Genomic DNA, 57,671 nt, shown 5'->3' with positions numbered 1-57,671 from the left:
AAGTGAGTCGCACTACACGGACTTCAAGCGAGGGCTGACCACTGGTAAAAGCGCCAACAGAGAACTGGCACGCGACTTGGCGTCCTTCGGCATCGACGGCGGGACCCTCGTCGTGGGCGTCGAGGAGAATCGGGACGGCTCGTTCGGCTTGTATCCCGGACCGCTCCACGGCTTGGCTGAGCGGGTAGAGCAGGTCGCCCTAACGATTCCGGATCCTCCGCTGCCCGTCTACACCGAGATGATCCCCTCGGATGCCGACCCCGACGTCGGCTACCTCTTCGTGCACGTGCCGCCGAGTCCGGCGGCACCGCATATGGTCGACCATCGCTACCTCGGTCGAGGCGACAAAACGAAACACCACCTTGCCGACGCAGAGGTGCGCCGTCTTCACAACCTGCGCCGGCTCAGTGAAACCGACACGCTCGCTCTCTTGGACGCCGAGTTCGACCGCGACCCGGTTCCGGTGGAACGCCGGTCGCAGTCGCACCTGTTCTTGTTGGCCGAGCCGATCAATGGCCGCCCAGAGATGCTGCTGAGCCTCGTCTCCGGCCGTGAATGGCCACAACGCATGCTGCTGTTCACCCGCGGCGCCATCCTTAACCAGCCGACGAGCAACCTCAGGTTCGCGCCCGAACTACTCTCCGCGACCGCCACTGCGCGCCGTGCCGCCGGTGCCGCGCTGACGAGCTATGACCTCACCGCGGACCGCAGGCTGCGCGACGACTCGCACGACGAGGACGCCGTCGAGCTCGAAATCCACGAGGACGGCGGTATCCGCATCTTCATGAGCCGGCTCAGCGACCGGATGACCAACCCAGATGAGCAGGTCGTCTTCGACGCCGGAGCGGTCATGTACGCGCGACATCTAATCGCACTGGTGCTCGCGGCCGCCGACCAGGCGGGCTACGTCGGCAACTGGGCACTCGCGGTCGGCGCAACCAATCTCCGCGGTCGCCGCTCGTACGAGTATCGCAATGGCTGGGATGCGACGGACGGTCCGCGATTCGGCGAGGACACCTACCGAAAGGCCGCCGTCGTCTCACACGCACAACTGCTGGCTACGCCCGGACAGGTGGCCGGTCAACTCCTAGCCCGGCTGCTTCGAGCCCTAGGGACCGACGACAAATTCGCACCATTTCTTACTGACGCGACTGAGTCGGCGACATCAACTTGACCACGTTCACTCCGGGCGCCAGGTGGGTCGACGTTCTCTAAACAGCACGCGAAGGGCTCACGTCGCCGACTGCGCAGTTCACCGTCTTTCGGTGTCGATCCTGCTGGCGCCCTCATCTGCCCGCGAAGTGATCGCCAAGGAAAGCGACCGGGGTCCAGCCCAGGACACACGCCCGTCAGGGGTGGAGAATTTTGTCGTAGTCTTCGTCGTACCAGCCGTCGGTGTTGTGCTTTTGGACGGTTCCCGCCACGCGCCTCAGCATCAGCACGTCGCCGTTGAGGGTCAGGGCCGCGTCCTCGGCCCTGCTGGCGAGGATCCTGGCCACGGTCGCCAGCATGCGGGGCTTGCCCTTGTCGACCAGGGTGCCCTTGCGCATGTAGAAGCTGACATCAACGTATGTCGTCGGCTCCCACTGCCACAGGGAACCCCCGTCATCCTCGGCGCTGTAGTAGCCGTGCCTTCCGCCGGAGATGTCCACGACGTACCCGTGCTCGTCGTTCAGGTCAGCGCTGAGCCTCCGGCCGCCGGACGCCGTGTACGTCTCGACCGCTGCGGGAGCGGCTAGTTCCGCCACCTGCTCGAGCGGGATGCTGCCCGCCAGCGTCAGCCGGTACTCGACAGCCATCTACATCCCTTCATCAGTCTCGCCGGATGATCTGGATGATCGCACCGTGAGGTGTTACCGCCGCCAGTTCCTTGAGCTCTGCAATGGGCCAGTCGTGGAACTGCTTGTGCAGGGCGGCGAGGTCTCCCCGCCAGTCGTGGAGGTTCAACATGACGCGTTGGGTCTGATCCTTTCAACCCACCTGGACACCGCGCTCCAGACGGCGCGGGCTGGCACAGGAGGAGTGGGCGTATAACAGTCGAAGACATGCCCCTCGATGAGGAAGTCGGGTGCCTTCTCCGGCCTCCCCGGATCCCCGGTCTCGCGTCGCGCGTCCGCGAACTCCTGCCTCGTGGGGTCCTGGTAAACCCGGTACCCCTTGCCGGCGACCCTGTCGTGCCAGCGCCGCGTCGGACTGGAAGTCTGTACGCCCCGAGCGCCGCACTACCGGATCCACCGGTACGCCGGCCACCATTAGAGTGCCGGCGCCACGTTCGGTCAGAGTTCTTCGAGATCCATTCGGTACGTCGCTCTCGCTCGTGCACCCTGCGCGGACCCGGTTGAGGATGTGGGCGGACCGACGACGACCGGCGGCTGGATCCGCCGGTCGTAGAGAACTCAGCGCAGGCGGCCGCGGGTCCGCTAGCGCCTCAACGTGCTGACCAGGACGTGGGTCCGGTGCCCTCGTCGCTGCCTACCGCCGTGTCCGGCAGGAGCAGCCGACGGCTGGTGTCCGCCGTGGACCGGCCTACCGCACAATCGTCTCCCGAACGCCGTACGCGTCCCACCACGATTGTCGGTGTTCGCGTAGTTCTCCCGCGACTCGCGTCAGCAGGAGCCAGTTGCCGTTGAGAACAAGTGCCGCATCCTCCTGCCGTCCGGCGAGAACACGCCCGACGGCCGACACCATCGTGGGGACCACGTCGTCGGGTGGGTCGTTTTTGCGCAGGTCGAAGACGATGTTGGTGTACGTGTCGGGTTCCCATTCCCATCGGGCGCCGTCGTCGGCTTCGGCGTCGAAGTAGCCGTTGCTGCCTGCGTAGATGGTGACCGTGTAGCCGAGTTCCTCCCTGAGGTCGGCGCTGAGCAGCCGGGGGTAGTCGGGCTGTGTCGATTCCTCGACGCCGTGTGGGGCGACGAGGGGAGCGAGGTCTTCCAGCGGGATGTCGCCGGCCAGGGTTAGTCGGTACTCGATGCCCACGTGCTGCCTGCTTTCTCAGTCTCGTCGAACGATCTGAATGATCGCACCGCTTCGGGTCACCGCTGCCAGTTCCTTGAGCTGCGGGACCGGCCAGTCGTCGAACTGCTTCTGCAGGGCGGTGATGTCACCGCGCCAGTCCTGCAGGTTTAGCACCACCCGCTGGGTCTGCTGCCTCGCCACCTTCTGCGACACTTCCGTCCATACCCCGCGTACCGCTTTGCCGGGGGTGGGCGCGTAGCAGTCGAAGACGTAGCCCTCGATGAGATAGTCGGGTTCCTTGTCTGGTTTGCCCACGTCGCCGGTGCTCTGGCGTGCATCGGCGATCTCCCGCCGTGTCGGGTTTTGGTGTACGCGATAGCCGTCGTAGGCGAGGGTGTCGGCGCATTCGTTCTCCAACTCCAGTGAGCGCCGTACCGCTTCGTCCTCGCGCGGTGGGATCCTGGTTCGTGGTCCGGTTGGCGAGCCGCCGGGAACGCCTGTGGGTGGCCTGCTCCAACGGGTGCAGGCCGACCCGGGGAGGCCGGGGTTTTCCTTGGCGGGTGTGGTTGCGGCCGTACTGCCATCGGTGTCGAGGGAAGGGCTGGCCGGCGAGGAACCGCCAGCCCTCGTCAGTTTCCCGCTGATCCCAGCTGTCGTGCTTCGGCGGCTGCCGCGTCGATGAACTGCCGGGCGGTGCCGGTGCGTTGAACGATGAGCACCATGACCTGCTTGACGCCGTCCAAGGCCTGCAACAGGGGTCCCGGCTGCCCGCCGAGGAGGACGGCCGTGACGAGTTGTTGCGCTGCGCCGGCCTGACTGATCACTGCGATCGCCGCGTCGCGGGCGCCGTCCACCGCGCTCTGCACCGGCGCGAGCCCGGACATTGTCTCCTGCGGCGTGCCCTGGCGGGGCACCGCCGCGGTGGCCTGCGCCGCCTCCCCGATCGAGGCGGAGAGGCGGCCCAGACCAGCCTGGATCTCATTGATCGCGCTATGGACCCGGGCCATGCCGGCAGCCACCGCGGCGAAGCCGGCGCCTGCGGCACGAACCCCGACCTCCTGCGCCTGAGTGCCGGCTGCGGCGGTGAGGCCGCGAGCTCTGTCGACGCCGGCTGTCAGGGCACGCAGCTCGGCGTCAACCTTCTCGATGTTCGACACGTGGAGCGGTCTCCAATCGGCGATAATGTTGTTGGATCACTTACCCGTAGTGCAATCGCGCGGTGGTCAGCCCGACGAGGTTGACGCCAGTGCAGCTTTACCCGGTTGGCGATGCTGCCGACATAGTGGCCGAGGTTGCAGTTTTCCGGTGGAGCCGTCATCGGTGAGCATCCGCGGAGCGGTCATGAAGATGGGGCCACTCCGGTCGGTCAGCTGGCGGGCCAGGGTGCGGTAGAGGGTGCAGATGCCGCTGCTGCTCACTACGTAGAGGTCCCGGTGGACCAGGGCTACTTGGGCCATGCTGGCCTCGCGGCGGCGATCCGTTGTAGGCGGGTGCTGGCCGAGGTCCAGGCGGCCTCGATGATCGGCAGACACCGCTTCCGGGTCGGGTCGTTCTCGGGCAGTTCGTGGTGCAGGCGCAGCTCGCGGGTCAGGACCACAGCGAGGTTGAGCGCGAATGCGGCCTCGATGCCCGTCTCACTCACGATCACCTCGATACGCTCGCGGATCAGCGGCGTACCTGGGCCGACCTGGGTGTGGAGCATCGCAAGGTCGAAGCCCGGAAGGAACAGCCCGGTGAACTCCCAATCGACCAACACCGCCGTGGTCTCGGCCTCGTCACCGCTGTCGGAACGGCCAGCAGTGAGAAGGATGTTGCTGGCCAGCGGATCGCCGTGATTGAGCTGCGCCGGCGCGCCGCAGCGGGCCAGCAGACTGTCCAGAGCCTCTCGCTGGCCCTCACCGAGGTATCCCTTGGCCTGGTACCGAGCCACCCGTTGCGAGTAGTCGAAGGTGGGCGAGAACCGGGCGGCGGGGTAGGTCCACTCATTCAACGCGGTGATGCAGTCCAGAACAGCATCGACCTCCCGGGCATCGAGCTCTCGTTCGGGGTAGCGTTCGACCGCGACAGGCGATGCGTCGACCCATTCCAGGACCAGCAGCCGGTCACGGTCGCTATGGAGCAGCCGAGGAACACGGATAGGCGCGGTGGTGTCACCAAAGACCTCGTACAGGTCCAGCTCGTGCCTCCACCTGGCCGCCCAGAACGGATCCGGGTCGATCAGATATTTCACCGCTGCCGGTTCGCCGCGGAATGAGCCTCGTGCCAGCAGGGTCTTGGCCGTGCGCCGTAGCACCGTGTCGATGCTCAGCCCGATCGTGGCTGCTGAGCCAGGCAGATCAGGCGGCGTGCGCGACATCGGCGGTCTCCTTGATCGAGGTCGATGACCCGCTGGCGAAGGCCGGTCTCGAAGCGCTCCCCGTGCCAGACCACGGCGATCTGCCGGCCGTTGCCCGTTTCGGTCTTGTCGGTGTCTGTCTGATTTGTGGAAAGTTGATCGTCGAAGATGGCCGAGCTCTTGGGGGTGCGAATGCTCAGGTGGAGCCCGCTCCGAGATACAGCCCTCGACGTACATTTGCAGAATCTTGATAAAGCGGGGGTAGCTCACTGAAGCCCGGCCGACAGCAGCAGGCCAGGGCACCCGCGTCGGATCGGGAGGCTTGAGAACCACCGACGGTCTAATTGGTGGCAGTCGGTCAATCGGGCCGTCGTCGATAGTGCAGCCCTGGTGCGCGATCGAGATCAAGAACAAAGCCACTGGGCACTGGTAGATCCTCATCCGCCGAAGAGGTGTTGAGTGTCAGCGTGTAGCCGTCCGCAACGTACGTGGATCCGGTACAGGTGAGCCGGTCAGGGGTTCCCCGACGCCACAAGTACAGCGAGCCTGCACTGCGGGTCAGGCGTACGGTGCCAGGGACCTCGTCGCAGACAAAGGCGCCGAGCGAAGTGTGAGCCGTTTCGGTGTCGGCGCTGCCCGTAGAGGTGGTCTTGGGCTCAGAAAGTCTTCCTAACGCGCGAGAGAGCAGTTTGCCCGGATCAGCGTCGGATTCATGGGCGGGGTCGGCGAGGGCCGCGGCCAGTACGTGGTCGGCGGCGATTCCGGCGTGGTTTGACAGGCAGATAACGCGGAGCCCTGAGCTGGCGAGGTAGACGGCGGCGGAGAACCCCTGTTCGTGGCCGTAGTGGAAGACCACGCTGCGGCCGGGGCGCAGATCGGCATACAGCCCGGCACCGTACGTGAACGGCGGGTGGTCGCTGGGCTGGTAGCCGAGGTGCTGGTCAAACGGGAACGCGTCGTCGGCCGAGGGGTGCCATTCGTGCCAGAGGTGGGCGAGCCAGCGGTCCAGGTCTGCGGCGGTGCACCACAGGGAGCCGGGGCCGGGCAGGGTGACCGGGCACTGCTGGTGCTGCCATCCGCTGGCGACGGCCTGGTAGCTGGCGGCGGCGCCGGGGATCACCTCGCGTGGATCGGTCTTGAAGCGGGCTGAGGTCATGCTGAGCGGGGTGAAGACGTGCCGGTCGGCGATTTCTTGGAGTCCTGCGTCGTACGCGTGTTTAAGGGCTTCGGCGAGGAGGAGGTAGCCGGTGTTGCTGTAGAGGAAGCGGCCCGGCTCGACGGCTCGGTGCCGCTGGCGGTAGGCGAGTTCCAGTAGGTCGTCGGCGGTGTAGTGGTCGAGTTCGCGGAAGCCGGCCAGGGAGAGCAGGGACTCGGCGTCCCGTACGCCGCCCTGGTGCTGAATGAGGTCGCCGATGGTGACGTCCGGAATGCGGAAGCGGGGCAGGATGTCGCCGACGGGCCGGTCAAGGGTGAGGAAACGGTCGCGGGCGGCGCGGATGCACAGGTACGCGGTGATCTGTTTGGCGACGGAGCCGATGTTGAAGGCGCTGTTCTCCCCGATGGGCCCGGCAAGTTCGAGACTGGCTAATCCAGTGTGCGCCTGCGCCGTCGGATGGCCGGCCTGGCCGACGCGCAGGATGACGCCGGGCTCGCCCAGCCGGACCGCGAGGGCGGTCTCGGTAGCGGTGACCGAGGTGTCGGTGGAGTTCACAGGCTGAGGGCTTCGCGGTGGAAGGAGCGCAGGCGTTCGCGCAATGTGGGGTCGCTGATCAGGGCGAGTGCTCGGTCGTGGTCGGCGGCGGTGGTGGCAAGCAGTCCGCGCTGCTGCTCCAGGTAGGCGGTCAGGAATCGGTACAGGTCGCCGCTGGTTTCGGGTAGGACGCGAGCGGTGTAGATCATGGTGAGGGGAAAGGCGAAGCAGGCGTGCAGGAAGCCGAAGGCGGGCCTCTTCGTCTTCTTCCAGGGTGAGTAGAACCCGACTTCATCGCTGATCTCGCAGGCGGTGGCGTTAAGGGCGTCGTTGAGCCAGTTGTGGCCCGCCTCGTGAATCAGGTCGCGAGCCAGGACGAGGGGCTCGTTGACGTGGTCACAGTAGATGGTGCCGGGTAGCCGGGTGATGGTCCAGCTGCCGAGGGTGGCACCGAGCTGCTTGTGGCGCAGCAGGCAGACGACGACCGCGTGGCCGGCGAGAAGGTCGGCGAAGCCGTTCTTGGCACCGGTAGCGTAAGCGGCGGCAGCCAGTTCCCGCAGGTTCGGCGGGGCGGCGGTGGTGTCCGGGCCCAGTACGTAGTAGGGGGTCTCGGAGATCGCTGAGCGGGGCAGGCGGTCCAGGTCAGGGGTAAGAACAACGCGCGGACCGACGGCGGTGGATGTCGACAGCGCCGAGGCGTTCGCGTCGGGATGAGCGCGGTACCAGTTGAAGGTGGCGGTATCGCGCTTGCGAGCGGCAGCCTCAGCGCCTTCGAGGACATGGTGGGCGAGGCAGTAGTCGAGGGCGGCCGTTCCCGGCGAGTCGGAGATGCTGGCCGACGGTTGAGCGGTGGGCTTGAGGACGGTGCGGATCCGGCGGGTTCGGTCGCGGTGGTGAGCCTGAACGGGGGCGGACGAGAAGGAGATGGCGGGCGCGTCCACGGCGGTGGTCCTTCCGGCTGTCTGGGCCTGGGGCCGGCCCCGTGAGGGTCCGGCCCCAGGAGGTACTCACCGGCGGCATGCCCGTCGGTGGGGTGTGGGCGTTCAGGCGTCAGTGCCCTCGGCTGCCGCGGTGCTCGCCTGGGCCTCGGCGGTCGGCCAGCCCTCGGCCGAGACGCTGGAGGTGTGGCGGGTGCTGCGGACGGTCTCGTCGTCGCCGCGCAGGTCATCCACGGCGGCGAGGAAGTCGCTGATCCGGTCGTTGTCCATGGGTGCGCTCGTCCTTTCCGAATCGGGTGTGGGCCGTACACCTTCTGGAGCCGGTTCCTGCGGCGGTGAGCGGGCGGTGGGCACCGCGTCTCCTTCCGTTGTTGGGGGGTCAGATGCTGCGCTGGGCTGGCACGGCGGCGGGGGTGGCCGCTTGGCGCAGGGCGTCGCGCAGCTCTCTCATGGCGGGCCGGTCCTCGGGTGCCGAGGCGAGCGCCGCAGTGATGATCGGACGGAGTCCGGCGGGTGCGGTGTGCAGCCGGGAGGGGCCGTGGCGGGGGATGTCGGCGCACAGGTAGCGGTAGGTCAGGACCGCGAGGCTGAACACGTCAGCCGCTGGGGCGGCGCGGTCGTAAGAGGTGGCGTACTCCGGGGGCCAGTGCACCTCCGGGCCTCGACTGGCGGGGCCGCGCAGGGTGTCGGCGCGTCGCGCGGCACCGAGGTCGGTGATCAGTCCTTGGCCGTCGTGGATGAGGATGTTCTCCTGGTAGACGTCGCGGTGCACGATTCCGCGCTCGTGCAGGTTCCCCAGGCCCTCGGCGACGTCGGCCAGGATGCGCAGCCCGGCCGTCACGTCGTCTCGGTTGAGAGTGATGGCGAGGTGTGCACGGAAGTTGCCTCCGCGGCAGTGGGGCATGGTGTACCAGTCGAACCGATCGGTGCTGCCCTGCTCCAGTAGCGGCACGACGTGTGCGGCGCCTCGGGCGGCGCGGGTGACGGCGATCTCGTGGCGGAAGTCTTCACGGGTCAAGGCCCTTTCGGCCTCGGTCATCTCCGCGTACCAGTAGAAGCCGTAGGCGGCCTTTCGGGTGGCCTCGTCGAGCTCGGCCAGGACGTGGTTGCTGCCGAAGCCGGCCTTGAGGACCACCGGAGGTGCGGCGTTGCGGCTGGCGAGCACCAGAGTGCTGGCGCGGGTGAAGCAGAGGAGATCGTGGACGTGCCAGCCCGCGTCACGAAGCTGGTCAAGGACCCAGGCGGCGGGGTGCATCGGGTGCATGGGCTGCCTCCTCATGATTGCGACGCCTCCGCTGGGGTTGGCGTAGCCGCTCCAGGCAGGCGGCGGCCAGCCGGTCGAGGTCGGGTTTGGTGGCGCACGGGTGGCGCAGCACGGGCAGGCCGGTTACCTCGGTCCACGCGACGGCGGCCTGCCCGTACAGGTCGGCATACCGAGCAGCGGTCGAGTGGTCCTCCCCGAAGCGACGCCTGGTGGGCCGCTTGGACAGCCGGGCATGGCACAGCCCGGGCTCGGTGGTGAGCAGGACGATCAGGTCCGCTCGCGCGCTCGTGACCTCGGCGAGCTGCTGAACGTAGTGGGAGACAGGACGGTCGTGCAGCAGGGCGAGCAGGCAGGCGGTCGACAAGGTGAGCCGGTCGGCGATGACCGGGCCCAGGGACAGAGCGGGGGCGAGGTTGTGCCGAGCATGGAGTTCCAAATCGCGGCGGACAGCCACCACCGCCAGCACGCCGTCTGCGGCCGGACGGCCGGCCCGCAGGCCGATGATGGGACGGGTCGCCTCCAGCGACAGCCAGGAGAACTGGCCGACGTGCCCGAGGCGGATGTCCTCGCGGGCGGCGTTGGCCAGGATCCGGTCGCGTAGCGTGCTCTTCCCGGCTCCGGCGATCCCCTCCAAGGCCAGCAGCATGCCTCGCTCCTAGTCCTTTTCGGCGATCAGCCAGCTGATAAATTTCGCGACCCGGCCGAGGGTGACCGGTTCGGTGCCGTGGGTGAGCTGGGAGCCGTAGAGCAGGGCAGTGCCCGGGGCCGGGCTCACGCTCCAGCGGGTTCGGGGCATGGCCGTATACCAGTCCGCAGAGTGGTCGGCGCCGTCGTGGGCCAGCCACATACCGTCCGTGAAGCCGTGTCCCTGGGCGTCGTGGTCCAGGCGGGTGTTCCACAGGCGGTCGCTGGACGTGCTTTCGACGTAGAACGCACCGCCGGTCTCCGCCTCGTGGATCACGACGCTGATGCCGGCGATCTGTCGCGGCCAAGCGAGTGGGTCGGGGGCGATGCCGTCGAGGTGGCCAGTGATGTGCTGGCCGGGGCCGTACTCAACGTAGGTCCACGGCCGGCAGGCGGTGATCGATGGCATGACGCGGGACAGAGCGGGGCGGGCGCGGTCGAAGGCGTGCTGAAGTAGCGCCTCGGCTCTGTCCGGGATCCTCGCAACCTCGATCCGTCCGGCCGGCTCGTAGACGGCCATGGCTTGCTCGTTGGACTGTCCGGGGATCTCATGGATAGAGGTGGCCCGCTTCGCGCCGAAGCGGAGTCGGGCCTCTTCGGTGAGGAAGTCGTTCATCATGGCGGCGAGCCGGTCCCGCTCCTCGGCGTCGACGAATCCCTCGACGCTGCCGACCGCGACGGTCTCGGCGATGTGGATCACGAGCCGGTCCTCCTCGTCTCGAGCACCCGGCGGACGTCGTCCAGGCCGGTGCAGTGATTGAGCCAACTGGCCACAGGGCGGTGGCCGTCAGTGATCGGGCTGGCCCATAGAGCCAGCAGTTCTCCCGTCAGCGGCAGCTCCTCCGCGCCAGGCAGCGCCTCTGATTCGGTCAGCCTGTCCAGTGCCCGGCACCAGGCCGCGTGCTGTGTGGCGAAGGCCTGCCCCAGCCGTGCCGCCGTTGCCAGTTGGCAGGAGCGCAGGAGCGTTTCGGCAGGCTCAGCCCGCTGGTAGCTGCGGTGCTCGATAGTTGCCCATCCAGCCCCGACCGCTGCGGCGGCGGCCACAACGCGGCAGGTGGCACAGCACGTGTCCTTGGCCTTCGGGCACGGGTGATCGTGCGCGGGGAGGGTGGTGGCGACCTCGACGAGAGCCGCCCAGGCGGAGTCCGTCAACAACTCGCTGATGGTGCCGCGGTCCGATTCCGGGCCATGGTTGCAGCACACCGGACCAGGCCGGCTCGGGGCGCTGGGAGCGAGCGAGGGCTCGATGAACAGGGCGTGGAAGTACACGATCCGCCCCAGCAACTGATGGATCGTCAGCGAGGCTGCGACGCTACCCATGCCGCCTCCTCACTGGTCGAAGCAGTGCTCTGAGGCGCTGGGCAATAGCAGCCGTCCTCGGTGGGCCGCTCGCCGCACAGCGCGTCGGTGACGGCGCGGGTGGCCGCGTCAACGGCGTCGAAGTACGCCGGCCAGCCGTGCCCAGGACGCGGGCCCAGCACCAGGTCGAGTACGGGGCTCGTGCGTCCGGTGGTCTCACACGTCAGCTCCGCCCGTCCGATGGCCACCTGCACCGCAGCGGGCAGGTCGGTGGTCACAGCGGTGACGGCGCGGCATAGGGCGGCAGCGGCTCGCGCGTACTCGGTCCGGTTACGCGGAAAGATGCCGACCCGGCGTTCGGCGGGTGGCAGATCAAGGCCTGGATAGAGATGTCCCTGGCAGCTGTCGTACGTGATCAGGCGCCAGTCCTGGGTGACAGCGTCGACGAGAGGGCGGACGCCGGGCTCGATCGCCTCTCGCCACTGCGGGTGGGCCGGGTCGACGTCGTCGGCTTCGTGCACGCCGGGCAGGCCGACGGTGTTGATGTTGCCGTGCGAGCTGGTGCGCAGCCGCACATGCGGACGGTCCGCCTCGGCGTGGTCCCAGCGGGCGAGGAAGGAGCCGACGTCACGCATGCTGTTCGGCGTACGTGGGCGTAGGCGCACGCTGCGACACCAGGCACCTTCCGGGTGTGCGGGCTGAGCGAGGAGTGCAGCGATGCCGTCGATCATCCGCATCCGGTAGTCGCAGTAGGCGTCCTGGTCGCCGGCCTGGTCCTGGCGCCAGCGGGTGGCCACGCAGCCGCCGCCGCAGGTGGACCGGTACGCGCAGGTGGTGCACCTCCCCATGAGCGTCTTGCCCTGGTTCAGCAGCGGCAGCCGCCGCTGAGCCGCGACGACCGCGTTCTGCCCGAGAGTCTGGTCCAGAAAGGCGAGTTGGGCCTGCGGCCAGGGCAGCTCGTCACAACTGCCGAGCCGCCCGTCCGGATACAGCGTGAAGACGTGGTCGCACTTCAGGTTGGAGAAGTGGCAGAAGCCGGTGTCCAGTCCGCGCAGCCGTCGGATGGTGGAGACGGCCGGTTCCAGTTTCAGCCGGGTGAAGTGCCCAGCGCCGATCCAGCGGACGGTGGCGGCGAGCACGAATTCTGCGTACTGGCCCGGGGTGGTCGCCCATCCCGGGCCTTGCGGGCCACGCAGAGCAGCGCGCTGAAGGAGTCGGCTCGCGGGAAGACGCTGCCCTCGGGCAGCGGTGGGGCCTTGGACGGAGGCATCGAAGCAGGGCACGAAGCTGACAGCGTTGACCGCTTCGAAGCCAGCGAGGTGGTCCAAGACGGCTTCGGCGCGGCCGAGCACGGTCGGGGTGACCGCAGCGATCAATCCGACCCTCCGTCCGCGCTCGGCCAGCAGGCGCAGCGCGGCGGCCACGCGTGGGTACACCGCTTGGCCGTCGTAACCGACCCGCCAGGCGTTGCCCGCCTCGTCTCCGTCGAGGGAGATGCCGATCTGGAGCCGCGGGTACAGGGCGTCGATCAGATCCAGCCACTGCTCATCGAGCAACACGCCGTTGGTTTGCATCGACACCCGCACCACTTTGGGCTGGGACGCGAGTTCACGCAGTACCTCGGCGACGTGGTCGCGTCCGGCGGTCAGCGGCTCACCACCATGTAGTTCGACAGCTAGCGGGCGCCCCGAGAAGAGTTCGGTGAGCCGAACCACTTGACCGGCGTCGATCCGGGCTCCCCCCGGGACCTCCTTGCGCTTCTCGTAGCAGTACAGGCAGTCGATGTCGCAGGTCTCACCCCGTAGCTTGAGGATCACCGACACGGCACTGTCGGCGTCTTCGACGTCGAGGCCGCGGTACAGGTGGGCCATCGGATCGTGCTGATCGGTGGTGCCGTGCATCGGCTGCCTCCCAGGGGTGGGCGTGACCGGGCGGGGATCAGTCGTAGAGGCGTCCCAGCAGGGCGCCCTGGCCGGACTGGAGGATGTGGGCGGCCTCCAGCGGAATCCAGAAGCATTCGAAGTGCGTCGGCTCCTGCTCCCCGTCGTGGTCCTCCTGGCTCATCCACCGCTCCGATGTCGGCTCGGTCAGTTCCAGGTGGAAGACGTGGCGACGCTGGAGCTCGAACCGGTACGGGCTGATGTCGTACTCGGTTTCGCCGAGCTTCCGCACGATCTTGAAGTCCTTCAGGCCGGTCTCCTCACGGGCCTCGCGTAGCGCCGCCGCCTCCGGCGTCTCGCCGGCGCGGACGCTGCCGGCCGGGACCTGGATACCGACTTCCTCGTAGCTGTAGTCGGTGTGCCGGAATACCAGCAGCTTGCCGTCTCGTACGACGTAGCAGAGGACCTTTTCCTTGGTGACCCGCTCCGGCATGTGAAAACCCCTCATCATTCGTTGACTTCAGAAGCTCGTAGGCCCGCACGTATCAACGGAACTGCATTCGGTATTGATCAGCGCCCGCCGGCCGTTGGGCAAACGAGCTTGAGTCTAGGTCTGGTGACCGAACGCCACGCAAAGCCAAGTAAGCCGTTCGCAGGGGCAGTGCGCTCGTCTCATCGCCTGATGCCAGAGCTGCGGGCTCTATCCCAGTCCCAGCACCCGTCACGACCAAGGAGGAGGGTCTACCCTCGTGCTTCATAACCACCTCCGAGGGTCTCTCAAGATCCGAAGCGGATTGACGGGTGGCCGGCACCCCGTCCTCCACACCCTCGCCCTTCGAGCCGCAGTCGTGAACACCGAGCATGCGGACGGAGTGGTTGTCCGCATGGCGCTCGCCCCGTGAGCGGGTTCGGATCGACACCCTTTCGTCGTTCCTGGTTGCGCCGCGCCGAACGCTGAGTGACCCTATGTGCGCGATGTCCACGCTGCTCAATGCCATCCGGAAGTGGGCAGCCTGAAAGGCGGTGTCATGGGCCAGACCCCGCGGGCGCTTCAACCGTCCATGTCTGAGCGACACTTCTTCGGCGCCGAGTTGCGTCGGCTGCGGGAGCACGCCGGCTTTTCGCAGGCGCGGCTGGGTGCCATGATCCGATTCAGTGCCGACCTGGTGCGTCGAATCGAGACGGCGGACCGGTTCCCCTCGCGGGACTTCGTCGAGGCATGCGACAAGGCGTTGACGACCGGTGGCGCCTTGATGCGCCTGCTACCGCTGCTCGAGAAGAATCGGGTCAACGCGGCCAAGCTAGCGACGGCGCCGACGGGCGCCATCACCCTGCTCTCCACTCAGCCGGCGGATACCTCGGGTTTGACCGACATGGTCGTCCGGGTTCCGTTCCAGCCAGGTGTCCTCGATCGCGCCGCTCTGGACTGGCTAAACGCTGCTGCGGGGCCCCGACTGTCTGCGGCCGGCCGGCCCGGCTCACCTGATCAGGTTCGCGAGGAGGACCTCAGCTCCGCTGAGACCGCTCTGGCGATGTTCCGGCAGCTGGACCACACCCACGGTGCCGGACGAGTCCATGCCCAGGTGCAGCGGTACGTCGAAGGCGAGCTAAACCGATTGCTGGCAAACAGCCCCGCCTCGGAAGCGATCGGTCGGCGCCTGTACAGGCTGGCGGCGGGCTTCTTCGAACTGTGCGGGTATCAGGCAGTCGACACCGGAGCCCACGGTCTCGCGCAGCGCCGCTACTTGCGCGCTCTGCGGCTGACGCAGGCCGCCGACGACTGCCTCTACGGCAGCTACCTGCTCGCCGTGAACATCGGCCACCTGGCACTGCACTGCGGTCATCCCGAGCCGGCGCTGCGGATGGCGCTCACGGCGGTGAGGGGTAGTGAGACTCAGGCGACGCCCGCCGTGGAAGCCGCGCTACACGCCGTGGTGGCGCGGACGTACGCCCGCCTCGGACGCGAGAGCGACTGCATGGCCCACCTCGAAGTCGCAGAGAGGCAACTGAATCGCAGCAGGACCGAGGACGAGCCGCTGTGGATCCAGTACTTCGAGCCGGCCTATCTCGCCGACGAGCTTGCCCACTGTTTCCATGATCTGGGCCGGCCGCAGCAGACCCAACGGCACCTGGGCGATGCCCTTGCCGCGCTAAGTCCCACACATGTCCGCCGACTGGCCATCGACACCGCACTCCTGGCCTCATCGTTGGCTGCCGCTGGCCGCATCGACGAAGCCTGCGCTGCCGGCCGAATGGCGGTGGATCATGCCGCGCGGACCACCTCGCACCGCTGTTTAGAGCGCATCGTTGAGGTGCAAGCCGATCTTGAGCCCTACCGGTGTGAGCCGGAGGTCCGTGAGTTCGGCGAGTACGTGCGTTCTCAACTACCGCTGGCTGCGGTGTAGTTCCCTTAATCGGCAGCCGCAGCCGTCATCACGAAACGGTAGTGCGCGAGTTCCGCTTCCAGCGCCGTGCCCGCCTGGGTGGAGGTCGCGACGTAGTGGCCGACGTCGGGGAGAAGCAGCATGTCGTGGGGCACGCTGTGAGCTGTCAGCTGATCGGCGAGTTCCCGCACATCCTCGACCACAGCCACGTCACCGGCGGTGCCGTGGACGAGCAGCACCGGCCGCTGAACGGTTGCGGCGTTGACCCGCCCGGCACCGCCTCGCAGCCGTCTGGCGTGCGCGCGCTGGAAGCGGGGCACGGTTTCCGCCCAACGGTCGGGATCCACGATCGCTGACACGGCCGTGGCGGCAGCGAACGGACCGCTCTGCGCCACGGCGTGCAGGGCCGTGTATCCGCCGGCGCTGGCTCCGCGAATGAAGACTTGACCCGGTACGGCTCGTCCTGTTGCGAGCAGGTGGTCCGCCACCGCCGCGCAGTCATCAACGTCGTCGAGGCCCCACCGGCCGTACAGCGCTTCCCGGAAGACCCGGCCGTACCCGGTGCTGCCGAGATAGTCGACGTCCACGACGGCGAACCCCCGACTGGTGAAGAACTGCGCCTGCCAGTCCAAGCGCAGGAGGCACGAGGCGGTCGGCCCAGGATGCGCCCTCACGATCACCGGTGCCCGCCAGTCCGCCGCCGAGGCCGTTGGCGGATACACCAAGGCAATTACCTCTCGATCACCCGCGACATGAACCCGCAGTTCCGTCGGCGTCGATACTTGCGCCTCGTCGAGTTTGGCGTGCTCCGACCGGGCAAGCACCTCCACCTGAGGATCGGCGGCCGTGAGGTGCACGAGCGCGACCTGTGGGGCCGCAGTCGGCGACGCCCCGATCAATGCCACCGTCGTTCCTTGAACGGCCAGATAGGGCTTGATGGACGTATATGGAAGGTCGACCGGGCGAACAGTGCCGTCAGGGTCGATGACGACGAGGCGGTGCCGCGGTCCGTCCTGCACCGCCACGACGATCCGGCCGTCGTCAAGGAAGTCATACGACGCGTAGCCCAGCTCCCACGGCTCTGCGGCGCACTCACCCGCGATCGGTGCCACCCGCTTCACCTGGTGGCCGTCCCACCGGTAAAGGTTCCACCAGCCACTGCGGTCTGACACGAAGTACAACGCCCCGTCGGGACCCCACCTAGGCTCGACCGCCGACTCTTCCGAACCGCCGGCGAGCATTACCGGGTTCCCGACCTGGCCACGCGGCGAGTAGGAGGCGACCCATATCTCACACCTATCCCAAGGCATGTCGGGCTCGCTCCAAGTGGTCCAGGCCAACATGCCTGAACCCGGCCGCGGTGCGCCGAGAAATCCCCGGCATGTTGCGAGAGCCCGTATGTCCGGGACGCCTGTGAGCGACACCGCGATGAGGTCGTCACCATGCTCTGACTCCCGCACAGCCAGTAACTCGCCGTCGCCAATCGTCAGGTCGCCGAAGGATCCCAGACTGACCAACTCGAGTTGATCGTCGTGAAGACGGCTCCGGTAAAGGCCGTCTCCGCCGACGCACCACAACGTCCCGTCAATGACAGCGAACGCCCCGCCTCCGTACGCGTGAACGCCGCTGGTGACGTCGAAGCCCTCCGGACTGACGTCTCGCGCACCCTCGCCGGGCCGCCAACATGTCACCGTCGCGACCCCGCCGACTTCGGGGCGGGTCTCCAACCAGTACAGCGCGCCATCCCCGGCACGCAGCTGGTCATAGCTCACAGAGGCGCGAACCGCGTCCTCCGTCGAGACCACAGCGATCCTGTCCGCCAGCCTCACGGGTCCTCCTCGAACAACTTCCGTAGGCGACCGTAAGACAGCGCCCTCGTCGACCGGCCTCCGGGGCGCCGGCAACGGCATAGAAGAAGTTGTCGTGCCGCCGAGCCGGCCCGAGTGCTCCCCAGACACGGTCGACTCTACGCGCAAGCACTTCGTCCCTGCCGCTGGACGGTACGGCTCGAACTGCCACTGGGCCGCTCAAGTTCCGAGCGACAAATTCGATGCGGACAACTTCCCTTGTCCGCATTTTCGGTATCGACCACGCCATTCGAATCGAGCGACCATTCGGAGCGTGAAGCAATTCACGCGCGGCCCAACATTTGACGTTTTGCCGCTGCCGACACGAGCTCTCGGAAGGGGCGCAATGGTACAAGATGACTTGACACGCTACGGCTATCGTCAAGAGCTGGCCCGGAGACTTCGGTTCCGGGACCTGGTCGCGTACGGCCTCGTGTACATGGTGCCGATCGCGCCGATGGCGATCTTCGGCAGCGTGTACGCCGGCTCCGGCGGGATGGTGGCCCTGGCGTACGCCGTCGGCGTGGTGGCGTTGGTGTTCACCGCGTTCTCGTATGCACAGATGGTGAAGGCGTTCCCGATGTCGGGCAGCGTCTACAACTACGCCGGCCGGGGCATCAGCGCGCCGGTCGGTTTCCTGGCCGGCTGGGTGATCCTGCTCGACTATGTGCTCGTACCCGGGCTGCTGTATCTGGTGGCGTCGGTGGCGATGCACGCCACCGTGCCCGTGGTGCCGGTGTGGTTGTGGCTGCTCGGGTTCGTCGGGGTTAACACGGTCGTCAACTCGGTCGGGATCCGGATGACCGCGATGGTGACCCGGGTGATGCTGGTCGGGGAGTTGATCGTCCTGGCGGTTTTCCTCGCTGTCGCCGGTTGGGCTCTCGCTTCGGGCAGGGGCCGGTTCAGTTGGGACGCCTTCTACAACGCCGACACGTTCACCTGGTCCCTGGTGGCGGGTGCGGTGTCGATCGCGGTGCTGTCGTTCCTCGGCTTCGACGGGATCAGCATGTTGGCCGAGGAGACCAAGGGCGGTTCCCGGCAGATCGGCCGGGCGATGGCCGCCGTGCTCGTCCTGGCCGGTGTGCTGTTCATCGCCCAGACGTGGCTGGCCGCGATGCTCGTCCCGAACCCCGGCGCCCTCCTCGCGGAGGGCGACGTGAACGGCACCGCCTTCTACGACGCCGCGGCCGTGGCCGGCGGGGGCTGGCTGGCGACCGTGTGTGCGGTGGCGACGGCGATCGCGTGGGGCCTGCCGAACTCGATGGTCGCCCAGGTCGCCACCTCCCGCCTGCTGTACGCGATGGCAAGAGACCGGCAACTTCCTGCCTTCTTGGCGAAGGTGTCCATCCGCCGGAACGTGCCGATCAACGCGACCCTGCTCACCGGCTTCGTGTCCCTGGTGCTCGGCCTGTACATGGCGACCCGGGCGGACGGGATCACGCTGCTGTCATCGCTGATCAACTTCGGGGCGATGGTCGCCTTCCTGGTCCTGCACGTCTCCGTGGTCGTGCACCACCTCATCCGCCGGCGTAGCGGCAACTGGTGGGCGCACCTAGTCATGCCCGGGATCGGGTTCGTGATCCTCGCCTACGTGGTGGTCAACGCCAACATCGCAGCCCAGCGCCTCGGCCTAGCCTGGCTCGCCCTCGGCATGGTCGTTCTCGCCGGCCTGTACCTGTCCGGCCGCCGGCCCGCGCTGTCGGGTCTGGCGCCCGCGCAGCCGCAGGCCCGCCACGTGGAGCGGGTGTGACCAGCATGGACACGATCACCTACCGGCCGGCCCGCGACGAGTTGGCCTACACCTTCGGCGGTCGGATGCCGGTGGCTCACGTCCGCTCGGGCGACGTGCTGCAGGTGCACACCGAGGATTGCTTCGGCGGTCTCGTGCGCGGTCCGGCGGACCTGCCGTCGCAGGTGTGCCGGATGCCGTACCTGAATCCGGTGTCCGGGCCGTTCTTCGTCGAGGACGCCGAACCCGGTGACACCCTCGCCGTCCATCTCGCCTCGATCGTCCCCACCCGGGGCTGGGGTGTGTCATCGACGTTCCCGCACTTCGGGGCGCTGACCTCCACCGCCCAGACCGCGACGCTACAAGAGCCGCTGCAGGAGCGGGTGTGGGTGTACGACATCGACCGGCACGCTGGCACGGTCGGCTTCCACGCCACGGCCAGCGACCATTCAGTGAAGCTGCCGCTGGACCCGATGATCGGCACGATCGGGGTCGCTCCTGGCGGGTTCGAGGCCCGTTCCACGATCGTCCCTGACTCCCATGGCGGGAACCTGGACACCCCGCAGGTGCGCGCCGGCGCCACCCTCTACCTCGGGGTGAACGTGCACGGGGCGATGCTCGCCCTCGGCGACGGGCACGCCCGCCAGGGCGAGGGTGAGGCCTGCGGGGTCGGGGTGGAGATCGCCACGACCACCACCCTGGTCATCGAGGTCATCAAGGGCACCCGGACGGTGTGGCCCCGCCTGGAGACCGACACGTGGATCATGTCGGTCGGCTGCGCCCGGCCGTTGGAGGACGCCTACCGGATCGCCCACCGCGACCTGGTCGGCTGGACCAGCACGCTCACCGGTTTGGACGAGCTCGACGCCTACCAGCTGATCTCGCAGGCCGGCAGGGCGCCGATCGGCAATGTGTGCGACCCGAACTACACGGTCCTGGCCGCCGTGGACAAGGCGCTGCTTCCGCACCCGGCCGCCGCTTACACGGGGGTGCACGCCCGGCTGCGCCAGCATGCGGCCGGGCTGCGGTAGGAGCTGCCGCGATGAGCGCGTCGATGCCTCAGCTGCCGTTGCGGGACGAGTTGTTCCTGCTCGGCCACAACGACGACACCGGCCAACCCCACATCCACCGCCAGGCCCTCGCACTTGGGATGGCCGGCGCGGTCCTGACCGACCTCTTCCTGGCCGGGCGAATCGCGCTCGACGACCCGCACGACGACACCCGCCCGGCCGGCGACCGGCGGATCCGGCTCCGCCTCGATCGGCCCGTTGGCGACCTGGTCGCCGAGACGGCCATCGCCTCGGTCCGCTACGCCAACCCCGCCCCGACGCTGCGGGGCTGGCTGACATGGTTCGCCGAGGACCTGTACGAACGCACCCGCGCCGGCCTGCACGCCGGCGGGATCCTGCACCGCACCAGCCGCCGCCGGCTCGGCGGGCTCGCCCGCACCGACGTCTACCTCGCCACCGACACCAAATGGGCGGTCGTGGCCCGATCCCGGCTGCGCTATCTCGCCGCAGGCCGGGAGCCGCCGGACAACCACACCGCCGCCCTCGCCGGCCTCGTCGCCGTCCTCGGCCTCGCCACCCACCTCTACCTCGACGACACCAACGCCGTCGCCGCCCAGCTGCGGGCGATCGCCGAGCAGCACTACCGGCCCGTCCGCGACATCACCGCCGCGGTCGACGCCGCAGTCGGTGACCTCGCCACCGCCGCATACCGCTGACCCCCGCCACAGACTCCCGGAGCCATCGACCGTGATCCACCTACCTCACCCACCCTCGACACCCACGGACCTGCCGGGCCACTGGCGTCGGCGGCCCGCCGTCAGAATCGCTGCCGCGCTGTGCGTGCTGGGCCTGCTCGCCGCTGCCGCCCTCGTGCCCGGATGGGCCGCCACGCACACCCCCGCACCGCAGAGCGGCCGCTGGCAGGTCACCTCGCCCGCCCGAACAAGTACCCCACCGTGCGGGATCCCCGCACCGCTGACCGCCGCCGAACTGCGCGCCCTCGCCGCGCGGACCGCTGCGACGCCACCCACCGCCCTACCCGCACCGCGGCCAGCCGACCATGTGCTCCCCCAGGTCGCCGCCGAGGCGCACTGCGACGTCCCGGGACGGTTCTCGTTCGTGCTGATACGGCAATGGGCCGCCGACACTCGCATCGACGCGGGACGCGCGACCAGCACCGTCGTGGTCTTCGAAGAGCGGCACTGGCGCGCCGACAACGGCTCCGGACGGGCCATCAGCCTGCGTCATCCGCCCGGCCCACAACCCACCACCGACGAGACCTACCAGCCGGGCACGCTCGATGGAACCATCGGCCCCATCGCCGTCGACACCACCGGCCTCACCGCACAGATCAGCAGCATCTCGCCGCCGTTCCTCGGCGCACCGGCAGTCCTGGACGCCATCGCCGGCCTGACGTCGTGGCGCACACCCGACCGCGACGCCCGCACCGCGGTCCTCACTCTGTTGAGCCACACCAACGGGCTCACCTACCACCCGGCGGTACGAGACCGCGCCGGGCGCACCGGTGCCGGCGTCAGCGCCACAAGCGACGACGGCACCACCCGCGGCCTGCTCATCCTGCACCCCAGCACCGGCGAGGTCCTCGCCTACGAACGGGCCCACTTCACGCCATCACAGCGCGGCCACCCCCGCACCGGCGACGTCGAGGACTACCTGCTGTTCACCATCCACACCCGCACGAGCGGCACCAACACACCCTGACACCGCCCCGCCGATCACGCCGCAACCCCCATCCGCTTCCGACCTGTGAAGGAATCCTCATGGACGTCACTGCTCGCATCCGCGCCGCCCGCTGGGCCGACAAGGACAAGGTCGCCGCGCTCATCGCCGATGCCCTGCACCCCGACCCGCTGGCCGCCTGGCTAGTGCCCGAGGCGACCCACCGGCGCCGCATCCTCACCGAGGTGGCGGTGATCTGGGTGGAACACGCCATGTTCTACGGCGACACCCACGTCACCGACGACCTGAACGCCGCCGCAGTCGGTTTCCACCGCTACCGCAGCATCCCACCACCGGCGAACTACCGCAGCCGCCTCACCGACGCAGCCGGCGACCATGCGGAGCGGTTCGAGATCCTCGACGGGCTGCTCAGCGCACGCCGTCCCACCGAACCGCACTACCACCTGGCATTCCTCGCCGTCGCCCCCGCCGCCCAGCGGCAAGGTATCGGCGCGGCGATGCTCGCCCACCACCGCGACAGACTCGACCGCATCGACCTGCCGTCGTGGACCGACACCACCGGCGAGCGCCAAGGCCTCTACACCCGCTACGGCTACACCCCGCAGCAAGCCATCCGGCTGCCCGACGGCCCGGCCGTCACCCCGATGCGCCGCACCCCTACGCCGGGATCCCATCCCCTGGACACCATCAGCGCGGCCGGTAGCTCGCAGGCCAGAGGCCTGGGCGTTTGATCCGCACGATGGCCTCACGAACCGAACCGTGGCCGATCCTGCGCCATGTAACCCGTGGTCTCGGACGGGAATGTCCCGGTGGCGGGCGCGACGAGCGTCGCCCGCCCGCCGCGATGCCCGCGCGCCCCACTGACCCCATCGATCAAGCCCAGAACCTACAGCGCCTCGCGTGTTCGCTCGCCTGACCGGGAGTCCGGCCGTTACCGCGTCGGTGACGGTGGGTTCACCCCGCCTTGCGGGGGCCGCGGTGCCTTTTGTTGATCTTTTCCGCGACGGCGTCGGCGGCGTCCTGGTGCAGCTGCTTGGTGACGCTCTGGTAGGTGTCGCGGGTCAGGGTCGTGGTGGAGTGGCCGAGTTGGTCGGAGAGGACCTTGATATCGACGCCGGCGTCCAGGGCGATGGTGGCGGCGCTGTGGCGCAGGTCGTGCAGCCGGATCGGCGGTAGGCCAGCCTTGCGGATGAGCCGGCGGAAGCGTTGGGTGACGGCGTTGGGGTGCCAGGGCTGCCCGTCGGGGCGGACGAAGAACAGGCCGGCGTCGGGCCACGCCGGGCCGGCGGCGAGTTGCCATTGGGCGCGGCGGGCCTTGTAGGCGGTGAGGACCTTCGCGGTGTCGGTGTCGAGGGCGACGTCACGGTTTCCGGCCCTGCTTTTGGGGGGTTTCTGCACGGGGGTGTAGCCGTGGGTGGCGATCTGGTTGTTGATGGTGGTTTCCCGGCGGTGCAGGCGGACCTCGCTGTCGCGCAGTCCGCAGGCCTCGCCGCGGCGGGGTCCGCGGTAGGCCATGTAATGCCACATGGGATGCAGGTCCGGGGCGTGCCGGGCGGCGTGGTCGAGGAAGTCGGAGACCTGTACGTCGGTCCACACCATCACCGGTCCGGGCACCTCGCCGGTGTCCTTCCAACGCTGCACGCGTTCGTCCTCCCACACGATCGGCAGCGGCCGGTCACCCGGGGTCTTGACCAGCGCGGCCGGGTTGGAGCCGACGATCAGTTCGTCGGCGAGGGCATCGTTGATGGCCTTGCGCAGGCAGGCGCGGATGCGCTGGCGGGTCGTGGGGCCGGTAGGCCGCACCCCGGCGACCGACCTGCGCACCGCCGGGTCGGGGCTGGTCTTCGCGGCGTGGATGTCGTCGCTGCGGCGTTCGATCGCGGCGAACATGGCACGGACGTGGCTGGTGCGCAGTTTGTCCAGCGGAACCTCGCCGAGGTGCGGAATCAAGTGCACCCGCACGATGGACTCGTAGCCGCCCAGGGTGTTGTCGTCCACGCTGAGGTCAGTCAGCCAGCCGGTGAGGTAGTCCGCGACGGTGGGCGCGTCAGCGAGGGGGCCGTCGCCGCGCAGCCGCTGGCGGATCCGGTCGACCTCGGGCAGGGGCCGTTTGGTGCGTGCGGCGTTCTGGAGCAGGTCGCCGATCTCGGTCCGGCGGCGCCGGTCGCCCTTGGCGAGGGCGAGCAGTTCGCGGGCGTGGTCGAGTTCGCCGGCGGCGGCCCGGCGGGTGGGTAGGCCGGAGCGGCGTAGTTGCCGGCGCGCGCCGTCGGCGGTGGGTGGAAGTTCGAGTTGGTAGGTCCAGTGGCCGTGCTCGAAACTCCAGGAGCGGTTCGGGCGGCGCAGTTTCGGGCAGTCGTTGCCGAGCGGCTTGCCGGTGTCAGGGTGGCGGCAGCCGCAGCGCTTGAAGATGCTTCCGTCAGGCATGGCAGGTGGTGCTCCTCGATCAGGTTGGGGTGCATCGGTTTCCGCTGATCGACATCCACGCGTCATCCGCGGGCACGATCAAGTCGCCGGATCCCGTCACGACAGGGGTCCGGCTGAAGAGTGGGAGGGCTGGAGCGGAGGACCCGTGTGGCTGTGGCACAAAGGCTGCACGGGTGGTGTCCGTCGGCACGGGAGGGCGCCTACGGCGGTGGGTCCAGGGCGTCGGGGTTCCGCTGCGGCGCGGACGTGTCGCGGTCGTTCAGGTGCAGGGTGGCCAGCAGCGGGGCCGTGGGTATTCGGTAGTGGGCGCCGACGCGGAAGTGCGGCACGGGGAACGCGTCGCGGCGGATCAGCTTGTAAGCGGCGGAGCGGGACATGCCGAGCACCGCCGCGGCGGTGGCCAGGTCGGTGCTGGCGCCCAGGGCGCGGATCCGCTCAGCCGTCCACGTCGGCTCCCGCTCACCGCCGGCCGCCTCATCCCCGGACTGCGGTGGCACGGTTCGAGTGCGTCTGGACGATCTCATGGTCATCTCCACATCGGTGGCTTTGGGCGTACGGCATCAGGCGCGGGGCGCACGGCAGTAAGGCCAGGTGCTCGGGAATGGATTCGGCCCTCACGGTCGGATCGCAGGAGCAGATCCGACAGGTCGTCGATCGGGCCTGGCGACATGCAGCACGGCTGACCGGGACGACTCAAGCGGTGCTCACGTCGGCGCTCGCTCATCTCCATAGCGGCTCTGCGCCGAGCCGGTCAGGGCGCTGACATTGGTAAACCCGCGCCTGTGTGCTCTGGCGAACGCCTGCCTGACTCACGGCCACTCACAGGGACTCACAGGCCGCCCGTCCGAGCGCTCACACGGGGCCGGCGCCGATACCAACGCCGATGCGCCGCCGCCTCGGCGCCAACCACCCGGACAGTGGCAGAAGTCGATGACATGGTGGGCGGCGTGGCGGTTGACGAATGCTCCGACAGCCTGTCCTCCGACGGCTCCGCCGCGGTGCCAACGTGTCACACGGCGAAGTGGCACGACCGGTCAGGAACTCATGCAAGTCGATGACAAGTTGTCCGCGAACATGTCCGTCACCGATGAGCGCGGACACCGCTGGCGAGCGGTTGACACACCCGCCTACGCGGCGCGTTGATGTCATGCCGGTTGGCCTTCGCCGTCACGGCACGGACCTCCGCCAACTTGCGCCGGTGTCACTTCAGGCCGGTGACACGCGAGGAAGAGTTGTCCCGGGCCTGATCAGCGACCTGCCGGACATTTTGTCAACGGTGAGCATCGATGACATGCGCGACGTCACGGACACCGGTCCAGGCACGGAGGACATGCTGTGCCCACCTTGAGGCCATGGCCGCGAGCACGATACCGATCGGCACTTCTCGACGTCATGTGACCGCTCGTGAACGTGTGTCCGGACGAAGTGACACAGCGCTTATGCCGACGTTCCTGTCCTCTCGGACGCGTCGCCGCCGCGCGCACGGACGACCTGTCAATCGACCGCCCTCGTTGACACCGGATCGTCCGCTTCCCCGGCGAGGCAGCCGGGACGGAGGGTTCTCCCCACTGGTGCGCACACCTCGGCGGCCGACATGGGTGAAGCGCCGAGCATGACGCCCAGGGACGGGGACGCGGCATGTGGTCGGGGTTCGCGCCACGCCGGCGTCGCCCGCTGACCTACTGAGCGTGCCGGCAGCGGATGCCACGTCGCTGTGAGTCGCTGTGAATCTTTGTGAGCGGCTGTGAGTGGGATGGTGTATGGGGTCCCGGAGAGTGTCTTGTTAGACGCTTCTCGCACCCGGCCCTACGCTCACAGCCCTGCTCAGCACCCCTCGCGCGAGGTGGCTGGCGGCGGTGCGACCTCGGCGGCGAGAACGGCTGCGGCGCACCTTTGGTGGCACGAAGTTCATCGGAGATGTCAGTCCGATGCCAGCCAAGGTGGTCCAGTGCTAACGAGAGTGATCCGATCGCGGTCGACGGACGAGATTCGCTGACCAGATGGGCGGGGTCAGCGGCTGTGAGTGACTGTGAGCCGCTGTGAGTGACTGTGAGCGGTGGGCGCGGCTCGACGATCGTGACCTCTTCGCTGAGCCGTCCGGGTGCCGCCCACGGTGCGCCTCGGTGGCTCACAGTCCTGCTCAGCCGTACCGCGGCCCCTCCGCGTCACCCGCCAGGTGCCGGACTGACGCCCGGAGTTCGGGTGGGGCGCTACGGCGGTCCGCTGGGGGCAAAAGCGGGCCTGACCTGCGCTGTGAGCGGTTGTGAGTGGGTCGTGGCGTAATCGGGATCCCAGCATCGCCGAAAAGACGGCGACCCCTCGATGGTCTCTGACCGAGGAGTACTGATCATGAGTGTGTCCGACACGATCTGGCCTGCCGCGCCCCTGGACGCTGTCGACGTGGCGTTCGCGGCGCTGACCAGCGACCCGGCGCCCCTGTCCCTCGACCTCGACATGTTCGGTCCGGATGACGGCCTGCCAAGGGGTGTCGTGGCGCTGCTGGCGCTGCGGGACTGGCTGCTGGCGAACCCGCGCGCCTACACCGCCCGCGACACGGTGTGGCGGGAGTTGATCCGTCGTGCCCGCCTGGACGGGCCGCAGTGGGTCGTCGCCGCGGTCGGCATGGCGATGCCGGCGCTGCGCCGCTACGCGAGACGGTTGTCTGACGGCTACCGCGGTGACCCCGACGACATCGGCGCGGAGATCCTCGCGGGTTTCCTGGCGGCGCTGCGTGACCACGTGGACGTGGCCCGCCGGGCGCCGTACGCGTCGTTGTGCCGGGCCGGGTGGCGCGCCGGGCACGCCTTGCGTCAGCAGGCCAGCGAGTTCGTTCTGGTTGAGGACGTGGAGCGCGTCACGGGACCGCGGACGCCGCAGGTGCCCTACGGGCATCCGGACGTGCTGGTGCGCCGCGCGGTGCGCCTGGGGATCCTCGACGCCGACGACGAGCAGCCCTACATCGACGTGCGACTGGGCCGGCGGGCCATGGACCCGATCGCGGCCCGGATGGGCATCAGCACCGACGCCCTGCGCATGCGGTTGGGTCGCATCGACACCCGCCTCGCCGAAGCCCTCGCCAGCGGCATGCTGACCGGCGCAGCGTCCCCGCAGGCCGCCGAGGCGTTGGCGGTGCAAGCCGAACGCCGGGCCAGTCTGCGCGCCGCCAGCCGCCGTCGCCTCTCCAACACTGCCGCCACGTCGACGGCAGTCGCGTAGGTCGGCTCCCTCTTCTCGCGGCGCCGTCACTTTTCCCCGGTGAGGGCTCCTGGGACGGATCACCTCAACTGGGGAAAACCCCTCGTTGTGAGTGGCTGTGAGTGGCTGTGAGTGGGGCAGGCGTTCGCCAGAGCACACAAGCGGCGGTTTGTTAATGACGGCGCCAGAAGCCGCGCTCGGATTCTCGCCGTACCGCATGAGCGGCCGGTGATCCGGCCGCGCGGACCAGCCGGTTCCGTGCCCGGGCTGCCGTCCGGGCACGGAATCGGCGATCTGGCACCGCCCTGTCACCCGCCGCGACGCACGACCGCGGTGGCGTGATCCGCCCGAGGTGTGCCGCACCGACGCGGTCGCACAGGCATTCATCCACCCCTGCCACCCCCTGCCGGGGTGGCGCCATCTTGGAGGTACCGGTCATGTCGACCACCTACCATCCCCAGTTCACTGTCCCGTCCACCCGACCGATCCCGACGGAGCTGCTCCTGGCCGAGAGCGGCCGCATGCGCCTGCCCGACTGGTGGGCCGTCGAGATGCTCGCCGAGCACCGCGTCCTGACCAGCGCGCAGCTCACCGCACTCGGCTTCGCCACCACCACGGCGTCGGCCACCCGACGTCTGGCGATCCTCGCCCGCCGCGGCTGGATCGACCGCCTCTGGAACACCGGCGCCGCGGCCACCGCCGACACCTCGTGGTGCCTCGGCCCGATCGGCGCCCAACTCACCCCACTCGACGAAGACCGCGATGTCACCCCGGCGCAGGTGTACCGAACCCGCGACCGGCTCCGCGAACACGCGGGCCTGCCCGGCCTGCTGCAGGCCAACACCTTCTTCGTCGACCTGGCCACCCACGCGCTCACCGAACCCGGTAGTGACCTACGCACCTGGTGGTCACCGCGCACCTGCCGACACGTCACCGCGGCCCGACATGCCGCCTGGCACGGCGAGTACATCCACGACCGCGACCGCCACGCGTTCTGGTACCAGCCCGACCCCGGCGAGATCCGTCCCGCCGACCTCGCCGACCACGTCCACACCTACCGGCGGCTGGCCGAACAAACCGGCCTGGCGACCCTGCTGTTCCACGCCGCCGACCCGCAGCGCGAGCAGGACCTGCGCCGCTACCTCGAGCGCCGCAACACGCGGCACCTCACCGTCGTCACCAGCAACCCCGAGCACGGCCACCCGGCCGACCCGGTCTGGCAGCCGATCGGCGAGACACACCGCCTCGCCCTGACCGATCTTCCCCACACCCCCGAGCAGTGGCCGCCCGACACCGTGACGTTCAAGGAGGTAGGGCCCCGAGCCCCACACCCCATCTACGACCCCGAGCGCCTTTACGAAGAATCCGTCGCCGACGGCGAGTACCACTACCCGCCAGGCCACTGACCAACCGACCGCTGCTCCTCGACCGGCCCACCCGGGCCGGTCGAGGAGCAGACCGGGGCGACCCACCGAAGCGATCCCCCGGTCGCTGTCAGGTGACTGCCGGCGTTGCCGTCCGCTTCGAACCCGAACGGCAACGCCGGCAGCTCTCACGCGGCAGGTCGCAGCCGCTGTGGCCAACTTCGATCGCGGCGACTGACGCTGCCCGTGTCACCGGAAGTTCGCCCCACGCGCGAGACCAGGCAGGTTGGCATGTCCAACCACGCTTGCGTACGGCGGCTGCGGACCTCCGGTTGCTTCCGCCCGCTGCGGCCGCGCGGGGAGCACCAACCTTCCACCCACTCGCACCTGCGACCTTGGAGCACCAACGATGATCAACCCGCACCGCGAACCTCACCAGCGTCACCGGCCCGGCTCACACCCACCCTCACCGCACCGTCACGCCGAACCCGTTGTGCCCGGCGTTTCAGCGGTCAGTGCCGATCTCCGTTCTACCGTCCGTCTTGATCCTGACCCCCAACCTGACCCCCCACAGCCGCTCACAGCCCAGGTCAGCCCCGCTGTCAGCAGTCTGGGACCGCTCCAGACAGACCCTCCAGTCTCGGGTCTCTCCCCCAGGGCTTGTGCCCATGGGTAAACACCTACCCGCCGCGGACCCGCTGCTGCGCCTGCAGGCCAGCATCACCGCCCGCGACGACCGGCTCCTCGGTTGGCTCTACGACCACGGCGTCCTCACCACCGACCAGATCGCCGCCGCCCTGTTCCCATCCCTGGACTTCACCCAACGCCGCCTACGCCGCCTCACCGCCCTGCGAGCGGTCGACCGGTTCCGACCCAACAAAGCAGACGGAGGCTCCCACCCCTACCACTACGTCCTGGACCAACTCGGCTACGACCACGTCCACGCCCAACGCGGACTCCCACGAGGCCGCCGCGACCAAGCCCGCCGCCGCAAACACTCCCTCACCAACCGACCGGACCTGCCGCACCTGCTCGGCGGCAACCAGGTCTTCATCGGCCTCGCCGCCCACGCCCGCACCCACCCCCACACCGACCTGTCCCGCTGGGAGCCCGCGTCGGCCTACCACGAACCCGGCACCCTCTACCGCGAAGGCGCCAACCCGAACATCATCCTCGCCGGAGCGACCGGCTTCCCCCGCCCGGACGGCGCCGGGGTGTGGACCGAACACGAACGGTCCGTGCCGTTCTTCCTCGAGTACGACACCAGCGGTGAGAACCTGCAGGTCCTCATCGACAAAATCATCAAATACGAGCGGCTCTACCTCCTGAGCACCTGGGCATGGCCGGTGCTGTTCCACCTCCCCTCAGCCCGCCGCGAGGCGAACCTGCACCACCGCCTCGCCAGCACCGACCCGAAGGCGGTCATCGCCACCACCACCGCCGAACTACGCACCGCCCTCGCAGCCAGCCCCGCCCACCAGATCTGGCAACTACCCGGCCATACCGGCCGTCACCGCCTCATCGACCTGCCCTACACCGACACCCACCACGACGACCAATACCCCACCCACGACCAGCCCACCTCCGACGAGCGGGCCGCCCAATGAGGGGGAGCGGAACACGCGGCGGCGTGCGGCGGCCTGCAGGCGGCACACGCCGCCGAACCACCCCCACCCGCCAGCTCGGCCGGCCCGGTAACCGTCACCCTCCCGTACGGGCTGACGAACAGTGGGCCTGGAATAGCCACCGCACCAACCAGCCGTCCTCACCCGCAGGACACCGGAGTGACCGCCCCGCCCAGGGGCGGAGTGCCGCAACCTCGAAGGATCATCCCGATCGTCGGCCGGCCCAGCAGGTCCGACGCACCCTCCGTTGCATCAGGACCCTCCTGTAGCCGGCCGCAGTTCGGGCAACTGTTCGCTGGCGGCGTCGATCACCGAACGAGCCAGGGCTGCCGGAAGGCCGGCCTGCGCTGCCAAACTCTCTATCGTTACCCGCTGCGGCCCGAGGAGTGCCACAGCCCGGCCGAGCAGGGAGGGCTGCTCGCGAGGACCCAGGTCACCCGGTTCGGGATGCCCCCACTGGGCGAGCAGGGTCATGCCCCGCCGGTAAGTGTGGTCCCGGTACACGCCCAGGTCGTGACCCCGATATACGAGCGCCTTCAGGCTGATGCCCCAGCGGCGTTTCAACTCGTGCAGCCGGTCAAAGTCCAGGCGGGCCGGCAGTTCCGCGGCCAACGCCGAACTGGGGGCGAGGAACTCGGAAGCGAAGGCCGTGGCCTCCCGCTCAAGGATCTGACTGCCGGGCTCCGCGTCGTGATGCAGCAACAGATGACCCAGTTCGTGGGCGGTGTCCATCCGGGAGCGAGCCCTGTCATTCTTGCCCGGGTTCAGGAAGACGAACGGCCGCTGCCCGTACCAGTGCGAGAAGGCGTCGACCCGCTCCGAGGCGTCCGGCAACGACAGCACGATCACCCCGTGCGCCTCCAGCAGCCGCACCGTGTGCGGCACCGGCCCGTCGTCGAGCCCGAACTCCCGGCGCCCCGCCGCAGCGGCTGCGCGGATATCCTCGGCACGCGCCGGTTCCGGCAGGTCGAGCTGGGGCAGCCGCAGCTCGGGCAGCCGCAGCTGCCGGCTCAACACCTCGACCATCCGCCAGGCGACCTCGCCGAAAGCCTCCGCCTGGTCGCGCTCAGCCTGACTGGTGGTCCGCAGGCTACGGAAGTGCGCACGCCCCGGCGACGTGGGAGCCGGAATGCCGGCGGCGAAGAACTCGACCGGCATCATCAGCGCCAACGCCAGCCGGGCCAACACCGCCGCCGATGGACGGGCCTGCCCCAGCTCGTACTGGCTGACCGCCGCCGCCGTGACCCCGATCTGCCGAGCCAGCTCGTTCTTGCGCATCCGCCGCCACCGGCGCGCCAACCCGAGGGCGTGCGGCTCGAACGCCGCGACGGCCGCGGTGGCCGGGACCGGCGGGCGGATCCCTCCGGTCACGCCGATCGACCGGCGGAAGCACCGAAAGTACGGCCGGCGGCGCGGCCGGGCCGCACCGTCTCAATCGGCAGCTCGGGGATCGGCAGCTCATCGTGCCGCTGCCCCGGCACGCCGGTCGGATCGCCGACGATCGGCAGCGGGGTCCCGACCGTCACCGCCTCGCCGAACCACAGCATCACCTCGAACCACGGCGATCCGCCCTCACGGTTGTCCCGGGGCAGTCCGAGGTACGCCGTCGCCTCGCCGGTCGTGATGTCCCCGGTGTGCGCGACGCGCAGATGCCGCTTGGGCGGCACCATACCGGCGAAGACCTCCGCGAACTGCTCGTCGTCGTCGAAAGCCAACTGGCCGTCGTGGCTGTTCTCCACCGCCCCGCCCAGCCGGGCCTCGCTACCCTCCCACCGGATCGACTCGATCCCACCCTGCAGTGAGTAGAGCCGCACCACGTACCCGGCGCAAAGGACCTCCAGGGAGTTGTCCTCCAGCCGCACCCGCACCCCGTCGACACCGGCGAACGTTGCCTTGCCTAGGTTGGTCAAGTTGCGCCACACGGTGGTGCCGAAACTCATCGCATCGTCGCCGAGCTCCGGCTCGTGCCGGTCCGCGGCACGCCGGTACACCTGCCGGATCAACCCGCCCAGCGGCTCAAGCACGCCCCGCTCATCCAGTACCGCGACCGCGTTGTCCAACAGGCTCATGCCGGGAAATCTAGCCGACGCCACAGTTGTAGTTGCGGAAATCAAGCGGACAACACGCCGGGACTCGAATACCGCTCACCTTACGCGTGCGCACCGATCGGAATTCGCAGCGCCACCATGCGCCGACGCGTGCCCGTGCCGCCATCGGCACCGGCACCGGCAACAAGAGTTGGACGCCGAGTAGGGCATGCGAGAGAGCCGTAGCCGCCACGGCCTAGCCATCTGACGCCCTGTGTTAGCTGGTGCAAGAAGGCCCTGCCCTTGATTCTCATCCTTCAGGCGTAGTGAATCCTCGGCGGCCTCGCACCGACTCGGCGATCCGGCCCGCCGCCGCAACTAGGTCGTCGTGCTCCCACACGACGATCAGCAGCCAACCGGCATCCTCGAGGGCCTGGTGCGTCCGTCGGTCGCGGTCCATATTTCTGGCGAGCTTCTCGCGCCAGTATTTGTTGTTTGCCGTCGGCTGTCGGTGGTGCTGGGGGCAGCCGTGCCAAAAGCATCCGTAGACCTCAACGGCGACGCGGGCTGGGCGGAAGATGATGTCGATCTTGCGGCGCAGGTCCGGAAGCGGTGGAGCGCAGACGCGGTAGCGAAGGCCCTTGGCGTGCAGCGCCCGGCGCAGCGCCAATTCTGGAGCGGTGTCGCGGCTACGGTTGCCCTGCATGGCGCGTCGAGTCGCCGGGCTGGAGGCCCACGACTGATCTGGCATGTCGCTCACCCTAGTCAGAACCGCCTCGAATGCCGTCCGGTGCTCGCCGCGCCCAAGCGCGCCCGTCGTCTCGGTCCGCTACCCGTCCGTGTCGAAGAGGTCAGGGCTGTCGTCATGCTCGAACAACACACTGCCGACGAGACCGGTGACGTCGATGGCAGAGGGGTCGGGTGTAGGTCGGCCTTCGGCATAGGCCAGCCGGACGGCGGCGATGTAGGCCAGCCGGACGCCCTGGATGACCAGCACTCGCCGCAGACCGTCCGAGACCTCACCCCGCTCATGGGCGACCGCAGCGAGCCGGGAGATCGTCTCGGCGCGACGGGCGATGCGGATATCCGGATGCCCCCTCTCACGGCGGATGGCGTCGCTAATGAGCGGAAACCGGCCGGATGTGGGCAGGTCGACGGTCGGTGATACCGGCGGGATTTTCTCGTTGAGGATGGCCTTGAAGCGGCTCTCCCGGATCGCTTTCAAGTAAGCGGTGTACTCGACCGCGTTGAGCCTCTGCTGGGCTGCCGCGTAGTCCGGGTGTCGTTTACCCGCGACCTCTTCGAACTCCCACAGCGGCCACAGTTCCATCTCGGCGACCTCGAAGACGTCGAGGATGCGCATGGCCACAGCGTCGGTGCGCTGGTTGGTCAGGTGCCGTCGCACCCGCACGCGCAACCGCTCGTTGGTCTGGCCGACGTAGATAGGCTCACCGTCGTAGTCGTAGAACGCGTAGCAGCCCCAGCGGGCATCTGACCACTGCCGGCCATGCACGTCCCGTGTGGTGAGCGCCGCGTCCAGCATTCCCCGAAAGTCGCGGACCGCCGGGGCCGGCAGCGTGTTGCGGGCCGGCCGAGGAACGCTAGGCACCCACCACCACCAGGCGTCGCGACTCGGCCGAGCGCAGCTCGCCGCGCACGAGCGGCATCAGATACTCACGGCCGAGCCACGCCACCACCGGCACGCACACCGCGTCACCGAAGCCGAACAGAGCCTGATTCGTGCGCAGCCCGTCAAGGCGGTAGTCAGCGGCGCCCATCAGCTTCGCGTACTCCCGCGGCGTCATCCAACGCACCCGAACCTTGCCCTGCCCAGCCTCGACGACGGCCTGCTTCGAGGACCCACCTCGCGCTGTGCGCAAGCATCCGGAAATGTCATCGGGACGGATCTCCCAGGTCGGCTTCCCGGCGCGGGTGCGCCGGTACGCGGTTCGACGGGAGAGTCCGCGACCCTTGCGTAGGGATTCCAGCCGCTCGGCCTGGATGGGCGACAGGGAGCTGACGAAGGCTTCCTGGCGCTGCTCATCCCACCAGAGCTCGCTGCTGGACGGCACCTTGTCCGCGAGCTCGGTCAAGCCTGTGGTCATCGGCGGCGGAGGCGCCGGCAGCAAAGTGCGGTGAGTCCGCAAACTCGGATCGCCGAACGGCGCTTGCAGCCAGTCCGGCCGCAGCTCGCTGTTGGGGACGGGCTCGTCGGCTGGGGGCTCGAGCGCGCCAACGAGGAACAGCCGTGGGCGTGACTGCGGCACGAAGCGACGGGCATCGAGCGCGAGCACATCCACCGAGTAGTCAAGATCATTGAGGGCGCGGATGGCGGCGGCAAGGTCCTCGCCACCGTGGCTGGTCGCCAGGCCTACGACGTTTTCCAACGCCACGACGGACGGCCGCCGGTCGCCCATCTGCTCAAGCACTCGCACGAAGTGCCAAAATGTCCCTGATTCGCTGCCAGCGAGGCCGCGTCGTGCGCCTGCCAGGGATAGGTCGGTGCAGGGAAATGACGCCCAGGCCAAGGCTAGGTCGTCTGGCATCTGAGCGCCTTTGACGTTCGCTATGTCGCCGGGCTCGTAGGTGTGCGCGCCAACCGGGTCCCTAAAGTGACCCTCGTACATCTCCTTCTTGGCCGGTTCGATGTCGTTCGACCAGGTGACCTCAAAGCCGGCGTCCTCTAGACCGAGGCGCACGAGACCTATGCCGGCGAAGAACTCCGCCGCGGTGGGCTTGGTAGCGCTGGCATCGGAAGGGATCAACACTAGCTCGGTCACGGGTCTTACAGTACAAACCTTACGTTGATCCACAAGCCATCGGGGCTCGCGGGTCGCACGCCGCATTCTGCGTCAGTCGCCACGATCATGGCCCCTCGACCACAAAACGGCTTAATAACGTCCGTTTCACGTGCTTCATCGGTTTTGTGGCGTTCGTACCGATCATCGGGTTGATCTGTTGCGTCATGAGGCGCTTGGCAGGGTTGTGAATCATGATGGCGATGATCACGCCGTCGAAGTTGTCGCGTGGGCTTCGTGGTCGTGAATGAGCTGGCGATGATGGATGAGCCGTGCCCAGACTTCGCTCGAAGGCCCATCGCTGTTCGACCACGCTGGAGATCAGCTTTGGCCCTTCTGGCGATCTTGACGTCATCGCCGGGTGCAGCACCGCATTCGACGCGCCCCCCGTTCCGCGCACCGCGCTAGTTCCCGAGACCAGGACGAGCCGCGCCGCCACACTCTTCAACCTTCGACGGCGAGACCAACACGATCGCCGTCGAGCCAGGTAACGCTGCGAATTCTGGATTCCTGGCTACGCTGCCGCCCGCCCGACACCGATCCCACGCAACTTTCGTCGGCGCTCGTCCGCCAACGACCTCACCACAGATCATGACGGCCGCGTCTCAACACGCCGCTGCCTCCAGCGCAGCTCTCGAGTTCAGAGGACTGACGGTCCCCGAAGGACAGTCCCTGAAGGACCAGGCCCGAAGGTCCTGACGCTGCCGTGCGAGCCGCTGCCCATGGGCCATGGGCCTCGTCATCTTCCTGCGAGCAGGTCAGAAGTAGCTGAGGAACTTTCGGGGGCGGCCCTGGTGCTCGCTCTCAGCCGGCAGCAGACTGTATTCTTCTGTGCCGCAATCGTGACTGTGGGATCTCGGGCTGAAGGGCCCGCAGCAACATGAAAGTCCATGGTCCTGGAATGAGGCCGTCCATAGGATCACCCAACGGCGTGGTCGACGGGGCCGGACATCAGGGGAGGCTAACGACAGTGCTGCCGGACGAAGCTGCACCATGTCGCCATGCGGGGGCGCCGACGCCTGACGCCGTGCGCCGGGTGGACCACCTCATCCAGAACTTGGCCACGGATGCCGAGGTGCTGGCCCGGTACGGACTGACGGCCGAGGAGTATCGCGACGCAATGCCCGCGGCGATTGAAGCAGTGCGGGGCAGCATGAGCGCGAGCAACGCCGGCCGCCGGCAATTTTTGCTCGACATCCTGGAGGCGCTGCTGGAGGCGGGGTTGGTAGACAGCGTCACCAAACCCCAGTACGGCGATGACACTATTTACCGGCTGGCGGTTCCCGGCTTCGGCGACGTGGCGATCATCCAGAAGGGCTGCCCGGACGGCGCGCATAGCAGCATTCGGTGGTCGGTACCGGATTGGGCACGCGAGACGTACCTCTGGTGGCTGTGCGATAGCATGAAGGCCGAACCGGGTGAGCACATCGCTAAGGGCATCCAGCGCATGCGCGGCCGCGTCCTTGACCCGGCCGACCGGACTGTAGATGGCGTCATATTCCACAATCACCTATGTGGCACACCCAAGCGCCGCTGCCCGAAACAGGATCAAGCCGTGCGAATTGGCGGCCTGTTGGTACCCCCGCCGTGCATTTATATCCTGCCCGACAGCAGTAATCCCGATGCACGCGACTTGAACTGGACGGGCACGCAACAGCGCTTCTTTCCCGGGGTCTTGCTCGGCCTATTCGGAATTGAAAGGCAAGCCTTGCCGGCGTATCTGGGGCATGTCGGTTTCCAGCGCAAGAACGGTGAGGTCCGAACCACCATCTCGGCTAGATTCGGCATCGGCCGTTCGACCACCTACAGGAGATGATCCGGTTGCTCAATCCGATGCTGGACCAGGATCGCGTGGCCCTGCTACGGAACCGTCCCCCAACCCGTCATGTGCTGGTCCCGGCCTGGCCACGCGAGCAGAAGGAGCTGCCGCAGATCGAGGTTGAGGTCGCCTGGGTCCGCTTTTCCACGCTCAACCATCGCACCAAGGCCGAGCAGCGCCGTGAGATTCACCATGCTGGCCAAGCTGATCTGTTCAGCGCTGACCCGCTCGGCCCGGTCGCCCAGGAGGCGCAGTACCGCATCCTCACCAGCCAGGAAGGCTTCAAAGAGCTGAAGGCGGACCTGAGGGATCGCGGTCAGCAGGACCCGGCGATCATCACTGCCGAGGGTGTTCTTATCAATGGAAATCGGCGTACCGCCGCTTTACGCTCGCTTTACCAGGACGACGATTGGCTGAAAGCGCGTTACGTCCAATGCCTCGTCCTCCCGGAAGACGCCCAGATCGACGAGCTTGTCGATCTTGAGGCGGAACTGCAGATCGCGCGCGACTTCAAGCAGGATTACTCGTGGGTTAATGAAGCGTTCCTGATCGAAGAACTTTATGACCGCGAGGGCAAGGATTTCGGGCGCGTCGCCCGTCGTATGCATAGCGACGTTGCGAAAGTGCGGGATTTGCACGATAAGCTTCAACAGGTGCACCAGCTAGTTGACCTGTCGAAGGGCGCTCGTCTGCACGTCGATTTTGCCGACAACGAGTCCGCCTTTACTGAGCTGACCGGACATATTCGAAACAAACCCGCGGCCGAGGCTGACAGTGTGCGGGCGGCATATTTCCTCGGGACATTGGCCAACGTTGAGTACCGCAAGCTGCGTCATCTCCGGCGTGCGGACGCGGCACAGCTTATCCATCGCGAAATTGAGCGTGATCCCGCGCTCAAGCCGGTGCTCGCCGCCGCCCGTTCCGCCGAGGCTACCGATCCGGGCGACGACCTGCTGGACGACCTGCTTGGCGAGGACCCACCTGCGCAGCCGCTGAATGAGCTGCTCAGCTTGATTGCTGCTCGAACACCGGATGAGAACGTAGACCTCGGTAACGGGGACAGAGTCTCCGCCCGTCAGGTTCTCACCTCCCTACGTGGCGCAATCGTCGCTGCCGCAGAGGAGGCCGCAGACGAAGTGGCAGACCAGTCAGCAGTCAAGGCTCCATTTTCCCAGGCGGATAAGGCGATCAACGCGCTTCGGCGAATCGGCAAAGATCTCCCAAAGGCTCGGGCTCAGGCTGAGTGGGATGACCACACCTTCGGTCTTAAACTCGCCGAAATCAGAGGTTTGCTGAACGAAATCGAAGGCCGCCAGGCGTGATTTTTGCCGAGCTCTATCAGCAAGGCCGCCCGCTCGTCGTCGTCACCCGCCAGGCCCCAGCCGTCGCTGGGGCTTGGGCCCGCCTGCAGGCATCGATGTCACGAGGGATCATCGGCGGGTCGGCCGACCGCATGGAGGTGCGTGTCGATGTATTTCTGGCTGAACTGACGGCGCTTCGTGAGGTGCGAACGGTCTTCTCGGAGCCGGTTCGGCTGGGCGCAACGCTGCAGGAGCAGATTCGCTCGCTCATCAGTGACCAGAAGCGCCGTGAGGACGTGGCTGCCGGGTCCCGTCCGACGTCGCCCGACACACTAGCGGCCCAGCTAGCGGCAGCGGGCTTCCGTCGCCAATTGCGCGGCTTCCAGCTGGAGAACCTCGCGATGATCCAGCGGCTCCCGCACGGTGCGGACTTCTCCGTCCCCGGTGCCGGCAAGACCACGGTAGCGCTGGCCAATTACACTTTGATGCGAGCTCGCAAGGACGTTGAGCAGCTTCTCGTCATCGCGCCCCTAGCCGCCTTCGAGGCCTGGCGTGAGGATGCTGCGGCATGTTTTGAGAGGCCGCCACGCATCGCGACCCACGCTGGGGCTGTCTCAATCGATAGCGACGTCGAGGTGCTCTTGACTAGCTACAACCGCGTCGCCTCCGACTACGACCGCATCCGGGGGTATGTCGGCCGCCGACCCACCCACGTCATCCTCGACGAAGCTCACCGGGTGAAGCGTGGAGCCCAGGGAGTGCACGGCCGCGCGGTGCTTGACCTCGCCTACGCCGCTCAGCGCCGTGACGTCCTGACCGGCACCCCAGCCCCTCAAGGTGCCTTCGACCTAATCGCCCTCATGCGCTTTCTCTATCCAGGACAGGACCAAAAAATTCTGCCGGCGAGCGCTTACAACGAACGCGCGGGTCGCGACGACGATGTGCTGAGCCAGACCAGCGCCGCGATTCAACGCTACTTCGTCCGCACGCCCAAGTCACGCCTTGGCCTGCCCGGCACCACTTTCGATGTGACTACGCGAATGATGAGTCCTATCCAGCAGGCGATTTATAGCGCTCTGCTAGGTCGTTATCGCGGCGACTTCGAGCTCGACCGCCCGACCCGTCGGCAGTTCGACAGGCTCGGTAGGGTCGTCATGTACCTATTGGAGGCCGCGACTAACCCGATGCTGTTGGTCGCCGGCTCGGACGACGCCGACGAGCTTGGATTCATACACCCGCCGCTTGCCCTAGACGGCAGCGAGCCGCTCGCCGAGCTGCTGGCCCGGTACCGAGACTATGAAACGCCTTGGAAGTATCAGCATGTTAAAGCGATGGTCGAACAAGCACGCGAACGTGGCGAAAAAGTAATCGTCTGGTCTACCTTCGTACGTAACATCCGATCGCTTGCCACGCACCTCAAGAGCTTCCAGCCGGCCATCGTGCATGGAGGAATTCCCACGCGAGATAGCGCGCCGAACGGGGCGCTCAGTCGCGAGGCAGAGCTGGATCGCTTCCGACACGACCGAGACTGCCACGTCCTGCTCGCAAACCCAGCTGCCTGCGGTGAAGGCATCAGCTTGCACCACTGGTGCCATCACGCCATCTACCTCGACCGGACCTTCAACGCTGGCCACTTCCTGCAAAGCCAAGACCGCATCCACCGGCTCGGGCTCAAAGACAACGTGACTACCCGGTTTACACTGCTGCTCAGTGAGGGAAGCATCGACGAGACCATCAACATTCGGCTGCGTGAAAAGATCATTGCACTGTCCGTCCTAATGGACGATCCGGGCTTGGTTCGTGTGGCTCTTCCTGAGCCGGACAACGACACGCCCGAACAGCCGGCAGCCTCAGACGATCTAGAGGCTATCGCGTCGCATGTTAAGGCACGGCTCGATGCTGCCTAAGCGCGGTGTAGCTCACGCGGTTCTGCTCCTCTGTCATGCCGCTCACCTCGCACCGCGCCGCGATGTCGCAGACTGGGTGGGTGCCGCCAGTGCCCAAGGTGGCTTTATAGCGGTCGCCACGGATTTGACAGCGCATGCGGAGCGCATGCTGGCCGTCGGGCTCGCCAAGCAAACCAGGTCGATTGTTCTAGCGCCTCCGCTGGCCGGGATCGCGAGCATAGCTAACAGTGCAACCTTGCGTCATATTGCCCGGGTGCTGTTGACCTACGACGAGCCTTCCTGGCTACGCCTCGCGGTGTCGCCCCACCGCGTTTCCCGCGAGTATATTCCTACAAACGTCTTGCGGGACTTGGAATGGCTTGATCCCGAGCTCGACGACATACTTCTGGACGTCGTCCGCTCAGTGAGCCCTTCCCGTGAATCCGAGTTCGCTAAGCGAATCGGGGATGCCGCCGAGGCGGTTATCCTGGCGGCGCTGCGAGCCGACGGCCGGAATCCCACCCACGTGGCACCCATCTCCGATACATTTGGCTATGACATCGAGTGCAGCGGTCCGCCCGTGCTTCGCGTCGAGGTCAAAGGTTGCAGCGTCAACACCCGCGGCACCTTTCACTTGAGCCGTAATGAGTACAACAAGAGCGTCGTTTATGGTGACGAGTGGATTCTCACTCAGGTCGTCTTCAAAAGCGAGGCTTTTGTCGCGTCGGTTCTTAAGCCAGCGCATATCGCTGGCGTCTTCGAGGTCAGCGCTCGGGATGTCGCTTCGGTGGTTCCATCGGATACTACTGAATTTGTATGGACCGAGTCGGCGGTGATCACCCCACTGCCTACTGCGTGGCGTCCCGTCTCCTTTTCCCTCGCTGACGTCACCATGCCAGGCCTTGCACGCTGACTCGGATGAGCCACCGCAGGCGGACGAATTCTCCGCACCTCAAGCTTGCCGCGAACCGATCAAACGCGTCTGATCTGAGGTATGGCGGTGCGGCAGTATTTGAACCTGCGCCGCCGCTGGGACCGTCTAAGTGCAACTCAGCGTTTACTGGTCATGCCGTGCCAGTTGGCACAGGTAGCGCTGCCGTAGGTGGCCTGCCGGCATCCGAAGGCGCTCAAACTGCAATAGTCAGAGTTGATGCGATATCGAAGTCACCATGACCAACCATAGTCGGCCGACGCCCTACCTCTGCTCGCAGAAGCGAAGCCTCAATATAAGGCTACCTAGTGCGAGGCATCGGGTCGACACGCATCGACACAGGCTCGACGTGAAGCTTGGAGAAGCGTAGTTTGTGCCCGTGAGCGATTCACTCGGCATCCCCGATCCAGGCAAACTAGGACTTCATCAGGCCTTCCGCGCCTGGACAAATCCGGACGTAGGGGGCCCTTCCTTTGGCGGCTTGGTTGTTTTAGATGCAAGTGCTCTGCTTCACCTGTACAGAGTAACCAGAGCAGCAAGAGAGCAGGTGTTTGCGACTCTCAAGAATGTCGAGGATCGCCTGTGGGTTCCGCACCAAGCTGCGACCGAGTTCCACCGGAACAGGCGGGGGGTGGTCGAAGGCAAGATGGCTCAGTTTCGGGACATGCGATTGACGCTTTCGCAGGCCAGTGCCGTTGCTGTATCGAATCTGAAGAAGTCAGTTCAGCGCCTGGTTGAATTTAGGCAGTACAACATGGCAGGCAGAGACTGGGCCCCACAAGTAAATGGACTGGATGAGAAGTCCATTCACGACAGGCTTGTCGGCCTCATGGATTCGGCTTTGGCGGAGCTGAAGGCGTTGCAGGATGAACATGACATCGGTCCCGGCGACATCGGGAACGAAGATCCGATACTTCAGCGGCTCGACCTCCTCACGCGAGGCAGGATAGGGAGGCCGTACTCGCAGCAACAACTGACGAAAATCGTTAGCGACGCTATCGATTTCCGGTTCCCGAACGAAATTCCTCCTGGCTACAAGGATGCGGGGAAAAAGTCTCCGTACGGCGCCGCAGGTGATTACGTTTTCTGGAGGCAGGTTCTCGATCGAGCTTCCGAGGAGCCTCGGCATAAACTAATTACCTTGGTGACGAATGACGTCAAAAGCGATTGGTGGATTTTCGACAGAAATGGGGAGCCGATAAGGCCTCGGCCCGAACTTGGCCAGGAGATGTTTGAGTGCACAGGCGCGCAATTGCGGCTGTTGACCCTTTCTGGATTGCTCGGAACAGCGGCCACCAAATTTCCGGGCAGCGTCAGTGTTGAGACGGTGCGTTCAGTTCGCAGGTCCGAAACAATGACTCGGATTGCCGAGACAGTGAGCGTTTTGCGTGCTACCGCTAGCGAGGCGCTGGACCCAGATTTGCAATCCCTGCCACCATTTGAATTTGAACAGCTTGTTCTGGCACTTCTAATCGCGATGGGATATCAGGACGCCGAGTCGGTCGTAGATAGCTCAACTTCGGGCTATAGCGTTCGAGCGGCACATCCTCATTCGAATCTCGCCAGCGGAATCACTCTAGTGGCGATCGAACGCAACTCGGAGCCGATTGAGAGCGAGAGTATTCACGCACTCATGCAGGCAATGCAGAAGCATGCGGCCGAGTCTGGGATGGTGGTGACCACAGGCGAGTTTTCACAGACGGCCAAAAAGGCTATCGGCGCTTGGGATATACAGTTGATTGATGGTCGCCGGTTGTTGAAGCTGCTGCATGAGTACCTAGAAATAGGGGCTACCATCTCAACGCTCCCCGAAGGGGAGTGAGTGCTTCCGCGTCCGATTGCATGGTTGACAACCGCAGCCCCTGCTGCGCCGGGTGCACGCCCACCGCCATCGCCTGCAAGTCGGCACCAGTGCTGTCGACCAGCGACATCGCACCGGCCTCCGCGAACCCATGCAGCACTATGGCATCGTAGAGACGAGAGCCGCTGAACACGACCGATGTGCAGATCACCGCCCGGGCGTTGGCCCCCGGCTTCGCCGGCGTCACCGTGGGGTTGGCTCGCACACGAAAACTGCTCGGGCAAGCTTGCTCCAGGGCTGACAGCAGCTACTGGGGTTCTCTGGTGCGGCATCGCAGTCGATCAGCGCCGAGCCGCAGCGGCCGTCGCCGCGCTCACGCCGGTCGTAGCCGCGCTGACCGCCGTCGACGACTATGTCGTGCAGCCGGATCCGCAGTCGATGACACGCGACGGCTGGTTATGGCGGCGTTGCAGCGAGGTCAGCGTGGTCCGGCGGGGTTTCACCACCAGCGGCGCCTGACCTTGATCTCGCGTACGGGCATCTCGGAGGGGTGTAGGGGGCGTTCGACGACGGGGCGGATCGTGTGGGGTGTGATGCGGTCGCGTTCGTGTTCCTCGGCGAACCGGGCAGCCTGATCGTGTTCGCCGAGGTTGTCTAGGGCCTTGAGGAGGTCGGTTATCAGGATGTCGAGGCGGTGGGTTTCGGCTTCGGCGGCGAGGAACCGTTCGTGGTGGGTGACTGCCCGGTGGCCGCACCACTGGCGTAGTAGTTCGTGGCGGGGTCGGTCGTGGCGGCGGTACCAGTTGTACTCCCATTGCGGTGAGGTCGAGCGGTTGTCGCGGCCGACGCGGTGGGTGCCGCCGAACTTGCATTTGTGGCGGGACTGGGCTTCCTGTTCGATGACAAGGTCGAGGACCTGGGTCGGATGGGCGCGGCATGCGGCCTCGACCAGTTGGAGGGTGCCGGCCGGTGACAGGATGGTCCGGCCGTCGTGGTCGAACCATTCAGCTGAGGCGAGGATGTCGTCGATCGGGCCGTCGATGATCTCGCTCAGCCGGGCCCTGTCGTGGATGTCGGTGGCGCATGACACCGGGGACCAGAGCAGTTCGGCTACGTCATCGCTGATCAAGAGGCCGAAGATTCCCTCGACGCAGGCTTCCTCTGTGCGATCGAGGCTCTGATCGTCGATGCGTTGCCAGCTGGCCATCAGCGCGTCGAAGGTCCCGACCTCGCTCCACGGCACCCGCAGCCGCGACCCGGGGACCTTCTCCACCCGTTCGTCGGGGTCGTCTAGGAATCTGATCTCGAGGCGGGCGCTGGTCTTCTTCGGCTCGACGGCCAGGATGCGGACACGTTCGGACGGTCCGTGGTCCGACTGCCGGTACGCCCATTCGTCGCCGACGGTGAAGCGGGAGGGGTCGATTCTCATCCAGCCGTCCTTCGGGTAAGCGTCGCTTGTTGGGTGGTACCGGGTCTTGCTGGCGGTTCGCGCCGCGATGGCGGCAGGTCCCGGCGCAGGCTCGTGCGCATCCGGCCGGAGCGTGGTGACGGGTGAGTTGTCGACGCACTTCAGGCCCCGCGGTCGAGCAGCCCGCGGTGCCACGATTCCGGCTGTCGGCGGATGCCGGCGTGGGCCTGCCGGTCGTGATCAGGGCGGTGCTCCTTGCGTGGCCTGTGAGGGCTCCAGTCACCGAGGAACGGCCGCAGGTCGTCGGGTCCGGGTGCGGGATTGTAGTCGACGTCAGCCAGCACGCGGGGATTGCGGATGGGGTCGATCCGGTCGGCGGCGGCCCTGCCCCACGCGACCCAACTGGCGAGGTACCCACCGGCGCCGGTGCGTCCCTCGGCCGCTTGTTCAAGGGCGGTGCAGAACGCGCGGATGTCAGCTGCGATGGTCCACGCCTGGTAGGCGTTGCGGAAGGTTTCCGCGCGGATGTTGTCCGCGGCCCGGACGCGGGCGTCGGCGATCGCGGCGTGCCATTGGGCGAGGGTGGCCTCCTCCTGCCGTCTGCGCTCGGCTGCGGCTTCCTCCTGCCGCCGCCGGTGTTCGGCCGTGGCCTTCTCCCGCGCGGCTTCGGCTGCCCGCTGTTGCTGTTCGTCGGCGGTGACGCCAGCCTCGAACTCTTGGATGATCTGCGCGACGCGTTGTTCTAGACGTACGCGTGGGGTGTCGGTCCAGGTGTCCCGGTTGTCGTGTCCAGCTCGGGCGATCTCCAGGCGGAGCCTGCCGGAGTCGACGACGTCGAACTCCGCGGGTTTCATCCACGGCCGCAGGCGCAGTACCTTCAGCTCCTCGGCGGTGGGTTCGTGCGGGACCTGGTCGCGTTCCTCGGTCAGGGTGACCGTGCGTCGGACCTGCCCGGCCTGGAGGAACACCCGCGGGTGTTTCGCCTTGGTGTTGACCCCGAGCCGGTGCCCACGCCGGGCCGCCTCGCCGGCGAGCTGCCGGATCAGCAGCAACGCCCGGGGCAGTAGGTCAGGGCTGACGGCGAGGTTGGTCGCATCGGTTTCGAGGGCGCTGAACGCCAGATGCGGGTCGGTGGTGACACGTCGGGTGTTGAGCCGGATCCGGTTCCAGTCGGTCTCGTCCGGATCGGCATCGATGTAGAGGCGGATGACGATGTCGCCGGCGTCGCGGCCAGTGTGGCGCAGATGGTGACCCGATGGCACAAGTCCCTGCTGCTTGAACGCGTGAATGATCCGGCGGTACCGGGCCCGCGTTCCACTGTCGGGACTCTCGATACGGACCATGCCGTCCTCGTGCTGTAGGCGGTCGAGCAGTTCGCGAGCCGATCGCAGCAGGTCCACCGACGAAGCGCCGCTGGCGGTGCCGCCGGATGCCGGCGTCTCGGACCGCGGGAGGGAAGCACGGTGGTCGGGATGATCGGGATGGTGGCCATGCTCAAGGTAGAAGCGACCGGCATCGGTCGAGCACGCCCTCCAGACCCCTGCCTTGCGTGTCACCGTCACCAGGTTCCGGTCCTGGAGCGCACGCGCCGACCGGCGGTACTCGACGCCGTCCGGGCCGCTGAGGTCATCGCCGCCGTGGATCCGGCGAAGCAGGTCGAGCTGCCGCTCATTGAGCGAATCCCATCGCTGCACCCACCCGACACTAAGGGGCACGGCCTACTCGATCGAGCTGGACACGGCCATATCAGGCAGCCCGGTCTGAAGAACGAATCGAACTGTCGGCTCAGCCTGAAACTGACCCCTGGTTTCGGAACCCCCCGAACGAAGGCGCCAAGGTAAACCCGCGTTGACACCGAACAGGATCCGGCTTCCTGCGATCTACGAGCCTGTAGACGGGTGGCCCCTCGACTCTTTTGGCCGGGAGAAGCGGGCGGGCTCGTCGTGCGCGATCAGGCTGTGCGGTGTGATGAGCGGGGCGACGCTGGTTGCGAGTGCGGCGCCGACTTCTGCGGTGGATGTGGTCAGGCCTTCGTGAAAGTGCGCCACTGCGCGTCCCGCCCCGGCTACGAGGTCGGCGAGTTGGATCGACGGATGATTCGATGAGTCACCCCGTGCCAGCCCTCGCGGCCTGACGCCAGTCCAGAGGTTTCGGAAGTCTGGGTGACCCGCCGTCATGGCCTTCCACAAGATGTCGATGCGGTCGTCGGTCATGACCTTGTGGGCGTCCATGAGCAGGCTTGCCGGCCCGATTTGCCGTGACCACTCGTTGAGCACGGCGGGCATCGTCGGGATCAAGGGTTCCATCGCCAGGAGAAAGTCCGGTTCAAGCATCGTCTTCTGCAGTTCATCAGCCTGCGCGCGGCACCGTAGCAGCATGTTCAGGATGTCCGTGATCGCTCGGCGATGCGATCGGCGTTCGGCAGCATCGAGTACCTGGAACAACTCGGCTACCTCGACCAACGCCTGTCCTCGGTTGCGGATGCCGGCGAAGCGGACGAACACTCTGATCACTTCGTGGAACATAGGTGCCCCAAGAGCACGCGGGCCCTCTTCAATCAGCTTTTGTGCGTACCGCCGAGCCTGGTCGTCCGCGTGCAGGTCCACCCCGTTTTCGTGCGCATACTCTTCAAGCAGCAAATCAATGATCTTGGCTGTGACGAAGAACCGCTTGTCGATCATGAAGATGCTCGCCCTGCCGGCAAGCATGCCGCCGGGCCGCAGCGCTCTGGCGAGCACCTCAAGCCGCCGCTGGTTACCGCCCCGGGCGAAGTGGCTGAACTTCAGCTCACCGGCCTGCTTGATACCGGCGTCGCGGCGCAGCAGGGCCAGCACCGTGGCGGCGTCGCCGTCGTCGATGGCGACCGAACCGATGGTCATGTACGGCTCGGTGGCCTGAAAAAGGGCCTCGCCATCCCAGCCGGACTCGTCTGCGGCGATCCACCGGCCGTCCGACCCGCCGTCCGTCGTTGGAGCGTTGCGGGAGTACTTGACGTAGTCAGCACCAGAGAGGCCACCTCGCGTGGCTGAGGTACCGGGGACCGTATGGACGGGAGGGCTGCCATCGGGGCCGGTCGGATCTGCCGTGCCGGGCGAAACTGCCACGCAGCCCATTCTGATGCCTTGGCCCAACGTTGAACATCCCGAAGGCGGAGCAACCCGGTCGGAGAGCGGCAGTCAGGCGCTCCGTGGGGTCACGCTACTCAGACTGTCGTCTTGGCCGGCTGCCCAGGGCGGAGCGGACGTTTGTAGGTGCTCGGAATCGACTTCAAGCCGACTCGGGTCGGAGCATCGCGGCGAGCCGTTGCTGATTGGAAGCGACCTGCGCTAGGGCGGCTTCGCGGGGAAGGCCCCAGACACCAGCAAGGTGTTCGGCGACGGCTGGTAGGTCTGCTGGGTGTGCCGGTCTCCCGGCGCAGCGGGCATATGGTCCGTCGGTTTCGAGTACGACATGGCGCGGAGGGATTGTCCGGAGCAGACCACCGGCCCGGGATGACCGGATCATGGCAGGATTCACCGAGAACCAGAGTCCGCCGGTGACGGCTTGCTCGGCGACGGCGATGGATCCGGTGTACCAGTGCAGGACGGCGACCACATTCGTTTGGAGCAGCCGGGTGACCGTGTCGCGTTCAGCGCCACGGCTGTGCACGGTGATCGGTTTACCGAGGACCGCGTCGATCGCGAGCAGCGCCTCGAACGCTTCCATCTGCAGCGCCTTTGTAGCGGCGCCTGCCTTGGAAAAGTCGAGCCCTACTTCGCCGACCCAGTCGGCATCCGGCAGCAGGCGGCTCAGCCGGTCCAGGTCACGGCGGTAGTGGGTGGTGACGCGGAGGGGATGCAGGCCGACACCAAGGTGGATGCCATCTCGCCGGCCGAGCCGGGTGCGGAGGAGCCGGAAGCGTCCGGGATCCTCGGTAACCGCGACGACGTGGACATCGGCCGCTTTGGCTTGGTTGAGCACAGCGATCGGATCCGAGTAGACGTCGATGTGGCAGTGGGTGTCGAGAAGCATTGGGATCACGAGGCGCCCAGCAGGGCAGCGAGACCGCCCTTGGCGCCTTGTTCGAGCCAGGTCCGCAGTTCGACCAGACCCTGACGCCAGACGCGGAGGAATGCGGCCCCTTCGCCGCGTGGAAGCGGCCCGTTGCGCAGGATGTCGCGGTCCGGGCGGTCGGTGAAGGCACCGCTAATGATGGCGCGGAGGTCTGCCCCGCGCCGGGTACGGGGATCAAGGAGCGCGCCCTCGGCAAGCACATCCCAAGCGTAGGTGTCAGTGTCCCAGCCGACGTGAGCCAGTGACGCCCGGCGGATGAGGCACGGAAAGCAGTAGCCGCAGTTGCCTTGGGGCCGCTTGGCGTACCGAGCGGTTTCGGGGTGGGCGCAGGAAACGCTGAGCGGGGCAAGCCGTCGCAGGAGGCCGGTGTTGCGCGACTGGGCGAGTATCTCGCCTTTCGTGGCCAGCCGGTAAGGGTTGATCACCAGGTTTGGCACGCCGACCGCACTGCTGGCTTCGGCGAGCAGGTGCATGAAGTGCGGGTGGGTGGTGCGGGTGCTGAGGCTGCCGGCGCGTGCTCTGGTAAGCGGGACGTTGATGCCGATGAACCCGTTTTCTGGCACGTACACCGGCACGTCGGGCCCGGTCGCGGTGGCCATCGCCAGCGCGGTGGACAGGAACAGCAGGGACCGCGACCGGGTGGTGTTCTCCCGTCCGGTGGGCAGCGGGCGGGCTTGGAACTGGTTCGACGGTGCGGGGCGCAGGTAGAGGCGACGCGACGTGATCCGCTCTCGGCCATAGTGAGCGACGAGCTCACCCAGCAGGGCGATCTGGGCGGTCGACGCTTGGCCGCCCTCGTGGTGTGACAGCAAGCAGAGTCGTCGCTGCGGGTGTTCTTCGAGGAGGTCGATGACGCCGCAGAGAGAGTCCAGGCCGCCGGAGAACAGGCAGATGCCGTCGGCTTCGAGTCCCACCGGTCGGTCGTCTCTGGGAACGCCTGGCACTCGGGCGAGTGGATGGCGGCGTTCGTAGTAGGGCTCGATGTGCCAGGCGTCGCCGGTCAAAAAGCCCAACGCTGTGTGCCACTTGGCGCTGACCCAGGCATCGGTGTCGGCGACAGGCATCCGCAGTTGCAGGGTGCGGGTCCAGGCATCTGCGGTGGGGCGTCGGCGGGCGGTTCGGTCAACGCAGTAGGCGCCGGCGCCCAGCAGCATGAGGTCGGCGCCGGCGCGGGTGGGTCGCCAGCCGGCGAAGAAATCCGGCCCTCGCTCCCCGGTCTGCATTGTGGCCGCGCGGTTGCCGGGCGCCCAGTCCAGAATCCGGACGTCCGGTGAAGGCGGCAGGGGACGGGCAAGGTCGGTACGTAGCAGGTAGGAGGTCACTCGTCGCTCCCATCCAGAGCTTCCAGCGTCTCGTAGACCGCGCCGATGGTGTCGTCGGCGATTTGCTGGCCCTGCGATCCGGCCCAGTCGATAGTGAACGGGTCCTTAGGCAGGCGCAACGCCACCAGGTCGGTGATGAGTTGGCGCATGTCCGCATCGGCCTGCCGGGCCGCCTGCTGGTCGGTCAGGCGCCCGAGCCGTTCCGCGATCACCGGCATCCGGTTGTAGATGTAGCGAGCCAGGAACATCTCCAGCAGGGCCTGCATGTCGTCGCGGGTGACGGTCGCCGCGGCAAGATCCTGCCAAGTGTCGGCATCGGCGAAGACCTCGTCCAGCACGTCGCACGCCGCGTCACGCGCCGCCTGCGAATCTAGGTCGTCACCGTCGCCAGCGAGCAGCGTGACGAGGCCGTCGAGAACGTCGAACCGGTCCCGGCCGACGAGCTCGGCCAGACCGAGTGACTCCAGCGTTGGCGCCAGTCCTGGGCCGCCCATACCGGCGAGCAGACCGCCAAGGCGTTGCATCCCGGCGCGACCGGCGCTGGCCGACCCGGCAGCCGCACCGGCACCACCGAGCACCGGAACATGCCGAGCCAGGACCCGTAGCGCGCGGTCCCGCTGCCGGACATCGCCCGAGCCGAGCCCGCGCACGTAGGAGGCGGTGGCGTACTTCAGCGGCGTCCAGGCGCCACCACTGCCGGGTGTCCGGTCGGCGGAGGTTCCCATCAGCGACCGCTCTGCGCCGCCAGCCGACGAGCGGTCGCGACCGCCCGCTCTAGCCCGGAAACACCGCTGCCCTGCCAACGATCGAGCAACGCCACCACGGCCGGGTGACCCAGCGGAAGGTTCCGCGCCACCGACGCAACCCGCTGCGCCGGCACGGCACTCACCGGTACCTGCATCAGCGCCTCGCACACGATCTGAACAACGTCGGGAATGCGCGCCACCAGCTCGGCAGCGGCGGTGAGTGCCAACCCGGCGGGGTTGCGGACGACGGTGTCGAGCAGCGCCGACATCAGCTGCTCGCGTTCCTCGACGTCCAGCGTCGTGACCGTGTTCACCGCGGCCCGCCGGGTCGCAACGACGTCGGACTGCAGGTTTGCCAGCAGCTCCTGCAGGCGAGGCGCCAGTCGCGCCGCCACCACACCCAAGGACAGTTTGTCCCGCGCGTAGGTGAAGTACGGTCGCAGGTCGTGGCCGGCCAACGCCGGCTCCAGCAGCAGCCATGCCCGCATGTGCTCCCGCCCGACCCACTCGGCGACCTCGGACGGCAACCGTGGTCCTGGATCAGGATCCGCACCACGGCGAGCCCGCACCCATGAGCGCGGGACGGTCGGCGGGTTAGACCCTTCGGCGTCTGAATCGATTCGGTCCGGCCCGTCTGCTGGCGTGTCCGGTTGATCGCCATCGGCTGGGTATGCCGAGCCACGAACGTGAGCCTCGGCCAGGCGCAGTTGCTCGACCGTGCCCGTGGCTGCCATCTGCCAGTCGAACAGCTTCTTGAAGTCGCCGAAGTGCTGTTCCTCCAGTACCAGCAGCTTGGCGATCACGGCCGGGTTCAGGTTAATCGACCGCCGCTGCGCACTGCGCAGGCGCAGCATCACGTTGTTGAGGAACCGCTTGAGCTGCCGTGGATTGCCCCGCAGCCCGCCGGTGAGTGCAGGCGCGATATGTCCCGCCCACATCAGGTCGTCGACCAGCGGCTTCGGCAACTCCTCGACGCCGAGGCATGCCTCGGCAACGCCCAGGTTGAATCCGACGCCTAGCGGGTTCTGCACCCGTCGTTGCCGCACCGTCTCACGAACGGTGGTGAACTGCTCGTCGGCCAGCCACAGCTCGGCCAGCAGCAGGTTCATGTAAGTCTCGGCCTCGGCCGCCGACAGAGCGGGGATCGTGACCTTCAACTGCAGCATCTTCTCCAGGTAGTCGGCACCGATGCCGCTTCCGTCGGCCCGGCGCAGCTCCGGATACCGCGAGTCGATCGCCGACTCAACCACCAGTTGATGCGCAGCGACCACGAACGCCGTCTTCGGGCTGTTGAGGAAGAGCCGCACCGCCTCGAACGTATCGACCACTGACTCGGGTAGGCATCGGTCCAGGTCGTCGATGAGCACGACGACGGCGCGCACGTGTGTCAGGTTGCCGACCAGCGTGGCGAACTGCTCCTTGAACGCGCGGACCTCGCCGGTCGGATCGACCCCTGCGCTGCGCTCGGAGTCGTTCGGCGGATCCTGCAGTGCCTGCTCGCCCGCGCCGGCCGCCGCGCCGAGAATCGATGTCCCGGCCTGCACCAGTTCTGGCGACGCCAGCGACGGGTCGACGAATCCGGCCATCCCGGACAGCGCCGCGGGTGCCGTGGTCAGCGCCATCCGCCCAAACGCGCGGCCCCGCCCCCGGAAGGCTCGAAGCCTCCGCCGCAGCCAAGACACACGCTCCTGCTCCTTGGTGTCAGTGACCTCGCGTTCCAGGCGGTCGAGGACGGCGGCCATCAACGCCACCTTGACGTCGTCGTAGTCCTCGTATTGCCACGGGCTGAACTCGACGCAAACGTAGTGACCGGGCTCGTCGCCGTCGCGCAGCGCTTCGAGCTCGGCATGCACGATCTTCAGCACGCTGCTCTTGCCGGACCCCCAGTCACCCAGCAGCCCGATCGTCAGCGGCAGCAGCCGCGGCTCGGTCAACGCAACGAACAACGAGTCGACCACGAAGTCGAACCCGAGCAGGTCCTCGTCGGTCTCGTTGTCCGCCCACATCACAACCTCCGCCAGCACACCAGCGTGCGTAGCCGCGCCACACGAGCGGGCAGCACTCATCTATACACGGCGGGCCGGCGGACAGCCAGCGGGGCACCGAACTCACCGGTACCAGCGCCGTCGGCACCTCGTCCGGTTGCTGAACTGCCCCGCCACCCCTCCTGCACACCGCCGCCGAAGCGCGGGTCAGGCTAAGACGAAACCAGACACCGAGTCGAGCGCAGGACGTCGCAAGAGACCGAACAAAGGTCGATGGGAAAGTGGAGCTGAGCAGCCCTTATGCACGTCCGCTGAGCTTCAGCAGGCGATCACAGCGGCACGCACGTGCGACCAGCGCAGGACGCCTGGAAAGAGAGAAGCCGCAGGTCATCAGCCTGCGGACACAAACGGAGCGTCGGGTTAGGAAACCGATGCTCTATCCCCTGAGCTACGAGGGCGCGAGCGCCTAGTCTAGCGACCTTGGGTTCACCCGGCGTGGCAGGGACTGGCCCGTTCGCACCCATGTCCCCCGCACCCGTGTCCGCCCAGCCCAGGACCACACGCACAGCACGCGGGGTACGTCGCCGCCGGGCCCCGGCAGCGTTCCGGGGCCCGGCGTCACCCGGTCGTCAGCCGTTCATCTTGGCGAGGTGCCGCTCCTTCGCCTGGGCGAACACCTGCTTCACCGGGTCGAGCGCCTGGACGAACTCCAACTGCTCACCCTCCGGGCCCTTGCAGTAGATCAGCGCCCAGCCGTTCGACTTGCCTTCCTTGATCTTGTTGGTGTTGGAACTCGCGGGCGCGGCGAGACGGGCAGGTTCGGTGCGTACCGTCACGACCCGATTGGCCTTGACCTGGCTCATGCCGCGCCGGGCGCTCTCGGCCTCCAGGTCGGCGATGAACTTGTTGAAGTCCACGTCGTCGCGGATGTGGAAGCAGATGTGCATGGAGCGCGGGTAGGCCGGGCTCATGTGGTCCCGTGGCTGCGCCCAGCTCCGGCCGGTCCCCTGCGGCTGGTTCGCATCGCGGTACTGCAGGAGTTCGATCACCACGTTATCGAACTGCACGAACCGTACGTCGAGACGTTGTTGTCCACCGGCCAGATCCGGGACTCCGATCGACTTCGGATCGACCTTCTGCTCGGCGGCGAGGATCTCCTGGTCGGTGAGGATGGTGTTGTGGATTTCCTGGCCCTGGAAGTCGCCGTCCCGCATCACCTCGGTCCCGCCGAGCACCTCGGTGTAGAACTCGAAGGCACGCTCCATGTTGTCGACGGTCAACCCGAAGTGCTGGATGCCCTGTAGCCGTAGGCCGAGCGCGACGCCGTCCGGGTTCGGCCGGGACAGTGTCGTGGGCGACGCGGTCGGAGCGGCATCACTCTTCGAGGGCGAGCAACCGGCCACAGTGGCCAGTGCGGCGCCTGCGCCGGCCACCGCGAACAGGCTTCGCCGAGAGATCTTCGACGAGATCACTTCTTTCACCCTGACACTCCTTCGACAACCGCGTACGGATGCCTGTGAGCGTGATCGCCGTGAATTGACGGCTACTTTATTTCCACTTGAACCGGGAACCCGGGAGAACAATTGCGAATAGCAGGTTTGAACAGCTTGAACATTGGGAATTGCTGTACGTTTTCCCGGATCAACGATCGGGAGCGGACGCCTGGCGAAGCGGCTTGCCGTCGAAGAGGGCGGCCCGACGGGTGAACCGTTGCGCCCTCAACCACGTCCTTAGGCTGGACGCTCTCTGTGTCGAGGATTGTGAGATGACTGTGCGAGTTCTTGTCGTGGGAGCCACTCAGGGCATCGGCCGTGAGCTGGCAGCCGAGTACGCCGGTCGGGGCCACCACGTGACGATCACCGGACGGACCGCCGAGCGGGCCGAGGCCGAGGCGGCGCGGCTGGCCGCTGACGCCGGTGGTTCGGTCTCCGGCCTCGGGCTTGATCTGTCCCGACCGGAGACGGTGGCGGACACGCTTCGCGACGTTGGTCAGGTGGATCGACTCGCGGTCGCGGGAATGGTCCGGGACAGCAACACGGTGGCGTCGTTCGCGGTTCCGGCGGCAGTGACACTGGCGACCACGAAGGTCGTCGGCTATGCGGCGGTGGTGGCCGCCCTGCACGACCGCTTCGCACCCGGTGCCGCCGTGTTGCTGTTCGGCGGAATGGCCAAGGACCGGCCGTACCCGGGTTCGACCGTGCTGTCCACCGTCAACGCCGCAATGGTCGGACTGGTGCGCACCCTGAGCGTCGAGCTCGCGCCGGTACGGGTCAACTCGATCCACCCCGGAGCTGTCGCCGACAGCCCCGCCTGGGTGGACAAGCAGAACCTGCTCGAGCCGCTTCGCCAGCTCTCGCTGACCGGGGAACTGCCGACCATGCGGGACATCGTCGACGGGTGCCTGTTCCTGCTGGAGAACTCGTCGGCGAACGGCGTCAACCTCACCCTCGACGCCGGCCGAGCCTAGGCTGATTCGGTCGCCGAAGTGCCCACACCGGAGGCATCCCCGGTTCGGCCCAGGCCGACACGGCACGGAGGACGTCGGGTGGGCGGACGGTAGGCTGCGGTCGGCGTCCGACTGACCTAAGGGGATCGGGTGATGGGCGGAACGGTTCGCGTGGTGGTCGCGGTCTGCGGGCATCCGGCGTGAACGACGGGCTGCGCCCCGGTGACCCGGCCCGCCTCGGCGGGTACGACGTGCTGGACCGGCTCGGCGACGGCGGCATGGGGACTGTCTTCCTGGCCCGCTCGCCGGAGGGACGGCGGGTGGCGGTCAAGGTCATCCGTCCGGAACTCTCGCACGACGAGGAGTTCCGGGGCCGGTTCCGTAGTGAGGTGAACCGCGCACGGCAGGTTCCACCGTTCTGCACCGCCGAGGTTCTGGACGCCGACCCGGACCACGACCCGCCGTACCTGGTGGTGGAGTACGTCGAGGGCCCCAGCCTGGCGCAGCTGCTCCGGGAGCAGGGGCCGCTGGGGGCGGCGCAGCTACACAGCATCGCGGTCGGGGTGGCTACCGCGCTCACCGCCATCCACAGCGCCGGGGTCATCCACCGGGACCTGAAGCCGGCGAACGTCCTGGTGGCACCGGGCGGGATCAAGGTCATCGACTTCGGCATCGCCCGGGCGTTCGAGGCGACGAGTCAGCACACGCGGACCAACCAGATGGTCGGAACCGTCTCGTACATGGCTCCCGAGAGGTTGGACACCGCGTCCGGCCATCCGGTGGGCCCGGCCGCGGACATCTTCGCGTGGGGCGCCGTGGTCGCCCACGCCGCAACCGGCCGCAACCCGTTCGGGGGCGACTCCGCTACCGCCACCGCGATGCGGATCCTGACCCAGCCGCCGGACCTGACCGGGCTCGATGGGCCGTTGCGAGAGTTGGTCTCCCGGGCACTGGAGAAGGATCCCACCGTTCGTCCCACCGCCCGTGAGTTGCTCGACGGGCTGTTGACGGCAGGCTATGCAGGGGGTGCCGGAGGGTCGGCCCAGCTCCTCGGCGCACCGCCGGCGGCGAATGTCCGGCCGGCTGGCGGTGGTGACGACCAGGGTCGACGGCCGATCTCGGCGAATCTGACCACGACCGGTCGCGAGGGTTGGCGGAGGCGTGGCTGGCTCACCGCGGGAGGAGCAGCCGCGGCGGTGATCGCGGTGGCGGTGTCCGCCTCCCTGTTCGGCCCGCAACTGCTCAACAGCGGGTCCGAACCGGATCACGTTGGCTCGACGTCGACCGGCAGCCCCGCAACGAGCGCACCGGCGGCCACCGTGTCCACGACAAGATCGGGCACGCCGTCCGCGTCACCGTCGAGGAGCGCGGACACTACCCGGGCGATACTGACCGGTCAGCGGCGAATCCTGCTGCACATGGTGGAGATCGACCGCGACCTGAAGCTGCCGTTCCACGGCGAACTCGAGGTGGGCGACGGCACCGGCAAGGACGCGCTGTTCGTGCTCGAGCCGGTCGGCGTCGACTTCATGATCAAATCAATGAACCCGGACATCGCCCACCGACCGTGCCTCGGGTCAAAATCGATTCCAAGGGGTACGCGTCGCTGGTGGGAGCCGAGTGTTACGCGACCGCCGCGACCGTGTTCGCGATATCCCGCGAGGGCAAGGACGACAAGGGGCGCACGTCCTACGCGATTGTCAGCGACGAGTACGGGGTGGTCCAGTGGAGCCCGACGAAGAAAGCCATCTACGTCGAGCACCTCGGTGACGCCTCGCTCGACACCACGTTCAGCCTGGTCGACCGCGGCGCGGTCTGACTCGTTCGAGGGATCGGTCGAGGCCCACCGTCAGCGCAGCAACGCCATCCGGTCGATGACGGAGTCGCGCAGCCCGGCTGGCCACGGGAACAACGGGGCTGCCACCCGGAGCTGAGCGATCCCGTGCAGCCCGACCCAGAGCGCCGTCGCGTCGGCGAAGGGGTCCGCGCTGGCCGAGCGTCCCGCCGCAACACAGTCGGCGAGCGTACGCCGGAAGATCTCGAAGGCGCCCATGCCGAGTACGGCCAACTCCTCCGCCATGGCCGGGGTCCGCTCAAGGGCCTGCGCGGCGTCCCAGACGGCGCCGAACATCACCCGGTACTGATGGGGTCGGCGTTCGGCGAAGGTGAGGTAGGCCGCGCAGATCGCGCGTAGACGCTCGACGGGATCCTCGTCATCCAGTACGCCCAGTTCCTGTTCCAGGATGCCGAACGCACGTTGCGCGACCGCCAGCAGGATCGAGTCCACATCCGGGAAGTGCGGATAGATCGAGGGCGCCGAGATCCCGGCCTGCCGGGCGACGCCGCGCAGGGTCATGTTCTGCGCCGTGTCGTCCTCCAGGAGCTTCATCGCCGCGTCGACGATCTCTTCGCGCAGCTGAGCACCTTCGCCACGCTTGTTGCGGGCCCGGGTTCGCGGTGTGGTCACGCCTTGACTTTACAGATGTTAGGCGAACGCGTAAGTTAACGGTTGTAAGTTTACGGTCGTACCCGAAGAAGGAGTTCCCTCATGACCGCCGTGACCGTCAACCGAATCGACACCGCCAATCCCAGCCGCCGCGCAGACCTCGTCGGCCGTGGGCTGGCAGCCCTCGCGTCCCTCGCCACCGGCGTCGCGTTCGTCAACGGCTTACTGCTGACCGTCAACGCCAGCGACGATCGCCTGTTCATCGAGGGCTGGCGAGTGTCCAGCTTCGGCATCTTCGCCGCGCTCTTCGCGCTACTCGCGGTCAGGCCGCGTCAATCGGCCGGCGTCTGGGAGATCGTGCTCGTCGGCAAGGCC

The 57,671-nt window shown here is 67.4% G+C and carries 50 protein-coding genes and 1 pseudogene (2 of these 51 only partly in view); 18 read left to right on the top strand and 33 right to left on the bottom strand.

Translation table 11 applies throughout. The features are described from left to right. Nucleotides 1–1,174, top strand: partial view of an AlbA family DNA-binding domain-containing protein gene (locus ACTFTM_RS04445; RefSeq protein WP_449564592.1) — the 3' portion only. The gene continues 89 nt to the left of window position 1, outside the view; 1,174 of the gene's 1,263 nt are visible here — the last part of the coding sequence; the start codon falls outside the window, past its left edge; the stop codon is at nt 1,172–1,174. 175 nt (nt 1,175–1,349) lie between these two features. Here ACTFTM_RS04445 and ACTFTM_RS04440 read toward each other — a convergent pair whose 3' ends face one another. The 15 genes and pseudogenes from ACTFTM_RS04440 to ACTFTM_RS04370 form a co-directional block, all read right to left on the bottom strand. Then, a complete protein-coding gene (locus ACTFTM_RS04440) occupies nt 1,350–1,799 on the bottom strand; it encodes a SitI3 family protein (RefSeq protein WP_449564591.1) in 450 nt (149 codons plus the stop codon). Between the two features lie 13 nt (nt 1,800–1,812). Then, nucleotides 1,813–2,174 (bottom strand): annotated as a pseudogene (locus ACTFTM_RS04435) (CdiA C-terminal domain-containing protein); the annotation flags it as partial. 352 nt (nt 2,175–2,526) lie between these two features. Further along, nucleotides 2,527–2,979, bottom strand: a complete 453-nt coding sequence (locus tag ACTFTM_RS04430) for a SitI3 family protein (protein ID WP_449564590.1) — start codon at nt 2,977–2,979, stop codon at nt 2,527–2,529. 15 nt (nt 2,980–2,994) lie between these two features. Continuing rightward, nucleotides 2,995–3,381, bottom strand: a complete 387-nt coding sequence (locus ACTFTM_RS04425; RefSeq protein WP_449566534.1) for a CdiA C-terminal domain-containing protein — start codon at nt 3,379–3,381, stop codon at nt 2,995–2,997. Between the two features lie 206 nt (nt 3,382–3,587). Then, entirely contained in the window at nt 3,588–4,115 is a 528-nt protein-coding gene (locus ACTFTM_RS04420) for a DUF6244 family protein (RefSeq protein WP_449564589.1), read from the bottom strand. A 287-nt stretch (nt 4,116–4,402) separates the two neighbouring features. Then, entirely contained in the window at nt 4,403–5,314 is a 912-nt protein-coding gene (locus ACTFTM_RS04415) for a phosphotransferase family protein (protein WP_449564588.1), read from the bottom strand. 337 nt (nt 5,315–5,651) lie between these two features. Continuing rightward, nucleotides 5,652–7,004, bottom strand: a complete 1,353-nt coding sequence (locus ACTFTM_RS04410; RefSeq protein ID WP_449564587.1) for a serine hydrolase domain-containing protein — start codon at nt 7,002–7,004, stop codon at nt 5,652–5,654. Beyond that, nucleotides 7,001–7,924 (bottom strand): aKG-HExxH-type peptide beta-hydroxylase, encoded by a 924-nt coding sequence (locus ACTFTM_RS04405; RefSeq protein WP_449564586.1) that lies wholly within the window; start codon nt 7,922–7,924, stop codon nt 7,001–7,003. The genes ACTFTM_RS04410 and ACTFTM_RS04405 overlap by 4 nt, the downstream gene beginning before the upstream one ends. A 102-nt stretch (nt 7,925–8,026) precedes the next feature. Beyond that, complete coding sequence (locus ACTFTM_RS04400) at nt 8,027–8,191, bottom strand: hypothetical protein (protein ID WP_196246416.1); 165 nt, start codon at nt 8,189–8,191, stop codon at nt 8,027–8,029. 109 nt (nt 8,192–8,300) lie between these two features. Next, entirely contained in the window at nt 8,301–9,185 is an 885-nt protein-coding gene (locus ACTFTM_RS04395) for a protein kinase domain-containing protein (protein WP_449564585.1), read from the bottom strand. Continuing rightward, the gene (locus ACTFTM_RS04390) at nt 9,151–9,831 is read right to left on the bottom strand and encodes a hypothetical protein (protein WP_449564584.1); all 681 of its coding nucleotides are present in this window, start codon (nt 9,829–9,831) and stop codon (nt 9,151–9,153) included. The genes ACTFTM_RS04395 and ACTFTM_RS04390 overlap by 35 nt, the downstream gene beginning before the upstream one ends. A 9-nt stretch (nt 9,832–9,840) precedes the next feature. Beyond that, nucleotides 9,841–10,569 (bottom strand): hypothetical protein, encoded by a 729-nt coding sequence (locus ACTFTM_RS04385; protein WP_449564583.1) that lies wholly within the window; start codon nt 10,567–10,569, stop codon nt 9,841–9,843. After that, nucleotides 10,566–11,189 carry a hypothetical protein gene (locus ACTFTM_RS04380; RefSeq protein ID WP_449564582.1) on the bottom strand — a complete coding sequence of 208 codons (624 nt, stop codon included), beginning with the start codon at nt 11,187–11,189 and terminating at the stop codon, nt 10,566–10,568. Before ACTFTM_RS04380 ends, ACTFTM_RS04385 begins: the two co-directional genes overlap by 4 nt. Continuing rightward, nucleotides 11,165–13,069, bottom strand: coding sequence for a radical SAM protein (locus tag ACTFTM_RS04375; protein ID WP_449564581.1), 1,905 nt, complete (start codon nt 13,067–13,069; stop codon nt 11,165–11,167). Before ACTFTM_RS04375 ends, ACTFTM_RS04380 begins: the two co-directional genes overlap by 25 nt. Before the next feature lie 37 nt (nt 13,070–13,106). Beyond that, nucleotides 13,107–13,541, bottom strand: coding sequence for an NUDIX hydrolase (locus ACTFTM_RS04370; protein ID WP_449564580.1), 435 nt, complete (start codon nt 13,539–13,541; stop codon nt 13,107–13,109). Between the two features lie 535 nt (nt 13,542–14,076). Between ACTFTM_RS04370 and ACTFTM_RS04365 the strand changes: the two genes are divergently transcribed. Beyond that, nucleotides 14,077–15,453, top strand: a complete 1,377-nt coding sequence (locus ACTFTM_RS04365; protein ID WP_449566533.1) for a helix-turn-helix domain-containing protein — start codon at nt 14,077–14,079, stop codon at nt 15,451–15,453. 5 nt (nt 15,454–15,458) lie between these two features. Here the strand turns inward: ACTFTM_RS04365 and ACTFTM_RS04360 are convergent, their stop codons facing one another. Further along, nucleotides 15,459–17,261 (bottom strand): S9 family peptidase, encoded by a 1,803-nt coding sequence (locus tag ACTFTM_RS04360; RefSeq protein ID WP_449564579.1) that lies wholly within the window; start codon nt 17,259–17,261, stop codon nt 15,459–15,461. 364 nt (nt 17,262–17,625) lie between these two features. Between ACTFTM_RS04360 and ACTFTM_RS04355 the strand changes: the two genes are divergently transcribed. The 5 genes from ACTFTM_RS04355 to ACTFTM_RS04335 are packed head-to-tail and all read left to right on the top strand — an operon-like array spanning nt 17,626 to nt 22,450. Further along, the gene (locus tag ACTFTM_RS04355; RefSeq protein WP_449564578.1) at nt 17,626–19,029 is read left to right on the top strand and encodes an APC family permease; all 1,404 of its coding nucleotides are present in this window, start codon (nt 17,626–17,628) and stop codon (nt 19,027–19,029) included. Next, the gene (locus ACTFTM_RS04350; protein ID WP_449564577.1) at nt 19,026–20,039 is read left to right on the top strand and encodes an acetamidase/formamidase family protein; all 1,014 of its coding nucleotides are present in this window, start codon (nt 19,026–19,028) and stop codon (nt 20,037–20,039) included. The genes ACTFTM_RS04355 and ACTFTM_RS04350 overlap by 4 nt, the downstream gene beginning before the upstream one ends. A gap of 11 nt (nt 20,040–20,050) precedes the next feature. After that, nucleotides 20,051–20,734: a GOLPH3/VPS74 family protein gene (locus tag ACTFTM_RS04345; RefSeq protein WP_449564576.1), complete on the top strand. Its 684-nt coding sequence runs from the start codon at nt 20,051–20,053 to the stop codon at nt 20,732–20,734. Nucleotides 20,735–20,765: 31 nt separating this feature from the next. After that, on the top strand, nt 20,766–21,740 hold the full coding sequence (locus ACTFTM_RS04340; protein WP_449564575.1) for a hypothetical protein: 975 nt from the start codon (nt 20,766–20,768) through the stop codon (nt 21,738–21,740). A 59-nt stretch (nt 21,741–21,799) separates the two neighbouring features. Beyond that, the gene (locus ACTFTM_RS04335) at nt 21,800–22,450 is read left to right on the top strand and encodes a GNAT family N-acetyltransferase (RefSeq protein ID WP_449564574.1); all 651 of its coding nucleotides are present in this window, start codon (nt 21,800–21,802) and stop codon (nt 22,448–22,450) included. Nucleotides 22,451–22,673: 223 nt separating this feature from the next. Here the strand turns inward: ACTFTM_RS04335 and ACTFTM_RS04330 are convergent, their stop codons facing one another. Next, nucleotides 22,674–24,143 carry a tyrosine-type recombinase/integrase gene (locus ACTFTM_RS04330; protein WP_449564573.1) on the bottom strand — a complete coding sequence of 490 codons (1,470 nt, stop codon included), beginning with the start codon at nt 24,141–24,143 and terminating at the stop codon, nt 22,674–22,676. A 200-nt stretch (nt 24,144–24,343) separates the two neighbouring features. After that, nucleotides 24,344–24,667, bottom strand: coding sequence for a helix-turn-helix domain-containing protein (locus tag ACTFTM_RS04325; RefSeq protein ID WP_449564572.1), 324 nt, complete (start codon nt 24,665–24,667; stop codon nt 24,344–24,346). Between the two features lie 1,825 nt (nt 24,668–26,492). Between ACTFTM_RS04325 and ACTFTM_RS04320 the strand changes: the two genes are divergently transcribed. The 3 genes from ACTFTM_RS04320 to ACTFTM_RS04310 all read left to right on the top strand — a co-directional run bounded on the left by ACTFTM_RS04320 (nt 26,493) and on the right by ACTFTM_RS04310 (nt 30,309). Further along, complete coding sequence (locus ACTFTM_RS04320) at nt 26,493–27,359, top strand: hypothetical protein (protein WP_449564571.1); 867 nt, start codon at nt 26,493–26,495, stop codon at nt 27,357–27,359. 416 nt (nt 27,360–27,775) lie between these two features. Further along, nucleotides 27,776–28,744, top strand: coding sequence for a replication-relaxation family protein (locus tag ACTFTM_RS04315; protein WP_449564570.1), 969 nt, complete (start codon nt 27,776–27,778; stop codon nt 28,742–28,744). Nucleotides 28,745–29,370: 626 nt separating this feature from the next. Next, entirely contained in the window at nt 29,371–30,309 is a 939-nt protein-coding gene (locus ACTFTM_RS04310) for a replication-relaxation family protein (protein WP_449564569.1), read from the top strand. A gap of 270 nt (nt 30,310–30,579) precedes the next feature. Here ACTFTM_RS04310 and ACTFTM_RS04305 read toward each other — a convergent pair whose 3' ends face one another. The 6 genes from ACTFTM_RS04305 to ACTFTM_RS04280 form a co-directional block, all read right to left on the bottom strand. Next, nucleotides 30,580–31,698, bottom strand: coding sequence for an XRE family transcriptional regulator (locus ACTFTM_RS04305; protein WP_449564568.1), 1,119 nt, complete (start codon nt 31,696–31,698; stop codon nt 30,580–30,582). Next, entirely contained in the window at nt 31,695–32,396 is a 702-nt protein-coding gene (locus ACTFTM_RS04300) for a hypothetical protein (RefSeq protein WP_449564567.1), read from the bottom strand. The genes ACTFTM_RS04305 and ACTFTM_RS04300 overlap by 4 nt, the downstream gene beginning before the upstream one ends. Before the next feature lie 268 nt (nt 32,397–32,664). Beyond that, a complete protein-coding gene (locus ACTFTM_RS04295; RefSeq protein ID WP_449564566.1) occupies nt 32,665–33,105 on the bottom strand; it encodes a very short patch repair endonuclease in 441 nt (146 codons plus the stop codon). 78 nt (nt 33,106–33,183) lie between these two features. Further along, nucleotides 33,184–33,897 carry a GIY-YIG nuclease family protein gene (locus tag ACTFTM_RS04290; RefSeq protein ID WP_449564565.1) on the bottom strand — a complete coding sequence of 238 codons (714 nt, stop codon included), beginning with the start codon at nt 33,895–33,897 and terminating at the stop codon, nt 33,184–33,186. A gap of 58 nt (nt 33,898–33,955) precedes the next feature. Further along, nucleotides 33,956–35,134 carry a DNA cytosine methyltransferase gene (locus tag ACTFTM_RS04285; RefSeq protein WP_449564564.1) on the bottom strand — a complete coding sequence of 393 codons (1,179 nt, stop codon included), beginning with the start codon at nt 35,132–35,134 and terminating at the stop codon, nt 33,956–33,958. 85 nt (nt 35,135–35,219) lie between these two features. Further along, nucleotides 35,220–35,591 carry a hypothetical protein gene (locus ACTFTM_RS04280; RefSeq protein WP_449564563.1) on the bottom strand — a complete coding sequence of 124 codons (372 nt, stop codon included), beginning with the start codon at nt 35,589–35,591 and terminating at the stop codon, nt 35,220–35,222. Nucleotides 35,592–36,122: 531 nt separating this feature from the next. Here ACTFTM_RS04280 and ACTFTM_RS04275 point away from each other — a divergent pair. From ACTFTM_RS04275 to ACTFTM_RS04255, 5 genes are all read left to right on the top strand, one after another. After that, nucleotides 36,123–36,968, top strand: a complete 846-nt coding sequence (locus ACTFTM_RS04275; protein ID WP_449564562.1) for a hypothetical protein — start codon at nt 36,123–36,125, stop codon at nt 36,966–36,968. After that, entirely contained in the window at nt 36,965–38,293 is a 1,329-nt protein-coding gene (locus ACTFTM_RS04270; RefSeq protein ID WP_449564561.1) for a hypothetical protein, read from the top strand. Before ACTFTM_RS04275 ends, ACTFTM_RS04270 begins: the two co-directional genes overlap by 4 nt. Next, a complete protein-coding gene (locus ACTFTM_RS04265; protein ID WP_449564560.1) occupies nt 38,290–40,179 on the top strand; it encodes a DEAD/DEAH box helicase in 1,890 nt (629 codons plus the stop codon). Before ACTFTM_RS04270 ends, ACTFTM_RS04265 begins: the two co-directional genes overlap by 4 nt. A gap of 76 nt (nt 40,180–40,255) precedes the next feature. Further along, nucleotides 40,256–41,071, top strand: coding sequence for a protein NO VEIN domain-containing protein (locus ACTFTM_RS04260; protein WP_449564559.1), 816 nt, complete (start codon nt 40,256–40,258; stop codon nt 41,069–41,071). A gap of 397 nt (nt 41,072–41,468) precedes the next feature. Further along, on the top strand, nt 41,469–42,911 hold the full coding sequence (locus ACTFTM_RS04255) for a PIN-like domain-containing protein (RefSeq protein ID WP_449564558.1): 1,443 nt from the start codon (nt 41,469–41,471) through the stop codon (nt 42,909–42,911). A 478-nt stretch (nt 42,912–43,389) separates the two neighbouring features. On the opposite strand, the gene ACTFTM_RS04250 is transcribed toward ACTFTM_RS04255, so the two are convergent. The 8 genes from ACTFTM_RS04250 to ACTFTM_RS04215 all read right to left on the bottom strand — a co-directional run bounded on the left by ACTFTM_RS04250 (nt 43,390) and on the right by ACTFTM_RS04215 (nt 53,885). Continuing rightward, nucleotides 43,390–44,319 (bottom strand): hypothetical protein, encoded by a 930-nt coding sequence (locus tag ACTFTM_RS04250; protein ID WP_449564557.1) that lies wholly within the window; start codon nt 44,317–44,319, stop codon nt 43,390–43,392. A gap of 140 nt (nt 44,320–44,459) precedes the next feature. Next, the gene (locus ACTFTM_RS04245) at nt 44,460–45,992 is read right to left on the bottom strand and encodes a hypothetical protein (RefSeq protein WP_449564556.1); all 1,533 of its coding nucleotides are present in this window, start codon (nt 45,990–45,992) and stop codon (nt 44,460–44,462) included. 186 nt (nt 45,993–46,178) lie between these two features. Next, nucleotides 46,179–47,402 (bottom strand): hypothetical protein, encoded by a 1,224-nt coding sequence (locus ACTFTM_RS04240; protein ID WP_449564555.1) that lies wholly within the window; start codon nt 47,400–47,402, stop codon nt 46,179–46,181. A gap of 163 nt (nt 47,403–47,565) precedes the next feature. After that, nucleotides 47,566–48,309 carry a TatD family hydrolase gene (locus ACTFTM_RS04235; RefSeq protein ID WP_449564554.1) on the bottom strand — a complete coding sequence of 248 codons (744 nt, stop codon included), beginning with the start codon at nt 48,307–48,309 and terminating at the stop codon, nt 47,566–47,568. 5 nt (nt 48,310–48,314) lie between these two features. Continuing rightward, nucleotides 48,315–49,673 (bottom strand): Qat anti-phage system QueC-like protein QatC, encoded by a 1,359-nt coding sequence (qatC, locus tag ACTFTM_RS04230; RefSeq protein WP_449564553.1) that lies wholly within the window; start codon nt 49,671–49,673, stop codon nt 48,315–48,317. Next, on the bottom strand, nt 49,670–50,398 hold the full coding sequence (locus tag ACTFTM_RS04225) for a hypothetical protein (protein ID WP_449564552.1): 729 nt from the start codon (nt 50,396–50,398) through the stop codon (nt 49,670–49,672). The genes qatC and ACTFTM_RS04225 overlap by 4 nt, the downstream gene beginning before the upstream one ends. Then, nucleotides 50,398–52,443 (bottom strand): P-loop NTPase fold protein, encoded by a 2,046-nt coding sequence (locus ACTFTM_RS04220; RefSeq protein WP_449564551.1) that lies wholly within the window; start codon nt 52,441–52,443, stop codon nt 50,398–50,400. Before ACTFTM_RS04220 ends, ACTFTM_RS04225 begins: the two co-directional genes overlap by 1 nt. A gap of 590 nt (nt 52,444–53,033) precedes the next feature. After that, nucleotides 53,034–53,885 carry a VOC family protein gene (locus tag ACTFTM_RS04215; protein WP_449564550.1) on the bottom strand — a complete coding sequence of 284 codons (852 nt, stop codon included), beginning with the start codon at nt 53,883–53,885 and terminating at the stop codon, nt 53,034–53,036. A gap of 284 nt (nt 53,886–54,169) precedes the next feature. On the opposite strand from ACTFTM_RS04215, the gene ACTFTM_RS04210 reads away from it, so the two are divergent. After that, nucleotides 54,170–54,871 carry an SDR family oxidoreductase gene (locus ACTFTM_RS04210; RefSeq protein ID WP_449564549.1) on the top strand — a complete coding sequence of 234 codons (702 nt, stop codon included), beginning with the start codon at nt 54,170–54,172 and terminating at the stop codon, nt 54,869–54,871. A gap of 179 nt (nt 54,872–55,050) precedes the next feature. Then, a complete protein-coding gene (locus ACTFTM_RS04205) occupies nt 55,051–56,784 on the top strand; it encodes a serine/threonine-protein kinase (protein WP_449564548.1) in 1,734 nt (577 codons plus the stop codon). Here the strand turns inward: ACTFTM_RS04205 and ACTFTM_RS04200 are convergent. After that, nucleotides 56,700–57,317 carry a TetR/AcrR family transcriptional regulator gene (locus ACTFTM_RS04200; RefSeq protein ID WP_449564547.1) on the bottom strand — a complete coding sequence of 206 codons (618 nt, stop codon included), beginning with the start codon at nt 57,315–57,317 and terminating at the stop codon, nt 56,700–56,702. The genes ACTFTM_RS04205 and ACTFTM_RS04200 overlap by 85 nt on opposite strands. An 81-nt stretch (nt 57,318–57,398) precedes the next feature. Here ACTFTM_RS04200 and ACTFTM_RS04195 point away from each other — a divergent pair, with 81 nt between their 5' ends. Further along, a protein-coding gene (locus ACTFTM_RS04195) for a hypothetical protein (protein WP_449564546.1) crosses the window boundary here: on the top strand, nt 57,399–57,671 show its 5' portion. It continues 195 nt past the right edge of the window; only the first 273 of its 468 coding nucleotides appear in the window; the start codon lies at nt 57,399–57,401; the stop codon falls past the right edge of the window.

The sequence above is a fragment of the Micromonospora sp. RB23 genome, from assembly GCF_053585025.1.
Note: the sequence above shows the minus strand (reverse complement) of the source record. Positions and strands in the feature narration are given on the sequence as shown.

What these genes read in the sequence shown, in the direction of transcription:
- ACTFTM_RS04210 (WP_449564549.1), top strand. Translation starts at nt 54,170, where the DNA reads ATGACTGTGCGAGTTCTTGTCGTGGGAGCCACTCAGGGCATCGGCCGT.
- ACTFTM_RS04400 (WP_196246416.1), bottom strand. Translation starts at nt 8,191, where the DNA reads ATGGACAACGACCGGATCAGCGACTTCCTCGCCGCCGTGGATGACCTG.
- ACTFTM_RS04270 (WP_449564561.1), top strand. Translation starts at nt 36,965, where the DNA reads ATGATCCGGTTGCTCAATCCGATGCTGGACCAGGATCGCGTGGCCCTG.
- ACTFTM_RS04290 (WP_449564565.1), bottom strand. Translation starts at nt 33,897, where the DNA reads ATGCTGGACGCGGCGCTCACCACACGGGACGTGCATGGCCGGCAGTGG.
- ACTFTM_RS04250 (WP_449564557.1), bottom strand. Translation starts at nt 44,319, where the DNA reads ATGAGAATCGACCCCTCCCGCTTCACCGTCGGCGACGAATGGGCGTAC.
- ACTFTM_RS04380 (WP_449564582.1), bottom strand. Translation starts at nt 11,189, where the DNA reads ATGGGTAGCGTCGCAGCCTCGCTGACGATCCATCAGTTGCTGGGGCGG.
- ACTFTM_RS04345 (WP_449564576.1), top strand. Translation starts at nt 20,051, where the DNA reads ATGAGCGCGTCGATGCCTCAGCTGCCGTTGCGGGACGAGTTGTTCCTG.
- ACTFTM_RS04235 (WP_449564554.1), bottom strand. Translation starts at nt 48,309, where the DNA reads ATGCTTCTCGACACCCACTGCCACATCGACGTCTACTCGGATCCGATC.
- ACTFTM_RS04310 (WP_449564569.1), top strand. Translation starts at nt 29,371, where the DNA reads ATGGGTAAACACCTACCCGCCGCGGACCCGCTGCTGCGCCTGCAGGCC.
- ACTFTM_RS04315 (WP_449564570.1), top strand. Translation starts at nt 27,776, where the DNA reads ATGTCGACCACCTACCATCCCCAGTTCACTGTCCCGTCCACCCGACCG.
- ACTFTM_RS04225 (WP_449564552.1), bottom strand. Translation starts at nt 50,398, where the DNA reads ATGGGAACCTCCGCCGACCGGACACCCGGCAGTGGTGGCGCCTGGACG.
- ACTFTM_RS04330 (WP_449564573.1), bottom strand. Translation starts at nt 24,143, where the DNA reads ATGCCTGACGGAAGCATCTTCAAGCGCTGCGGCTGCCGCCACCCTGAC.
- ACTFTM_RS04300 (WP_449564567.1), bottom strand. Translation starts at nt 32,396, where the DNA reads ATGAGCCTGTTGGACAACGCGGTCGCGGTACTGGATGAGCGGGGCGTG.
- ACTFTM_RS04320 (WP_449564571.1), top strand. Translation starts at nt 26,493, where the DNA reads ATGAGTGTGTCCGACACGATCTGGCCTGCCGCGCCCCTGGACGCTGTC.
- ACTFTM_RS04440 (WP_449564591.1), bottom strand. Translation starts at nt 1,799, where the DNA reads ATGGCTGTCGAGTACCGGCTGACGCTGGCGGGCAGCATCCCGCTCGAG.
- ACTFTM_RS04325 (WP_449564572.1), bottom strand. Translation starts at nt 24,667, where the DNA reads ATGAGATCGTCCAGACGCACTCGAACCGTGCCACCGCAGTCCGGGGAT.
- ACTFTM_RS04335 (WP_449564574.1), top strand. Translation starts at nt 21,800, where the DNA reads ATGGACGTCACTGCTCGCATCCGCGCCGCCCGCTGGGCCGACAAGGAC.
- ACTFTM_RS04370 (WP_449564580.1), bottom strand. Translation starts at nt 13,541, where the DNA reads ATGCCGGAGCGGGTCACCAAGGAAAAGGTCCTCTGCTACGTCGTACGA.
- ACTFTM_RS04395 (WP_449564585.1), bottom strand. Translation starts at nt 9,185, where the DNA reads ATGCACCCGATGCACCCCGCCGCCTGGGTCCTTGACCAGCTTCGTGAC.
- ACTFTM_RS04295 (WP_449564566.1), bottom strand. Translation starts at nt 33,105, where the DNA reads ATGCCAGATCAGTCGTGGGCCTCCAGCCCGGCGACTCGACGCGCCATG.
- ACTFTM_RS04375 (WP_449564581.1), bottom strand. Translation starts at nt 13,069, where the DNA reads ATGCACGGCACCACCGATCAGCACGATCCGATGGCCCACCTGTACCGC.
- ACTFTM_RS04365 (WP_449566533.1), top strand. Translation starts at nt 14,077, where the DNA reads ATGGGCCAGACCCCGCGGGCGCTTCAACCGTCCATGTCTGAGCGACAC.
- ACTFTM_RS04415 (WP_449564588.1), bottom strand. Translation starts at nt 5,314, where the DNA reads ATGTCGCGCACGCCGCCTGATCTGCCTGGCTCAGCAGCCACGATCGGG.
- ACTFTM_RS04355 (WP_449564578.1), top strand. Translation starts at nt 17,626, where the DNA reads ATGGTACAAGATGACTTGACACGCTACGGCTATCGTCAAGAGCTGGCC.
- ACTFTM_RS04390 (WP_449564584.1), bottom strand. Translation starts at nt 9,831, where the DNA reads ATGCTGCTGGCCTTGGAGGGGATCGCCGGAGCCGGGAAGAGCACGCTA.